The organism is Mesorhizobium sp. M1428 (genome assembly GCF_040317515.1).
Lineage (GTDB): Bacteria > Pseudomonadota > Alphaproteobacteria > Rhizobiales > Rhizobiaceae > Mesorhizobium.
Map to the genome: position 1 here is coordinate 1 of NZ_JAMYKT010000026.1, position 57,671 is coordinate 57,671.

At 59.1% G+C, this 57,671-nt stretch carries 45 protein-coding genes and 5 pseudogenes (1 of these 50 running past the window's edge); 15 read left to right on the top strand and 35 right to left on the bottom strand.

From position 1 onward, the window contains the following. Positions 1 to 282: 282 nt before the first annotated feature. From NKG60_RS26215 to NKG60_RS26250, 8 genes are all read right to left on the bottom strand, one after another. Entirely contained in the window at positions 283 to 582 is a 300-nt protein-coding gene (locus tag NKG60_RS26215) for a MurR/RpiR family transcriptional regulator (RefSeq protein WP_352975939.1), read from the bottom strand. A 299-nt stretch (positions 583 to 881) separates the two neighbouring features. Further along, the gene (gene iolG / locus NKG60_RS26220) at positions 882 to 1,883 is read right to left on the bottom strand and encodes an inositol 2-dehydrogenase (RefSeq protein WP_352975986.1); all 1,002 of its coding nucleotides are present in this window, start codon (positions 1,881 to 1,883) and stop codon (positions 882 to 884) included. Positions 1,884 to 1,920: 37 nt separating this feature from the next. Next, a complete protein-coding gene (locus NKG60_RS26225) occupies positions 1,921 to 2,694 on the bottom strand; it encodes a TIM barrel protein (RefSeq protein WP_352975940.1) in 774 nt (257 codons plus the stop codon). A 1-nt stretch (position 2,695) separates the two neighbouring features. Beyond that, positions 2,696 to 3,655 (bottom strand): sugar phosphate isomerase/epimerase family protein, encoded by a 960-nt coding sequence (locus NKG60_RS26230; RefSeq protein WP_352975941.1) that lies wholly within the window; start codon positions 3,653 to 3,655, stop codon positions 2,696 to 2,698. Further along, positions 3,652 to 4,653, bottom strand: coding sequence for a Gfo/Idh/MocA family oxidoreductase (locus NKG60_RS26235; protein ID WP_352975943.1), 1,002 nt, complete (start codon positions 4,651 to 4,653; stop codon positions 3,652 to 3,654). The genes NKG60_RS26230 and NKG60_RS26235 overlap by 4 nt, the downstream gene beginning before the upstream one ends. Positions 4,654 to 4,741: 88 nt before the next feature. Continuing rightward, positions 4,742 to 5,566 carry an ATP-binding cassette domain-containing protein gene (locus tag NKG60_RS26240; protein ID WP_352975945.1) on the bottom strand — a complete coding sequence of 275 codons (825 nt, stop codon included), beginning with the start codon at positions 5,564 to 5,566 and terminating at the stop codon, positions 4,742 to 4,744. Positions 5,567 to 5,577: 11 nt separating this feature from the next. Next, a complete protein-coding gene (locus NKG60_RS26245) occupies positions 5,578 to 6,633 on the bottom strand; it encodes an ABC transporter permease (RefSeq protein WP_352975947.1) in 1,056 nt (351 codons plus the stop codon). A 98-nt stretch (positions 6,634 to 6,731) separates the two neighbouring features. Continuing rightward, complete coding sequence (locus NKG60_RS26250; RefSeq protein WP_352975949.1) at positions 6,732 to 7,697, bottom strand: substrate-binding domain-containing protein; 966 nt, start codon at positions 7,695 to 7,697, stop codon at positions 6,732 to 6,734. A gap of 322 nt (positions 7,698 to 8,019) precedes the next feature. Between NKG60_RS26250 and NKG60_RS26255 the strand changes: the two genes are divergently transcribed. The 5 genes and pseudogenes from NKG60_RS26255 (at position 8,020) to NKG60_RS26275 (ending at position 15,431) form a co-directional block, all read left to right on the top strand. Continuing rightward, the gene (locus NKG60_RS26255; RefSeq protein WP_352975952.1) at positions 8,020 to 9,063 is read left to right on the top strand and encodes a LacI family DNA-binding transcriptional regulator; all 1,044 of its coding nucleotides are present in this window, start codon (positions 8,020 to 8,022) and stop codon (positions 9,061 to 9,063) included. Between the two features lie 226 nt (positions 9,064 to 9,289). Then, the gene (locus NKG60_RS26260; RefSeq protein WP_352975955.1) at positions 9,290 to 10,321 is read left to right on the top strand and encodes an IS110 family RNA-guided transposase; all 1,032 of its coding nucleotides are present in this window, start codon (positions 9,290 to 9,292) and stop codon (positions 10,319 to 10,321) included. Between the two features lie 422 nt (positions 10,322 to 10,743). After that, positions 10,744 to 11,629: pseudogene (locus tag NKG60_RS26265) on the top strand (site-specific integrase). A 3-nt stretch (positions 11,630 to 11,632) separates the two neighbouring features. Next, positions 11,633 to 12,011, top strand: a pseudogene (locus NKG60_RS26270) (IS91 family transposase); the annotation flags it as partial. Positions 12,012 to 12,020: 9 nt separating this feature from the next. Continuing rightward, on the top strand, positions 12,021 to 15,431 hold the full coding sequence (locus tag NKG60_RS26275) for an AAA family ATPase (protein ID WP_352975987.1): 3,411 nt from the start codon (positions 12,021 to 12,023) through the stop codon (positions 15,429 to 15,431). A gap of 1,235 nt (positions 15,432 to 16,666) precedes the next feature. Here the strand turns inward: NKG60_RS26275 and NKG60_RS26280 are convergent. Beyond that, positions 16,667 to 18,868, bottom strand: coding sequence for a xanthine dehydrogenase family protein molybdopterin-binding subunit (locus tag NKG60_RS26280; protein WP_352901999.1), 2,202 nt, complete (start codon positions 18,866 to 18,868; stop codon positions 16,667 to 16,669). A gap of 3 nt (positions 18,869 to 18,871) precedes the next feature. Then, positions 18,872 to 19,330: a (2Fe-2S)-binding protein gene (locus tag NKG60_RS26285; protein WP_352467057.1), complete on the bottom strand. Its 459-nt coding sequence runs from the start codon at positions 19,328 to 19,330 to the stop codon at positions 18,872 to 18,874. Positions 19,331 to 19,672: 342 nt separating this feature from the next. Here NKG60_RS26285 and NKG60_RS32320 point away from each other — a divergent pair, with 342 nt between their 5' ends. Then, complete coding sequence (locus tag NKG60_RS32320; RefSeq protein ID WP_502898322.1) at positions 19,673 to 19,936, top strand: hypothetical protein; 264 nt, start codon at positions 19,673 to 19,675, stop codon at positions 19,934 to 19,936. Positions 19,937 to 20,458: 522 nt separating this feature from the next. On the opposite strand, the gene NKG60_RS26295 is transcribed toward NKG60_RS32320, so the two are convergent. The 3 genes from NKG60_RS26295 to NKG60_RS26305 all read right to left on the bottom strand — a co-directional run bounded on the left by NKG60_RS26295 (position 20,459) and on the right by NKG60_RS26305 (position 23,658). Then, positions 20,459 to 21,874: a mannose-1-phosphate guanylyltransferase/mannose-6-phosphate isomerase gene (locus NKG60_RS26295; protein ID WP_352852326.1), complete on the bottom strand. Its 1,416-nt coding sequence runs from the start codon at positions 21,872 to 21,874 to the stop codon at positions 20,459 to 20,461. Between the two features lie 243 nt (positions 21,875 to 22,117). Next, complete coding sequence (locus NKG60_RS26300; RefSeq protein WP_352901996.1) at positions 22,118 to 23,107, bottom strand: nodulation protein NodZ; 990 nt, start codon at positions 23,105 to 23,107, stop codon at positions 22,118 to 22,120. Between the two features lie 395 nt (positions 23,108 to 23,502). Then, on the bottom strand, positions 23,503 to 23,658 hold the full coding sequence (locus NKG60_RS26305; RefSeq protein ID WP_352483792.1) for a hypothetical protein: 156 nt from the start codon (positions 23,656 to 23,658) through the stop codon (positions 23,503 to 23,505). A 247-nt stretch (positions 23,659 to 23,905) separates the two neighbouring features. Here NKG60_RS26305 and NKG60_RS26310 point away from each other — a divergent pair, with 247 nt between their 5' ends. The 3 genes and pseudogenes from NKG60_RS26310 (at position 23,906) to gmd (ending at position 26,268) form a co-directional block, all read left to right on the top strand. Next, positions 23,906 to 24,310: a hypothetical protein gene (locus NKG60_RS26310; protein WP_352479097.1), complete on the top strand. Its 405-nt coding sequence runs from the start codon at positions 23,906 to 23,908 to the stop codon at positions 24,308 to 24,310. Positions 24,311 to 24,749: 439 nt separating this feature from the next. Continuing rightward, a pseudogene (locus NKG60_RS26315) lies at positions 24,750 to 25,066 on the top strand (nodulation factor ABC transporter ATP-binding protein NodI); the annotation flags it as partial. Positions 25,067 to 25,197: 131 nt separating this feature from the next. Then, positions 25,198 to 26,268, top strand: coding sequence for a GDP-mannose 4,6-dehydratase (gene gmd, locus NKG60_RS26320; RefSeq protein WP_023718702.1), 1,071 nt, complete (start codon positions 25,198 to 25,200; stop codon positions 26,266 to 26,268). A 124-nt stretch (positions 26,269 to 26,392) separates the two neighbouring features. Here the strand turns inward: gmd and NKG60_RS32325 are convergent. Both NKG60_RS32325 and NKG60_RS26330 read right to left on the bottom strand, forming a co-directional pair. Further along, positions 26,393 to 26,669, bottom strand: a pseudogene (locus tag NKG60_RS32325) (integrase core domain-containing protein); the annotation flags it as partial. 633 nt (positions 26,670 to 27,302) lie between these two features. Next, positions 27,303 to 28,066 (bottom strand): IS5 family transposase gene (locus NKG60_RS26330; RefSeq protein ID WP_352975956.1). Its coding sequence is split into 2 segments (ribosomal slippage): positions 27,303 to 27,727 and positions 27,727 to 28,066, totalling 765 coding nucleotides; the frame shifts between segments, so codons are not numbered across the junction. Between the two features lie 161 nt (positions 28,067 to 28,227). Between NKG60_RS26330 and NKG60_RS26335 the strand changes: the two genes are divergently transcribed. From NKG60_RS26335 to NKG60_RS26350, 4 genes are all read left to right on the top strand, one after another. Then, a complete protein-coding gene (locus NKG60_RS26335; RefSeq protein WP_352682186.1) occupies positions 28,228 to 28,707 on the top strand; it encodes a hypothetical protein in 480 nt (159 codons plus the stop codon). A 123-nt stretch (positions 28,708 to 28,830) separates the two neighbouring features. Beyond that, positions 28,831 to 29,529, top strand: coding sequence for a thermonuclease family protein (locus NKG60_RS26340; RefSeq protein WP_352901990.1), 699 nt, complete (start codon positions 28,831 to 28,833; stop codon positions 29,527 to 29,529). A 252-nt stretch (positions 29,530 to 29,781) separates the two neighbouring features. After that, complete coding sequence (locus NKG60_RS26345; RefSeq protein WP_352975958.1) at positions 29,782 to 31,368, top strand: hypothetical protein; 1,587 nt, start codon at positions 29,782 to 29,784, stop codon at positions 31,366 to 31,368. Then, entirely contained in the window at positions 31,352 to 32,554 is a 1,203-nt protein-coding gene (locus NKG60_RS26350; protein ID WP_352975960.1) for a PAN domain-containing protein, read from the top strand. Before NKG60_RS26345 ends, NKG60_RS26350 begins: the two co-directional genes overlap by 17 nt. Positions 32,555 to 33,124: 570 nt before the next feature. Here NKG60_RS26350 and NKG60_RS26355 read toward each other — a convergent pair. From NKG60_RS26355 to NKG60_RS26375, 5 genes are all read right to left on the bottom strand, one after another. Further along, positions 33,125 to 33,631, bottom strand: a complete 507-nt coding sequence (locus NKG60_RS26355) for a hypothetical protein (RefSeq protein WP_352901982.1) — start codon at positions 33,629 to 33,631, stop codon at positions 33,125 to 33,127. A gap of 3 nt (positions 33,632 to 33,634) precedes the next feature. After that, a complete protein-coding gene (locus NKG60_RS26360) occupies positions 33,635 to 34,897 on the bottom strand; it encodes a DNA methyltransferase (RefSeq protein WP_352901979.1) in 1,263 nt (420 codons plus the stop codon). Beyond that, positions 34,894 to 36,072 carry an HD domain-containing protein gene (locus NKG60_RS26365; protein ID WP_352901976.1) on the bottom strand — a complete coding sequence of 393 codons (1,179 nt, stop codon included), beginning with the start codon at positions 36,070 to 36,072 and terminating at the stop codon, positions 34,894 to 34,896. Before NKG60_RS26365 ends, NKG60_RS26360 begins: the two co-directional genes overlap by 4 nt. Before the next feature lie 94 nt (positions 36,073 to 36,166). Further along, a complete protein-coding gene (locus tag NKG60_RS26370; protein WP_352975962.1) occupies positions 36,167 to 37,369 on the bottom strand; it encodes an FAD-binding protein in 1,203 nt (400 codons plus the stop codon). Further along, on the bottom strand, positions 37,370 to 39,181 hold the full coding sequence (locus NKG60_RS26375; RefSeq protein WP_352975964.1) for a 5'-methylthioadenosine/S-adenosylhomocysteine nucleosidase family protein: 1,812 nt from the start codon (positions 39,179 to 39,181) through the stop codon (positions 37,370 to 37,372). A 677-nt stretch (positions 39,182 to 39,858) separates the two neighbouring features. Between NKG60_RS26375 and NKG60_RS26380 the strand changes: the two are divergent. Further along, positions 39,859 to 40,461, top strand: a pseudogene (locus tag NKG60_RS26380) (alpha/beta hydrolase); the annotation flags it as partial. A gap of 369 nt (positions 40,462 to 40,830) precedes the next feature. Here NKG60_RS26380 and NKG60_RS26385 read toward each other — a convergent pair. The 15 genes from NKG60_RS26385 to NKG60_RS26455 all read right to left on the bottom strand — a co-directional run bounded on the left by NKG60_RS26385 (position 40,831) and on the right by NKG60_RS26455 (position 56,113). Next, positions 40,831 to 41,103 carry a DUF2274 domain-containing protein gene (locus NKG60_RS26385; RefSeq protein WP_023680069.1) on the bottom strand — a complete coding sequence of 91 codons (273 nt, stop codon included), beginning with the start codon at positions 41,101 to 41,103 and terminating at the stop codon, positions 40,831 to 40,833. A gap of 11 nt (positions 41,104 to 41,114) precedes the next feature. Further along, positions 41,115 to 42,332 (bottom strand): TraB/TrbI/VirB10 family type IV secretion system protein, encoded by a 1,218-nt coding sequence (locus NKG60_RS26390; RefSeq protein ID WP_352975966.1) that lies wholly within the window; start codon positions 42,330 to 42,332, stop codon positions 41,115 to 41,117. A gap of 10 nt (positions 42,333 to 42,342) precedes the next feature. After that, positions 42,343 to 43,371: a P-type conjugative transfer protein TrbG gene (trbG, locus tag NKG60_RS26395; protein WP_352901961.1), complete on the bottom strand. Its 1,029-nt coding sequence runs from the start codon at positions 43,369 to 43,371 to the stop codon at positions 42,343 to 42,345. Continuing rightward, a complete protein-coding gene (gene trbF / locus NKG60_RS26400; protein ID WP_352975968.1) occupies positions 43,361 to 44,092 on the bottom strand; it encodes a conjugal transfer protein TrbF in 732 nt (243 codons plus the stop codon). Before trbF ends, trbG begins: the two co-directional genes overlap by 11 nt. Continuing rightward, positions 44,093 to 45,415 carry a P-type conjugative transfer protein TrbL gene (trbL, locus tag NKG60_RS26405; protein WP_352901958.1) on the bottom strand — a complete coding sequence of 441 codons (1,323 nt, stop codon included), beginning with the start codon at positions 45,413 to 45,415 and terminating at the stop codon, positions 44,093 to 44,095. Positions 45,416 to 45,451: 36 nt separating this feature from the next. Then, complete coding sequence (gene trbJ, locus NKG60_RS26410) at positions 45,452 to 46,177, bottom strand: P-type conjugative transfer protein TrbJ (protein ID WP_352975969.1); 726 nt, start codon at positions 46,175 to 46,177, stop codon at positions 45,452 to 45,454. Next, positions 46,174 to 48,624, bottom strand: a complete 2,451-nt coding sequence (trbE, locus tag NKG60_RS26415; RefSeq protein ID WP_352975972.1) for a conjugal transfer protein TrbE — start codon at positions 48,622 to 48,624, stop codon at positions 46,174 to 46,176. Before trbE ends, trbJ begins: the two co-directional genes overlap by 4 nt. Next, the gene (locus tag NKG60_RS26420; RefSeq protein WP_023680309.1) at positions 48,618 to 48,890 is read right to left on the bottom strand and encodes a VirB3 family type IV secretion system protein; all 273 of its coding nucleotides are present in this window, start codon (positions 48,888 to 48,890) and stop codon (positions 48,618 to 48,620) included. The genes trbE and NKG60_RS26420 overlap by 7 nt, the downstream gene beginning before the upstream one ends. After that, the gene (locus NKG60_RS26425; protein WP_023680310.1) at positions 48,890 to 49,198 is read right to left on the bottom strand and encodes a TrbC/VirB2 family type IV secretion system protein; all 309 of its coding nucleotides are present in this window, start codon (positions 49,196 to 49,198) and stop codon (positions 48,890 to 48,892) included. Before NKG60_RS26425 ends, NKG60_RS26420 begins: the two co-directional genes overlap by 1 nt. Positions 49,199 to 49,209: 11 nt before the next feature. Beyond that, entirely contained in the window at positions 49,210 to 50,178 is a 969-nt protein-coding gene (trbB, locus tag NKG60_RS26430) for a P-type conjugative transfer ATPase TrbB (protein ID WP_352772400.1), read from the bottom strand. Beyond that, positions 50,175 to 50,588, bottom strand: coding sequence for a CopG family transcriptional regulator (locus tag NKG60_RS26435; protein WP_352458763.1), 414 nt, complete (start codon positions 50,586 to 50,588; stop codon positions 50,175 to 50,177). Before NKG60_RS26435 ends, trbB begins: the two co-directional genes overlap by 4 nt. A 120-nt stretch (positions 50,589 to 50,708) precedes the next feature. Next, complete coding sequence (locus tag NKG60_RS26440) at positions 50,709 to 52,736, bottom strand: conjugal transfer protein TraG (RefSeq protein ID WP_352901948.1); 2,028 nt, start codon at positions 52,734 to 52,736, stop codon at positions 50,709 to 50,711. A gap of 651 nt (positions 52,737 to 53,387) precedes the next feature. Further along, entirely contained in the window at positions 53,388 to 54,575 is a 1,188-nt protein-coding gene (locus NKG60_RS26445) for an IS3 family transposase (protein ID WP_352975974.1), read from the bottom strand. 928 nt (positions 54,576 to 55,503) lie between these two features. Beyond that, positions 55,504 to 55,818 carry a HigA family addiction module antitoxin gene (locus tag NKG60_RS26450; protein WP_352567235.1) on the bottom strand — a complete coding sequence of 105 codons (315 nt, stop codon included), beginning with the start codon at positions 55,816 to 55,818 and terminating at the stop codon, positions 55,504 to 55,506. Between the two features lie 10 nt (positions 55,819 to 55,828). Next, positions 55,829 to 56,113 carry a type II toxin-antitoxin system RelE/ParE family toxin gene (locus NKG60_RS26455; protein WP_352567233.1) on the bottom strand — a complete coding sequence of 95 codons (285 nt, stop codon included), beginning with the start codon at positions 56,111 to 56,113 and terminating at the stop codon, positions 55,829 to 55,831. Positions 56,114 to 56,497: 384 nt separating this feature from the next. Between NKG60_RS26455 and NKG60_RS26460 the strand changes: the two genes are divergently transcribed. Next, a protein-coding gene (locus tag NKG60_RS26460) for an adenylate/guanylate cyclase domain-containing protein (RefSeq protein ID WP_352975977.1) crosses the window boundary here: on the top strand, positions 56,498 to 57,671 show its 5' portion. It continues 755 nt past the right edge of the window; the window shows 1,174 of its 1,929 coding nt (coding positions 1-1,174); its start codon is at positions 56,498 to 56,500; its stop codon lies off the right edge, out of view.

Below are 57,671 nucleotides of genomic sequence, written 5' to 3' on the forward strand. Positions count from 1 at the left end.
GGCTCCTTTGCTCGGGTTGCCTGACAGCAAACCCACTGTGGCACTCAGATGCCGGGAGCGGGAGCCATCCACCTCATCTGCTTTCGGGCGGAGGCAAAGTTCGCCTCAACGGCCGACATGAGGCGCAAAGCCGACGTTCAGCGAGCTAATCTTCTATTTCCGATTGGGCACCACTGCGAAAGTGAGCGATGCCCGCCTTGAAAGGGGTCGAACCAAGGACCGATCATCGGTTAGGTTCACGTTGGATAACGGTGATTTATGGCGGTTATTGCGGCTTTCCTGTCAGCATAGGGTGTCCGCGGCTCGTATCGAAATCTCCCGGATGTGCTGACGGAAAACCTGTCGGAACTCCCTGAAGTTATCGAACCCGAGAGCAGTGGCCACTCTGACCACGGTTGAGGGCGACACTCCGCATCGGTCCGAAAGCGATTGCGCGGTGCCGAATGCTACAATTTCCGGATGGGCGAGAGCCGTGCGTGCGACGCGCTCCTGTTGCTCTGGGAGGCTAAGCCTGGTTGCTACAATCATATCCTTTAGCTCGGCGATGGTCGTCGGGTTTCGAATGGTTTTTTCCGTGCTCATGATCGTGCTTCCGGTGCATGTTCGGCTATGACTTATTGGGAAGGGCCGTCGGAGGTTGACATCTAACCCCTGAACTTTGCCTGGATGGAACCACAGGCCTGCGCCATGTACTCTCTCGGAGGCGTCCGCACCATCGTTGAAGCTGATATCCTGCGGCCGGTACCTGTAGTTGCAGCAGCTCGTTGATCAAGTCCTTCGCGTGCACCATCCTCCGGTAAATCAGTAGTATGCGGCGGCTCGATCCGAAGCTCGGGGGGCCGCTAGATCGGACAGGAGGAGGATTTTGCTTCTCCGAACGGTCAGCCAAGAACCTCTGCCAATTTCACGGGGAATCCGTTCTTTGCAGACTGGGTTGCAGCTTCCGCCATGGCGAGTGCTGCTACACCATCATCAAGGTTGACCGGCAGAGCCGAGCCTGTCTTCACAGCGTTGACAAATGCTGCCCATTCCGCCGCATAGGCGGGCATGTAGCGTTCGAGGAAGAAATAGGTGGGCTTTGCGCCGGTGACACCGGAAGTCGTGGACTTGACCAAGGTGTTTTCCAACATGTTCTGCGCCTGTAGCAGCCCTTCGGAGCCGAGAAGCTCCAGCCGCTGGTCATAACCATAGACGGCTCGGCGGCTGTTCTTGATCACGGCGATCCGGCCATCCGCATAGGCAAGGGTCACGACGGCGGTATCGACGTCGCCTGCCGCGCCAATTTCCGAATCGACAATCGATGTACCCACCGCCGAGACGGAGACCGGCGCTGTCCCCATAATGAAATTAGCCATGTCGAAATCATGAATCATCATGTCGCGGAAAAGACCACCCGAAACCTTGATATAGGCGATCGGCGGCGGCGCGGGGTCGAAAGAGGTGATCGAGAGCAGTTCCGTCTTGCCGATTTCACCACGGTCGGCTGCTGCCTTGAGAGCCGCAAAGTTGGGATCGAAACGGCGGTTGAAGCCGATCATCACCGGCTTGCCGGTAGCGGCGGCCACCTTCTGACAAGCCTGTGCCCTTGCAAGGCTGAGGTCGACAGGCTTTTCACAAAGCACGGCCTTGCCCGCTGCCGTCGCCCGCTCGATCAAGTCGGAATGGGTATCAGTGGAGGTGGCAATCAGCACGGCATTGATGGCGGGATCATTGAGGATCGCATCGGTCGAGCGGGCTTCGGCGCCATACTGGGCGGCGATCTTCTCAGCGGCGGCCTGTTTGATGTCGGAGACAGCCACAAGGCGGCTGCCGGGATTGGTGGAAATGGCGGTGGCATGGACGCCAGCAATACGGCCTGCGCCCAAAAGGCCGACGTTCAGGATGGTGGATGACACGGATGATCCTCTCAGGAAAACAACCTCAGATAGTGAAAGCGGTGCGGAAGGCTTCGAGTGCAGCTTCCGGATCACCGGAGGCAAAGGCTTCCATACCGACCGGCCCCGCGTAGTCCATGGATTTCAGGGCTTTTGCGACGCCATGCCAGTTCACTTCGCCCGTGCCCGGCTCGCAACGGCCGGGATTATCAGCCACCTGAACTTCCCCGATCCAGGGCAGGCAGGCCTCACACCAGCGGATAAGATCACCTTCACCGATCTGGGTATGGTAGAGATCGAGGTTAATTCGCAGTTGCGGGCGGTTGACGGCTGCAACGAGCGCAAGCACGTCTGCCGTCGAGCCGAAGGGGCAGCCGGGATGATCGATTGGGTTGAGGTTTTCTAACGTGAAGACCTGACCCTCGGCTTCTGCCAGATCGCAGATGCGGTTGAGTGTATCGCGAGCCCGCTGTTCCTTGCCCGGCGCGAAGGCACCGATCTTCGGAATCGGAATGCCCATGTCGCCAAGCCCTGTGCCATGCAGATTGAGGCGGTGGACACCGAGTCGCTTGCCGACCTTCGCCGTTTCCGTGGCAGACGCCAGAAGCATCTCACAACCTTCTGCATCGGTGAGCCGACCTTCGAGATAGCCATTCATGATAGTGAAGGTGGCACCGGTTTTTTCAAGCGCATCAAGATTCCAGGCGGGCCAGTTCCAAAGGCCGACGCCGAAGCCCATTTCTTTCAGGCGGCTTGCCCGCCATTCGATTGGTTTTTCGCGCCAGAGCATTTCGGCGCAAGCGGCAAGTTGGAAGCTCATCTTAGATTTCCTGAAGTTTGAAATCGGCCGGTGCAACCGGCATGACACCCTTGAGAAGGGCCACGGATTTTTCGAGGCCCTCAAGTGAGTTGAGAAGCACGTCCTCATGCTCGATTGAAAGCCAGCCGTCGTAGCCAGCCATCTTCAAGCGATAGCAAAACTGTCGCCACCACTCCTCACTGTGGCCGAAGCCGAGTGTGATGTATGACCAGGAGCGGGCTGGAATGTCTGTCAGGTTGCCGTTTTCGAGGAGGCTGGTCACTGCCTGTTTGGGCGCGTTCAGGAATGTGTCCTTGGCATGGACGTGATAGACGGCCTCCCCCAATGCCTCGGCTGCTATCAGCGGATCGGCTCCCATCCAGAAGAGGTGCGAGGGATCCAGGTTCGCGCCAACGACAGGGCCGACTTCTTGACGGAGTTTCAGGAGCGACGGCACGTTAAAGACGCACTGGTTGCCATGCAGTTCGAGCGCAATCTTTTCCACACCGCATTCATTTGCCAGCGCCACGATCTCGGTCCAGAACGGGAAGAGTTTTTCTTCCCACTGGTATTTGAGGATCGCCTGCGTTTCCGGCGGCCAGGAAGAGACGACCCAGTTTGGCATGGTATCGGACGGATTGCCCGCAGGCAGGCCAGACATGGTGCAGACCGTCTTGATGCCCATCTCGCCTGCGACCCGGATGGTGTTCTTCAGACCTTCGCCCTGAGCCGGATCGGTCGGGTGAAGCGGATTGCCATTGGCATTGAGGCTGATCACATCAAGCCCACGATCTGAAAAGCCCTTGAGGAAGTCCTTCTGCGCGACCGTGTTACCCAGCATGGATTTGATATCGAAATGCGGTGCGGTCGACCAGCCGCAGGTGTTGACCTCAATACCGGAGACGCCCATGCGTGCAGCGTTGTCGAGAAGGTCGTCGAGCGGCATGCCGCCGAGGCTGTCAGATACAAAACCCAGTTTCATGCGTAGAACTCCGGCTTGGAAATCATGGTGACGAGCTGCTTCTGCCCGGAAGCGAGTGCCGTTACGCCTGCCTCGGCGGCAACTGCTGCGGCATAGCCATCCCAGCAGCTTGATGCGATCTCGGGAAACACGTCTGTGTCGACGAAGCGTAGGAAGGCGCGGTTCTGGCGGCGATAGGCATCGAAATAGCGGGTCCGCCAATCGGCATCGTAGCCGGTGTGGACGCCAAGCGAGCGTTCGAGATGGGTATAAGCGACATGGCTCATGGAAATGCTCGCCTGCTCGCCCACGAGTTCGGCACGAACGTCGTAGCCGTACGCAGCGTTGTTGTTGATCTCGATGTTGACGAGCTGGCCATCGACGGTTTCGAGGACCATGAACACGGGCGCGACGCGTCGATCAGAGCGCTTCGGCTGGAAGGCAGAGATCCAGGCATATTCGGTGCCAAGTACATGGCGCACGACGTCGAACTCATGCGGGGCGGAATTGGTGATTGCCATGGCACCGGTGAAGTCGGAGGCTGGCGTTTCCACATTGCGGTGGAAGTTGTGCATCATCAGGGCTCGGCCAAGCGTGCCATTTTCAATTGCCTCTTTCATCTCGACATAGGACTGGTCGTAGCGCCGCATGAAGCCGAGCTGGACGAACTTTTGACCAACTTCCTGTTCGGCCTGCATGATCGAGAGGCATTCGGCCGAGGACTGCGATAGGGGCTTTTCGCAGAGCACCTTCTTGCCCGCGTTGATGCAGGCGAGTGACAGCGGCGCATGAGTGAAGTCCGGGCTCGCGACGATCACCGCATCCACGTCGGCACGGGCAATCACGGCTTCCGGATTACTTGCAACGTCTGCCGCACCATGGGCATCGGCCACCTTGCGAGCGCGGACTTTATCCATGTCGCAGACCACCTGAAGGGTCGCGCCCGGCATTTCCTCCACGACGATCCTGGCGTGGTCAGCGCCCATCAGCCCTGCACCAATGACTGCTACACGCACCATTGGACAAACTCCTTGCGTTCGGTTGGCCAAAGCCCAACCGCTTTCCATTCAACAAATTCCGCTACCTGGCGGCTATGCCCATATTCACTCAGTGAGCGGGGGGTGGCGGAAGACCGTCATGGGTCTCCATATAGCCTTCAATAGAGGCTTCGAGACTCGCCATGGATTCACCACCGGCCATCAGATCAGCGATCTGCTCGCGTGTCTTTTCCCCCTTGCGGAAGTCAGCTGCAATTGCACCACGAATGAGCACTGCGAAGTGATCGCCCACTGCCATGGCATGCATCACCTGATGGGTGATGAAAATGACCGCCAGGCCACGACGCTTAGCTTCATTGACGATACGCAGTACGTGAGCAGCCTGCTTGACGCCGAGGGCTGCCGTCGGCTCGTCAAGAATGAGAACACGAGCTCCGAAATAGACAGCACGGGCAATCGCGAGCGACTGGCGTTCCCCTCCGGAAAGGCCACCGACCAAACGATTACCGTCGGTGATGCGTGTGATCCCCATTTTCTGAATCTCTGCAACTGCCACTCGGGCGGCGGTTTTGCGGTCGAAATATTTGAACGGTCCCCAACCCTTTGTCGGCTCCGAACCCATGAAAAAGTTACGTCCTATGGACATCAATGGATATGTCCCACCGAATTGGTGAACCGTAGCTATCCCGCGTTCCTGAGCCTCACGGGGACTGGAGAACAGTGCGGGCTGACCATCCATCAGAATTTCGCCACGCGTCGGCTGATAGACACCAGACAGCGTTTTGATGAGCGTCGACTTACCCGCGCCGTTGTCGCCAAGCAGGCAGAGCACTTCACCTTCACCGACCTTGAGGTTGATATCGTTCAGAACATCAATATGGCCGAACGATTTGTCGACGTTTCGAAACTCGAGAACGGGTTTCTTATCGGACATTGCCGCTCTCCCTATTTCTTCTTGAACGTCGACCAGCTGGTGGCCAAATGACGAAACGTGTCATTGAGCAGGACAGCGATCAAAAGCATGACACCGATAATTAGGAAAGACAGGTTTCTGTCGATCTCTGTGAAACCAATAGCTTGGGTAACAATGGAAAGGGTGAGCACCCCGAAGACAATGCCCATTACAGTACCAAAACCACCCGTGAGGAGAACGCCACCTACGACCACGGCGATAATGGTGTTGAAGATTAGGCCAAAATTGGCCTGAGACGTTGCGGAGCTGAATGTCATCACCTGAAGGACGCCAGCAAAGGTCGCCGACATGGAACACAGCATGAAGAGTGCAATCTTCATCCTGGTTACAGGAATACCTGCGTTTCTCGCGCTTTCTTGGTCTCCACCAAGAGCAAAGACCCAGCTTCCCTTGGGAGAGTAATGCAGAAAGAAGACGAATGCTGCGACAAGCCCACCCCACCAGAAGACGGAAGAATTGAAGCCATACACCTTCCCGCCGAAGAGCGATTTAGCCCAATCTGGCGCATGATAGAAGGAATTGGTGTTGTTGATGAAGAAGATCGACAGGTAGAGCGTGAGGCCTGCCACTGCAAAGAGCGTCGCCAACGTCACGATGAACGACGGCACGCGCGTGTGGGTTACGATGTATCCATTGATGAAGCCGATCAGTGCACCGATGGCAAGCGCTGCAGCTACACCGACAAGCACAGGCATCTGATAGTGCTCGCAGACAATAGCAACTGTCATCGTGGAGGCGGGAAGTACCGCACCGGTTGAAATATCGAGTTCACCGGCAATCATCAGGAACCCGACCGGAATTGCAATCATTCCTATGAGTGACGCGAAGTTCACCCACGTAGTTACACCAGCCACGGACAAAAAGTTGCGGCTATATCCGAACATCGCAAAAAGGATGAATACAGCCACGAAACCCATGAAAGCACCAGCGGCAGGGGTGCGAAAAAAGGCCTTGATGGATGAAACGGCCGATTCACTCTCGATGGCGGGTGTTTCAACGGTGTTGGTGCTTAGGTTTGTGGCGGTCATGGAAGCAAAATCCTCAGTTGCCGCAGACGAAGTTGCATAGAGGGAGCATGGATGAGACCCGGCCAGGTTAGCGGCCAGGTCTCAGCCTCGGGCCAGCCTCAACGTGCGCCGAGTTTGACGCCTTCGATTGCCGAAGCAACATTGGTTTTGTCGACAATCGCGGGACCAGTCAGAACCGGCTTCGTCGCAATCGCAGTGCCGAACTTCAGGTTTGCAAACAGCATGGAGGTTGCGAGGAACCCCTGCAGATAAGGCTGCTGGTCGATTGCGAAGGTCTGGGTGCCCTTTGAAATGCGATCCAGAACCGAGGCCGACATATCAAAGGTGCCAAGCTCAATCTTGCCGGTCTTGCTCTGCTGATCGATGGAGCTAGCGGCAGCATCTGCAGCCCATGCAGCGAGCGTGATGACGGCGTCAATGGACGGATCCGCGATCAGCTCGGATTTGATTGCTTCAGAGGTACCATTCATGTCCTGGTCAAGGTTAGCAGGAACACGGAGGATGAAGGTGTCTGCGCCAGCCTTCTTCGCACCGTCTTGAACGCCCTTGCAGCGGGTCTCGAGATTTACGGCACCTGGGTTCTGGATGTGGCAGAGGATTTTCTTTGCACCATGAGAAGCGAGATACTTGCCACCCTCAACACCTGCCAGATATTCGTCCGACCCGAAATAGTTTAGCGAGCCGTAATTATCCATCTCACTGTGGCCAGCGTTGAAGGAGATGATCACCACGCCCTTGTCCCGCGCAGCCTTAAGGGCAGGGGTTTCGGATTCTGGCAGCCAGTTTGGGATAGCAATACCTTTAGCGCCCTGGGCTACAGCCTGTTCGATTAGCGAAGCGAGGTCCGGGCCGAAGTTGTCATAGTTTTGGGTCTGCATGAAATTGACGGTGCCGCCATTAGCCTTGACCATCAGCGAAGCATCATCGACGCCCTTCTTGACCATGTTCCAGAAGCCATCTTGGGCCGAACCCACGATGACGGCGATATCCGTGTCACCCGCATGAGCGCTGGATGCCAGCATGAATGCCATGGCTGCGGTAGCGATTTTCTTGGTGAACGACATGTCGAATTCCTCCTCAGGTTAAAGCCGCATGGCTGCGGCTCGACATACTTTTTTGCCTTTTTTGGCCGTGTGGCCGATCCCGGTAGGCACGCGCAGGTCCGCGATCTCAACACAACGACGTTGAGCCTCCTCGTCCAAATTGTGCGCTGGGCCTCCCCCAAGGCGCTGACGGCTCCTAGATCGCTGAGCACTGTCAACGCGTAATGAATGCTACGTTGACATCGTTCAGGTCAATCTGGATTACTATCGCTTCAGAACTTCGTCTCAAATCATTTCGAAAATTTGTATGGATGATATTTTTTGAGATGCCGAAGCCAGAGTAATGGAATTTTTTAACATGAAGAGACCAACCATTCCAGACTTGGCAAAAGCTGCAGGTGTATCCGTGTCAACGGTCAATCGAGTACTGTCCGAGCCCGAATCGGTCCGGAGCAATACGCGCACACGCGTTTTGGCAGCCGCTGAGGAAATCGGCTTCTACGGACTTGGCACCATCAAGCAGGCGGCGAAGGCACAAGAGGTGATCCACCGTGTCGGGGTTTTGCTGCAGCGACGGGAGAGACGCTTCTATCGCCTACTCGGCGATTCAATTGCGCAAGCTGCGGAAGCTTATCCTGCCTGCAATATCGATCTAACGGTCGAGTATATGGAAGACCTCACGCCGGAGAAAGTCGCGGCACATATTCAGTCGCTCGGCGGGCGGTGCGAAGCACTTGCGATTGTAGCGCCGCAGCATTCTGCCGTTGCTGACGCGATTGACGCAGTTCTTGAAAGCGGCGTGCCGGTCGTTTCACTTATCGGCCCCCTCACGGCCAAGGGAGGCATCAGCTTTGTGGGGCTCGATAATTGGAAAGTAGGACGCACCGCTGCCTGGGCGTTTGACCGCATGGTGAGACAGCCGGGGAAAATAGGCATTCTTGTGGGCAGCCACCGATTGCGAAACCAGGAAATGAACGAAAGCGGGTTTCGTTCTTACTTCCGTGAACATAATTCGGGATTCACGCTGCTCGAACCGTTGCCAACTTACGAGTCAGCCGTGGTTGCCCGTGAACATGTCGAAAAGCTGCTGACAGACCATCCGGATATGTGCGGACTATTCATCTCAGGGGGTGGTGTTACAGGTGCGATAGCCGCACTCAGGGCTACTCCAAAACGGGAAGACTTCGTTACCGTCGGCTATGAACTCTTTGAAGATACGCGGGCTGCTTTGATAGACGGTACGATTTCGCTGATCCTGTCACACCCCATAGAGCGTTTTGCATCAGAGACTATTGCAACTCTGGTGAAAGCGAAGAACGCAGGTCCTGATAACGGGGTATTTAGGATCACGTTTCCATTCGATATGTACAGCCCGGAGAGTGTTTGATGACGACTTGGCTCTTAAGCTGGCCATCCAAATGGCAGGCTGGGGTGCGCCTACCTCTTCACGTCCGCTTTGGGGCCGAGGAACGAACATGACGTAATCGCGGGAGCGGTGGCCACCAAAGCTGTGGCGGCGATGTTCGGAGCTCTAGCCGGCTGGCTGTCCCCCGATAGGATGAAGAACGGGCTCACGATGGACACCGGGCCCAGGCATCGAACGGAGGACAGCCATGGAGCAGTATATCGGTCTCGACGTATCCATGAAAGAGACGGCAATTTCGATCCGGCAGGACGGCAAAAGGATGTGGCGGGGCAAGTGCGCGTCCGACCCTCAACTACTCGCGGCGCTGATCCGCAAGCGCGCACCCGATGTGCGGCGGGTCGTATTCGAGACGGGACCGCTGTCGGTGTGGTTCTACCATGCGCTGACGGCAGAGGGGCTGCCGGTGATCTGCATCGACGCGCGGCATGCCAAGGCAGCGCTCGACATGGCCGCGAACAAGACCGATGCGAACGATGCCGATGGCCTGGCACATCTGGCCGAGGTCGGCTTCTACCGAGAGGTTCGGGTCAAAGGTTTCGACAGCATGCTGATCCGCACGCTGATCACCGCGCGGCGCCAGCTTCTCAAGATGCGTTTGCAGATATCCAACCAAATCCGCGGATTGATGAAGACGTTCGGCCTTGTCGTGCCCAAGGGCGCCGGCAGCGTGTTCGAGCGCAACGTTCACGATCTTCTGCAGGGCGAAGCAAAGCTGGCGCGCATCGTCGTGCCAATGCTTAGGGCATGGAGTGATATTCGATACCAGATAGCAGAGCTGAGCAAGCAACTGGCCGCGATGGCTCGTGAAGACCAGCACTGCCGTCTGCTCATGTCGGTGCCCGGTGTCGGCACCGTCACAGCCACCGCCTTTGCCGCGGCCGTGGAGGATCCGGCGAACTTCAGGAACTCGCGCGCCGTGGGCGCATGGGTAGGCCTGACCCCGAGACGCTACCAGTCCGGCGAGGTGGATAATGACGGACATATCTCGCGCCGTGGCGACAATCAGTTGCGCGGACTGCTATACGAGGCGGCCGCGGTCATCCTGAACCGGTCGACGGATACCAGCACCCTGCGAACCTGGGCGTTGGAGCTCAAAGAACGGCTCGGCTTCAAGCGAGCGGCCGTGGCCCTGGCGCGCAAGCTGGCAGTGATCATGCATACGATGCTCCGGACGGGCGAGCTGTTCGATCCGCGCGGAGGAACGCCCGCCGCCGCCTGATCCTGCAGACGCTCGACTACGACGATTTCTTCAGGCCATTCAACCAATAGCGTTCTTACAGGACGCACCGAGCCGTCCCTGCCGGGACGTGGCTGAGATCATTCCGCGAAGCGGGAAGCAACTGCTTCGTTAAGCAGATTGCGCAACGAACATAGGAAGATCTCACCTGCGAAACTCATCCTGCGGCGATCTTTGCATCGACCGCGTAGACGACCCTGTACCCGGCATACGAACGAACGAGCATGGACAGAAAGGACGACTGCCTTGCACTCACCCCCTTGACGGCCGAGCGATTAGACGACCCGCTGCGCGGGAGGGCGCCCGCGGTTGAGGTAGAGATCAAGAACCGGTCGTTGCGCCTGCGTTGAGCGGGGTTCGGCAGCGGCAGAGCATCACAGGCTTCTTCAACAAGGAGCCTGACCATGCCTCATCCAGTTCTCGAAGCTTCGATCAGCCCGTTGCGCCAGCGGCTGATCGACGACATGAACATGCGGCGTTTCTCCCGGGAGACGCAACGCAACTATCTTCGCGACATCGGACGCCTGGCGACATTCCTTGGGCGATCACCAGACACAGCAACCACCGACGACTTGCGCCGGTTCCAGATCAGGCAACAGGACGACGGCGTTCCCGTGCCGACCATGAACAGCATCGTGTCGGCGCTGCGCTTCTTCTTCACGCATACGGTTGATCGTCCCGATCTGGCGCGCAAGCTCGTTCGTCTGGCGCATCCGCGCAAGCTGCCCATGGTCCTGAGCCGCGACGAGGTTGCCCGGCTGCTCAACGCCACCACCTGCCTCAAGCAGCAGGCCGCGCTCTCGGGCGCCTATGGCGCGGGCCTGCGCGTCGCCGAGGTCTCGATGCTGAAGGTTGCCGACGTCGACAGCGAGCGCATGCTGCTGCGCGTCGAGCGCGGCAAAGGCGGGCGAGGACCTGCTCGCGCTGCTGCGCCAGTGGTGGAAGGTCGGGCGGCAGCAGGGCGTGATGCACCGCGATGGCTGGCTGTTTCCGGGGCAGCATCCGATGAAGCCGATCAGCACGCGGCAGCTCTATCGCGTGGTCGTCGAGGCGGCCCAGGCCGCCGACATCGCCAAGCCGGTCGGGCCACACACGCTGCGCCATAGCTTCGCCACCCACCTGCTGGAAGACGGCACCGACATCCGGATCATCCAGGTCCTGCTCGGGCACGCCAAGCTGAACAACACCGCCTTCTATACCAAGGTCGCGACCCGCACGGTGCGAACGGTGACGAGCCCGCTCGACAAGCTCGGCCTGTTCAAGCCGGGAGAGATCTCGCCCGACGGCTGAGCCGTGCGCACCTCTGTCGAGGTCGCCGACATCTTCCGTGCCGCCGGGCCCGCCTATCGGGCCGTCTATGCGGGTCATCTGAGCCTGCAGCAACTCAAGGTCAATGTCGGCGATCGAGCAATGTCGCACCGCGGCCCTCGGCGGGCATGTCGAAGCCTGCGAGGACCGCGGCGAGTGGCGCATCGCCTACAATTCCTGCCGCAACCGGCATTGTCCCAAGTGCCAGGGCGCGGCCGCGCGGACATGGCTCGCCAAGCGAGAGGCCGACCTGCTGCCGGTCGGATACTTCCACGTCGTATTCACGCTCCCCGCCGAGGTCGCCGACATCGCCTTCCAGAACAAGGCGGCGGTCTACGACCTGCTGTTCAAGGCGGGCGCCAATCGCGTGCAGATGGATTGGTTCAACGAGTTGCAGCGCCGGACGCTCTCGCCCGAAAATGCGTTGCGGTTGAGCTTTGCCTTTGCCGACGTTGACATATCGCGATCGCTTGAACGGCTGCATGTGCCAGCGCTCGTCCTGCATGCCAACGGCGACCGGGTCGCGCCTTTCTCGGAAGGTTTGGAGCTCGCCAGATCGATAACCGGTGCCCGCTTCGTCGAACTGGAAAGCGCCAATCACATCCTGCTTGCCGAGGAACCCGCGTTCCGCAACTTCATTATCGAGGCGTCGGCATTTGCCAACGAGGCGCTTCAGGCGCAAACGGTCGTTGCGGTCGACCCGAGGACCCGGCGACAGGCAACGATCCTGTGCGCCGATTTCCAATACGCCGAACCGGTGATGGAGAGCCTGCCTGCCGACGTCGCGCTGGAGCGGGTCGATCCTTTCCTCACGCAGGCCACCGCACTCGTGGGCGACAACGGAGGAACGGTTCTGGCGATTTCTGAGAACGAGCTGGTCGCGTCGTTCGGCGCGCCCGAGCCGCTCGAAGGACATGCAGCGCTTGCCTGCCGGACCGCACTCGCGTTGCGCGAGCTCGCGCTGCGCCACGGCGATTGGATGACCGGAGTTCGTGCTGCCCTGGACACAGGCATCGTCATCGTCGGCCCGGCACGTGACCGGGCTTTGGAGGTGCGCGGCGGGCCGGTGTCCGTGGCCCATACGCTGTGCCAGGCGTTGGGGCGCGATCTCGTGGTGGCAACCGCCAGGACCCGGGCATCGGCTGGCGGCTTCGTCAGCATGGAAGCGCTGGCAGCGCCACTTCTGTCGGAATACCCGAAGAACCAGCGGCTCTTTGAAGTGAGCGAGATCAGGCGGGGCCGCTCGCGCTGGCAGTTGCGCGCCGAAACGCAGCTGTCGCCTTTCGTCGGCCGCGAGATGCAGCTGCAGATTCTGAACAAGGCCTGGCATGACGTATTCGACGGCGAAGGTCAGACGGTTTTCGTGGTCGGCGATCCCGGTCACGGCAAGTCGCGTGTCACGCATGAATTCGTTGGCGCCATCCCTCACGATGACGCTGAGAATCTGGAGGTCGGCGCGCTCGAAACGGACCTGCGCAGCGGCTTCGTAGTTATTCGGAAATTGCCGCAGGCTCTGTTCGGCGTGGGCGACACCGAAGCCCCGGCAATCGCTATCGACAAGGTGCTGGCCGCGCAAAGCGCGCAGGGCTTCGATGAGCGGCTCCTCGATCCGATCATGGCAGTCATGGAGCTGCCCGTTCAGGATCCGAACTGGGCTATCATTTCTGGCCAGGAGCGATCCCGGCGCATGCAGGAAGCAGCGGTTGGGCTTCTGCTCTTCCTTGGCCGCAGGAAGCCCGTCGTTCTCCTGGTCGAGGACCTTCATTGGATAGACGCCGAGAGTGAGGGGGTCCTGGTGCGGCTGGCGCAGGCACTGCCCACTGTCCGCTGCCTGCTTATCCTGACCTGTCGGCCCGAATACGATCGCGGTGCCTTCGCCGCTGCAGGACCTTCCGAAATCCGCCTGCCGGCCTTCAATGCGGCCGAAGCAGCAGCATTTCTTGACTACCTGGTTGGCAGGGACCCTGAGCTCGAGCGGCTCCGCGGCGCGGTCTCGGATGCGTGCAAGGGCAATGCATTGTTCCTGGAAGAGACCGTCCACGCCCTCGCCGAGACCGGCAAGCTGGAAGGGGAGCCGGGCCGCTACCGGCCTTCTGGCGAGGTCGACGAGATCGTCGTTTCGGCGAGTATCCAGACGATCGTCGACGCTCGCTTCGAACGTCTCGACAAGGACGCGAAGCGGGTGGCCGAGGTCGCCTCGATCTTCGGCGGAGAGATTCCGGTGCCCTTGCTACGAACGATGGCGGCGCTGTCGAGCCTGCGCTTCGATGCCGCCCTCCAGAATTTGAAGAAGGCCGATCTCCTGGTGGAGCTTCAGGTTTTTCCCGAGGCTTTCGTCCGCTTCAAGCACGTCCTCATCCGAACTGCTGTGTCAGGACGTATCGTATCGTCGGCGCTCATCGAGCTCCACAGGACTGCGCTTGCCGAACTGAAGGCCCATTACGCGGACCGGCTTGAGGAGCACAGCGAACGCCTGGCCAGACACGCGCAACAGGCTCACCTTTGGGACGAAGCCGTCGGCTATCTTCTGATCTCGGCTCGCAAGGCGATCAGGCGGTCGGCGCACGTCAGTGCACTTGAGCAGCTGGACCTTGGGCTCAGGCTGCTGAGGAGCAACGATGTCGCCGACGCCGATGAGCAAGAGATCGAGTTCCAGCTCGCGAGGGGCGTGGCCCTCATGGCGGCTCGTGGTTGGGGTGCGACCGAAGTGCTCGCCGCATTCGAGCGTGCCGAGGAACTTTGCGGCAAGATCGGCGACCAGGCGCGTCTGTTCACGGCGCTGCGCGGGAGAGCCCAATACTACATGCTTAGCGGTAAGCCGGCAGCCGCGCAGGAACTGGCCTGCCGATGGGCTGGCATGGTTAAGGACGACAGCGACCCCGGTCTCGCGATCGAAACCGAGCACATGTTCTGGACCAACAATTTCTTCCTTGGGGAGACGGCGGCGGCCCATGGCCATGCGGAACGCGCCATCGGCCTCTACGACCCCGACCGCGATCACTATCTGACGTACAAATACTCCGGTCATGACCCGGGCGTCTGCTGCCGCTGCTTCGCGGGATTGTCAGCCTGGCTGGCCGGCGAGCCGGATAAGGCAAGGCTACGGTGCGAAGACGCAATCGGACTCGCCGGACGTTTCGAGCATCCGCTGAGCATGGCACTTGCGTATTGGGGGACCAGCTACCTCCATATGTTCGCGGGTGAGCCTGCGGCCGCGCTTCGGGCGGCGGAAAGCGAGCTGCAGATAGCAGAGAAGTCCCAGTTGCCGCTCCTTATCGGCCAAGCCGCGTTCCAGGTTGGATGGGGGCAATTCCGGCTTGGGGAACAGGAGGCTGGCCTGCGCGGCATGGAGGAAGCTATATCTGCCATTCGCCGGACCGGCGCTGAAATGGGGCTGCCCTATCTGATAGGCCTTTACGCCGAAGCGCTTGGCGACAGCGGCAGGCTGGACAGCGCTCGCAAGTCGGTTGAAGCTGCCCTCGAGCTCGGCCGCTACAACGGAACCTATTTCCAGCTCGCCGAAGTACTTAGGATCGAAGCCTGTATCCGCGAAAGGAGCGGTGGCGGACCTGACGAGATCGAGAAGATGCTCCACGAGGCTGCGAACGTCGCTACCTTGCAGCGTTCCGCGATTGGCCAACTGCGTATCGCTGTGGAACTCGCTCGCTGTCTTCGAAGCCGTGGAGATGTCGAGAAAGCGCGTGAACTTATCGCGCCTCACGGCAAGCTGGTCGGCAAGCTCCACGATAGCCCGGATGCGCACGCGGCGCGTGAGTTGTTCTAGCGTGGCTACGTGACGCGTGCCCAGCAACCATGCCGCCCGCCACTGCGGCTGAATAAGCGTTCTCTAGCCCGAACTCTCCAAGGCCGTGAACCCTGCACGTTTGGTGCACAGGTTTTGAGGCTGACTATTTCGATAGGTTAGCGGCCACGGAATCTTGCGAACTTGAGCGGATCGTTCGCTTGGCGAACGCACCTGATTTCCAACTTGTATGTCCGTAATTGGCGCAACCACGATTGTTGGTGTCGGCTAACGGGAAGCGGCAGGGCCGATCTTAACGTCCGACATGCAGCGCAAAGCGGTCATCACGCGGCGGCCGACCCAGGCCGGCTTCGAGCCATAGTTCCGGCTCGGCAGAAGTCACAGCGCATTCTCCCGAGGTCGCGGCGACCATCCCATTCGTACGCCGTTACCGCCTTTTGCCGCACACACCGCCAACGGCCTTTCCAGCTTGAAACGCCTGGACTATATGTGGCTGCAAGAACCTGACTGACGAACACGAGGACAACGGAGCATAAGGGCAGGCATAATCTCCCCTCCCCTCTTATGGATCAAGTATCGTAAACTGAGCGCGGGAACATAGCGTATCTGAATTGGCCCACTTCAAAGCGAAGATGGCCATAACTAATTGATATTGAACAGTTTTGGTGGGCCCGGAGGGTGTTCAGAAAGCGATAAAAATCAATTTCTTAGAGATCAGTGGGACTTCAGAGTATTCAAATCTTTTCCAATGTTTTTCGATGTTGTTGTCCCACTCAGAAGTGCCTCAGTCCACCAAGCCGACGCACTGAACGCCTCACTCGGAAGGGAGGTTTGCGCAAGGCGAAAGGAAGATCGCGTCGGTGTGCAGCCTTCCTGAGAAAGGTCGCGGTAGCGCCAACTGCTGACGCTCAGCGCGAAGACATCAATGTTCTGTTATGGGGCCGTCAGAGGACCGGCCGCTTCTCGCGCCAAGAAAGCGATAGCAGACATGCAACTAGGTGGTACAAAGTCTCTAGCGTGACCCTTTCGAGACATTTGCGTGCGGCATTTGCGTCTCGAAAGCGGTTCTTTAGTGCTACCAGCACCAACGACCGTCTGCGGTCGTTCAGAACACGGGTTACCGTCTCTAAACCGGATATTGGACCGGGCAGCCGCCGGAAACTGATCGAATGGAGGTGATCGCCTGTCAGGAGGCGTTCAAAAACGACCTACGACCGCGATCTTCATCGCGGCCGTTTTCATGGTGTCATTCCCGGCTATGCTGACAAGTTCTTTATGATCGGCAGCTTGCGGATCGTCTTGCCCGTCGCCGCCCGTAGCGCGTTGGCGACGGCCGGGCCGATCGGCGGCACACCCGGCTCGCCAACGCCCGTGGGCGGCTCGTCGGACGGCACAATGTGCACCTCGACGCGCGGCATCTGCTCGATCCTGAGCGGCATATAGGTGTCGTAGTTCTCTTGGTCTACGACACCGCCCGTCAGGGTCAGCTCCTCCTGGAGGATCGCGCCTAGCCCGAAGCCGATACCGCCCTCCATCTGAGCGCGGATCTGGTCAGGATTTATCGCGGTGCCGCAATCTACCGCGCAGACGACGCGGTCGACTTTGAAATCATTTCCATCGTTGAAGGTGATCTCCACCACCTCGGCGACATAGGTCGAGAGGCTTTCATGCAGGGCCACGCCGCGGAAACGGCCTTCCGGCAGAGGCTTGTCCCAGCCTGCCTTCTCAGCAGCCAATTTCAGCACGCCGGCATGCCGTGGATGGTGACCGAGCATCGACAAGCGGAAGTCGACCGGATCACGGTTCGCAGCGGCGGCGAGCTCATCGATCAGGGTTTCCATTGCGTAAGCGGTGTGGGTGGAGCCTACCGAACGCCACCACAGCACTGGGATGTTCACGTCCGTGGTGGTCAGCTCGACCTTCAGGTTCGGGATCGCATAGGGCAGGTTGGTGGCGCCCTCCACGGAGGTCGGATCGATGCCGTTCTCGATCATCGCCGCAAAGGGCGAACCGCCCGCGATCGATTGGCCCACGATGTGGTCGTGGAGAGCGACGACATTGCCTTCCTTGTCGAGCCCCGCCTCGACTGCGTGCACATAGGTCGGCCGGTACCGCCCACCCCGCATGTCGTTCTCGCGGGTCCACTGCACCTTCACTGGCTTGCCGGGTCCCAGCGCACGCGCTGTGGAAACAGCTTCGATAATGAGATCTGCGTCCGAGACCGCTCGGCGGCCGAAGCTGCCGCCGGTCTTCATCACGTGCAGCCTCACCTTGTCCGGCGTGGTGCCGCCTACTTGAGCGGCAGCCGCCTGATAAAGGTCGGGCATCTGGTGTCCGCCCCAGACGTCGATGGTGCCGTCTTCGTTGATTCGGGCGGCCGCGTTGAGTGGCTCGATCGAAGCATGGACAAGATAGGGGAATTCGTAGTGCCCTTGGATGACTTTCTCAGCACTGGCCAACGCTGCGGGAGTGTTACCGTCGTCGCGCGCGGTGGCCGCGCCCGGATCGTCTGCTGCCTTAGTGTATTCGGCCATGATCTCGGCCGTGCCGCGCCTTTCGGCCTTCTCTTCGTTCCAGGTCACCTCCACGAGATCGCGGCCCTTGAGCGCCGTCCACATGTCCCTGCCGACCACGGCAATGCCGCGCGGCGTCTGGACGACATCGACAATGCCGTCGAGTGCCTTGGCCTTGGAGGCGTCGAAGCTCTCGATCTCAGCGCCGAACTTCGGCGGATGGATCATAACGGCCGTATTGAGTCCATCCATCTTGAGGTCGATCGTGTAGGTCTGCGCGCCATTGGTCTTGCCGGCGGAATCGTAGCGCTTGAGGCTGTCCGATCCGATCTGGGCCCAGTTGTCGCGGGGCTTTAGCGGCACGTCGTCGGGAACCGGCATTCCCGCTGCGGCTTCAGCCAGGTCACCGAAGCGCGCCTGCATCCCTGAGGCGTGCGACACGACCCCGGAAGCGACTGTGATCTCGCCGGCTGGCACGTCCCACCGCTGCGCCGCGGCCGCCACCAGCATGGCCCGTGCGGCAGCACCCGCCTTGCGGTAGCGCTCCCACGACGAGCTCATCGAGGTGGAGCCACCGGTTCCCTGCGCGGCCCCGCCCCAGGCGAGATTGCCGTAGAGCGCGGTATTGCCATATCCGCCGACCACGTGGACCTGCGCCCAGGCGCCGTCGAGCTCTTCCATAACCAGGGTGGCGATGCCGAAATAGGAGCCTTGTCCCATCTCGAACTGCGACGAGTGGATGACGATTCGGTTCTCCGGTGTGATCTCGACATAAGTCTGGAAGGGGTTCGCCTGGACCGCTGCAGGCGTCGTTTGTGCGTTGGCGGGCGCGGCCATCATTAGCCGGTAGCCCACGGCGAAGCCCGCGGTGGTGACGGCCGTGCCGAGGAGGAACTGGCGCCGCGTGGGCCCCACGGCATTATGCTTCGGGAGAAACTGCAACATGCCTCAAGTCTCCAGCCGGTTGGCGGTCTCGTGGATGGCCGCGCGGATGCGATGATAGGTGGCGCAGCGGCAGAGATTGCCGCTCATCGCCGAATCAATATCATCGTCCGTCGGCTTCGGCGTCTCTGTCAGGAGGGCCACGGCCGACATGATCTGGCCAGACTGGCAATAGCCGCATTGAGGTACGTCGAACTCGGCCCACACGGCCTGGACCGTTTCGCCGATCTTGCCCGACACGCCCTCAATGGTGGTGATCGAGGCTCCTTCGATGTCGCCGACTGCGGTCTGGCACGAGCGCGTCGGCATGCCGTTAACGTGAACCGTGCAAGCGCCGCACTGGGCAAGGCCGCAACCGAATTTCGTTCCTGTGAGTCCGATGCCGTCACGGATCGCCCAGAGCAGCGGCATCTCTGGATCGACGTCGAGTGTTCGCGCCTCGCCATTGAGGGTAAAAGCGACCATGGCTTGCTCTCCTTGTCCTGAGCTGGCTATCTCGTTGCGCCTCCGCCCGGCTAGGAACCGGAGTCTTCTTGCTGAGGCGTAGCGACCACAGACTAGGATCGCGCAGCTCGAGCAACAAGCCGCTAGCTGGCAATCGCGAGATCGTGAAGTGGCTCGTGTCGAAAGGCTGGCGGCAACTGAATGTCATTTTTGGGCCCACCGGCCGGTCAGTTTCCGGCTCGATGACCTGGTTGGCAGTCATTCCGCTTCTAAGCCTAAACCCCAGACATGAACTGTAGCAGCATCATAAAAGACGACATCAAGCGGCGATTTTTCGTTGCGCTGCACCGCTAGCTCGTTCGCGTGGTTCATGATCCGCTGGTTATCCGCGGATGCTGGTTCACTCTAGATGCCAACACAGAGCTTGCGAAACTTGCCACGCGCTATGCGGTTAAGGATGTGGTCGTCGTTCGTAGCGAGCGAATGGCCGAAAATGAAGAAGCAATGGCTGGCGGTCTTCACATTCGCGGTGAACTGCTTGAAGCCTTGGTACAGGTAGGCATTGTGACGGATCTTCGCTTTCTTCTGGGCGCTGGTGGGCTGATGAAGGGCGGCTTAGGGTCATGATTTCCGGTTCATTGCGCTGCAATGACCGATGAGTCACAGACGCTGCATTTCGCGCTAGACCGCAGCTGCGGTATTCTCGATCATACGCTCAGCCATCCTATTCGCACCTCGTTGCCGCCGTTCGCCGCACCTATCGATCGGAGGCCTTCCAGCCTCGCGATAGCCGCGCTATGGGCTGCACACAACCTGACGACGAACAGGAGCAAGATTGGACATAGAAGCCCAGCACAAGATCGCCCTCCCCCTGTCCTTGCTCGTTTTCATGCGAAAACAATTGGGCCCTGAGGGTGCTTGGAAAGTCAGAAATATCAAAGGCTATTCGACAGTGGGACTGTGTTGCGTTACTATGCTCTCCGGTCTTTTCCGGTTGATTTGTCCCACCCTGATGCCGATTGCGGTCATTCGCCGCTGCCTTGGTCAATTCCCGATTCCACAAGCATCCTGTCCTGAGTGGGCAGACGGCCTTCCTGGTGGTAATTAGTCAGCGACACGTTGACCGTTCTCGTCATGCGCGGGTGAAATCTACGTTCGACCATATACGTCGTCGAAGCGAACGATATCATCCTCGCCGAGATAATCGCCGCTCTGCACTTCAATGATCACCAGGTCAATTCTGCCTGGGTTCTCCAGCCGATGCTTATGGCCGCAGGGGATGTAGGCTGATTCGTTTGTCGCCAGGAACAACTCCTGCTCGCCATTGACGATTTTCGCGGAGCCGCTGACCACGACCCAGTGCTCCGAACGATGATAGTGCATCTGCAGGCTCAGCCGCCGACCGGGTTTCACCTCGATGCGTTTGATCTTGAAGCGCTCGCCTTCCTCAAGAACCGTGTACCTACCCCACGGCCGGTGTACCGTGCTATGGACCAGGTGAGCTTCATTTCCGGAAGCCTTGAGGCCCTCGAACAGCTTCTTGACGTCCTGAACGCGGTCGCGGGATGCGACGAGCAAAGCATCCGGGGAATCCACGATCACCAGATCGCTGACGCCGACCGTTCCGATGACGCGCTTGTCGGAGCTCACGTAGCTGCCGGTCGTGTCGACCATGTGAACATCGCCGCGGATCCTGTTCCCGCTTTCGTCGGGGGCGATCAAATCGGCCATTGCGTTCCAGGATCCAATGTCGTTCCAACCCATGTCGCAGGGAACCACGGCAAGTTTATTCGTCTTCTCCATGACAGCGTGGTCAAGCGAGATTCGCGGCGCGGAGCCGAAATGCTCAGGCGCGAGTTCGATTTTGGCAAAGCCTTCGCCTTGACTGAACCGGCCGTTCTCGTAGCTGTCGGAGACGGCCTGGATCACCGCGGGGCAATGCGATGCCATCTCGTCGAGCATGGTTTGTGCGCTAAAGCAGAAAATGCCGGCATTCCAGAAGAAGCGCTTGGACGCGACATAGGCTTTGGCTGTGTCTAGATCCGGTTTTTCAACGAAACGGACGACTTTCTCACCATCCGCTTCGATATAGCCGAATGCCGTGTCCGGTCTGGTTGGGGTGATGCCCAATGTGGCGATCCGCCCGAGCTTCGCATGTTCGATTGCCCGGCCCATGACGTCTAAAAATACAGGCAGGTTTCCAACCATGTGATCGGCCGGGAAGACGCATAGAATTGCGTCAGCGCCTTGCGTTGCCCGGGCATGGATCGCGGCTGCCGCCACGGCGGCGGCCGTATCCCGGCCTTCAGGCTCGAGCAGAAACGTGCGTGGCAGAACCACGGACTCTAGTTCGTCGAAGTCGTCCTTGGTAAGGAAGAGGTGTTCCCCAGATGTCACGGCGACGAGTTCCACTACGCCCTTTATCGAACCGGCGCGCAACACAGTGTGCTGCATCAGTGAATGCCCGTCTGCCACTTTGAGGAAAGGTTTAGGGTGCGATTGCCTTGAGGCGGGCCATAGCCGCGATCCGGCTCCGCCGCTGATGATGACGGGAACCACTTTCATATAACAACCTCGATTTCGTCTCTGGAGTGATTGCCCGCGCCCTTTCGAGCGTTAGCGTCACGATCGCCGTCGCTCTGGCTTGGTCTGCGGCCTCCGAGTAACAGCGAAGTTCTGGCGCGTTGCCGAACGGCCTCAGATGACGACGCTATCGGTATCGTACGACGCTTCCATGGCCTCGATGAGAAATGATGACATTCAACTAGCCTGTTGGTTGCATCCGCCGAATTGTGCAGGTGGCGGGTCTTAACTGAGACCAGAGATTCTTTGGCTGTCTTCTATCAAAATCAAACGACTTGGCTCCTTCAGATCGAACTCAATTACGCGTGGTACGAAAAGGCGTGCATATCGTGTAAAGGCGCTCGTCGGAGGAAACCGAATTACAGTATCGCAGCGCCCGAGAAGATACATCTCAACGAGGGCGGAAATTCCGCCGTCAATCCCAAGTGCTGCAGTGTGTAAGGGGCCATCTTGATCGGATCGGAAATGCTTGGGTACGGTGAGAAGATCGGGAAACTTGGCCGACAGATGATCCAGGATTTGCGCGCTGTCCGTGCACAAGAACAGCCGCACAGGCTTGGGGTGCGGTAACGCTTTAGCCTTATCAACCGCAGTGCACACTTGTCGAACGGCGAACTCCGGATCGGCCCAGTAGGGCGCATGGTCCATGATGTCTTCACCGTTACCATGTCGAACATGAACCCCGATGATGCTGTGCCCCTCAAAACATTCTTGGTAAATGGCATCTATGCGTGTTTGAATTTCAGACCGAGGCTTGACACTCTGGAAGACCTGCCGCTCGGCATCCTCATCGCAGCGCCACATCAAGCAAGCGTCACACACTACTGTGTTCGCTTCGACATCGTGTTCGGCCTGAAAGAGCTCGCCCAACTCGTCGCGCTCTTGGAAAATCTGCTCATCTGGGCGGTAAAGGCAGTCGATCGCTGGCCTATTCCACCACTCCGGGAAGAATGGACCCGGGAAGGAAAAGTCGTTGATCCGGTCGTCGCAAATAGCCGGTACGCCAGCGATGTCATTGATCGGTTGGAAGAACACCGGAAAGGCATTTGTGAAGGGTTGGTCGAGATAGCAGGACCCGCGCCAGTCGACGGCTAGCGTTCGTCCCGACCGCTGAGCGTAGCGCCAAGCGGCCGCCAGCGACCACAGACAATCACCGAACCCCGTACGCCTCTGAGAGACGACGAACCTGCGCTTTACCAATCCACTGACCTGCATTTTCGGAAATCTCGTTTCAGAGACGAGGTTGCATCTGGCTTGGGATCTCTTAATCGATACTAGTCGACCGTTACGCCGGGCGATTTGGTAGAGGCTGCGCGTGGGGCAGAAGAGCTCCCTCAGCACTGCCTATCCTTATCTCTGTGACGCTCGCAAATCTTGACGCCGGGTACACTCGCTTCCGGTTTAAATTCAGCGTTCTCTAATGCGCCCGGCGACATGTGTAAAATTGATTGCGTGAATGTGGCCCATCCATGTGATGGATACTAAGGCGTTCCTTGACCAATGAGCCTCTGCTGACGTGGGGCCGCGCTTTGCTAAGCGAAACAGCCGGTCGAGGCAGTCCACAAAGTCCCTTTTTCAAGTCCAATTCTTAACTGCCTCAAAGTAACATGTCATTTGCGGGCGTTTCCTGAAGGACGGATGTGCAGGACCCGCCAGCCGTCGAATGTCAGGCGCAGGCCATCCACGTCATTTATGGCCATCATGGCGTCCGGTCCCATCGAGAGATGCGACACGGCGCCCTCTGACGCTTTCAAGTGCGCCAACATGGCGCAACTCCTGCCGGATAGCTTTCGAGCCGCCTGGACTGAGCGACTGGCACGCGATGCTGTGCGACGATGGCCGGGAGAGGAATTTTGGCGTCTGCAGCCATGTGGAGGATCGTTCCGACGGTTCTGCGGGTTCTCGGTGTCAGAGCCGACACCTGTGCGAACCCGCTCTCGTCCGTTTTCGACAGGCCCTTGAGGTTCATGACCCTGTTGTTTGCCGAGATCACCCGCCAGTTCAGCGATCCAGGTGAAGATCGGCACGCCTGTCGATGCGGCGATCATCGCCTCGGCCAGCGAAGATGATGAAGAGGGCCATTGGGTCAAGTACAAGCGCCGACCAGCGTTTCATTGCTTCAAAGCCCATTTCGGTGCCTACGCCGATACGGCCCTTGTCGAGGAGATCGCCGTCACGGCGCCCACACCGAGGACGGCAACGCCGTTCCTGATGCTCTGCCCGACAATCCCGGCGAAGTGTTTGCCGACAGCGCCTACCGAGGCAATCATCTCGGCGACGCGGTGCGCGCCAAGGGTGGAAGGCCGCGCATCGTCGCAACCGCTATGTGGGGGCGCGACGAGGCCGAAAGCTCGACGCCTGGAACCAACCGATCCACAGAATTTGTACTCGGATCGAGAAGATCTTCGGCACCTGTAGCCGGATGCGATGGCGAGGGCTGGCAAAGGCGGCCGTTCAAATTCGCCGCACTGCCATCGCCTACAGTATGAAACACAGTTTGATGGTCGCCTCGTCCCGCCCATCGTTGAAGCCAGCCACCGTTTTCGGGGCTAGCGCGCCCGAAATTCCTTGGAGGTCAATACGTAATGCCCTACCCGGCTGTTCGCCGCCGTCTCAGATGTGCGGTTCGCCCGAAGCCCCCGACTGCCACGAACTTTGTCTTCGCGCGGAGCGAAACCTCGCGCCCACGACTTTGTGCCGCCGATGGTGCCGCGCTGCCCTGTCAAACAATCCATTTTATGGATGCACCTCATCCAAACAATCGATTTCACTGATCAAAACAATTTCCATTAGAAGACGCTGAAGCAGGCAAAGATTACTTGGTCAGCGCAAAAGAGGGATGGTGGAGTTCTAGTGTGGGTTGGACCCACATGCTCGCCATTTTATCTGGGAACTGCTACGTGCCCTGTTGGCGCAGGGCAATACGATTCTACTGGCCACCCACTTCGTGGAAGAAGCGGAGCGGCTATGCAACCGACTGTGCGTGCTTGAGAACGGATGTAGAATCCCAGAAGGGCGTCCTAACTCGCTGATTGATGAGCAAATCGGGTGCGACGTGATTCAAATCTATGTCGCTCACCCCGTGAGCTGAGTTCGGCACTCAGGCCGCATGTGCGACTTAGGCAGGTTAGCGGCGAGACTCTGTTTTGCTATGCCTCGAAGCAGGAGCAGGTGTGCTCGCTGGCTGACACTGTCAATGACGAGTTCCGCGCCGCATCTGTCGAAATCCTACCATAGGGTATGAGGCGGGCCGCCGGTGTGGCGAGCCAGATTCGAAACTTCAACTACCATAGAGCAGGAAGAAAATGGGCGAGAACAGGAAAGTTGCTCTGGTTACGGGCATAACGGGACAGGATGGTGCCTATCTCACGCGTCTTCTGCTGGAAAAAGGCTACGTCGTTCATGGAATTAAGCGACGTTCCTCTTCCTTCAACACGGGTCGCATCGAAGACATCTACCAAGACCCGCACGATCCCGATCCGCGCCTAATTTTGCATTACGGTGACCTCACTGATGCGACTAATCTCATCCGAGTAGTTCAGGAATCCCAGCCAGACGAGATTTACAACTTGGCCGCTCAGAGCCATGTCCAGGTGTCGTTCGAAACGCCGGAATACACAGCAAACGCCGACGGTATCGGAACATTGCGACTTCTTGAGGCGATCCGCCTCCTCGGTCTGAAGGACAAGACCCGCTTCTATCAGGCCTCGACTTCAGAGCTCTACGGCCTCGTGCAATCCGTACCGCAGAACGAAACAACGCCCTTTTATCCGCGCAGCCCTTACGCCGCCGCCAAGCTCTACGCCTACTGGATCGTGGTCAACTATCGCGAGGCCTATGGTATCCATGCTTCCAACGGCATTCTCTTCAATCATGAAAGCCCACTGCGCGGCGAAACTTTTGTGACGCGCAAGATCACCCGCGCCGCCGCTGCTATCTACCTCGGCAAGCAGGACAAGCTTTATCTCGGCAATCTCGATGCTCAACGCGATTGGGGCCATGCGCGTGAGTACGTGCGTGGTATGTGGATGATGATGCAGCAGGATCAACCGGATGATTACGTGCTGGCGACGGGCAAGACGACCCCTGTCCGTCAATTCGTCGAATGGGTTTTCGAAGATGTCGGCGTCGAGCTCGAATGGCGTGGTGAGGGAGTCGACGAAAAGGGCTATGATGTCGAGACCGGCAGATGCCTAGTCCAGGTAGACCCACGCTACTTCCGCCCCACGGAAGTCGATCTTCTCCTGGGCGATGCCACCAAGGCGAAGGAGAAGCTCGGCTGGGTGCATGAGACATCCGTGCGCGAGCTCGCCGCGGAAATGGTGCGGGAAGACCTCAAGGTCATGCAGACATCGGTAATCATGAAGGAAGCATAATGTACGATCTGAAGGGAAAAGCCGTGTGGGTCGCGGGCCACAAGCATGGTGGGCAGCGCTGTTGTAGGCCGCCTCGCGTCTGAAGACTGCAAAGTTATGGCCGCCCTGACGTTTCCCCCAAATCTTATCCAGTCGTGAGTTCGTTTCCGGGGGGATTTGCCCTGATGGCCGGTGGACGCGACGGGTGCTGGCGCGGAGCGTTTCACGTTGCGCAGCGCGAGCGACCGTCGCGGGTTGAAGGTCGATGCACATTCGTTGGGTGTCTGCCATCCGATGTGCGAGTGCGGACGCGCGCCGTTGTAATCGGCGCGCCATACATTGAGCCTCGCGCGGGCCTGGGCCAGGGACGTGAACCGCGTCTCGTTGAGGAGTTCATCGCGAAGGGGGCCGTTGAAGCTCTCGCGTTAGGGTCCTAGCCAACCTCCGACTGTGAACTCGCGGAAGCGATTTACAGCAAGCGCACACAGCAGCTCGTCCACGGCGTTCGTACATGAAGTTTGGAAACTTATAATACTGGTACACACCTCCATGGGGGAACATTATCTCCAATATCTCAGCGATTACCGGATAGCTATCTGCCTTCACCTACCTCGGCCTAGTGCAGAATCTTGGCCGAATGAACTCGGCGCTCTTGCTGCACACCAATGGTCCGTCCCGCGCGAAGTGCGATCATACCGCCGCAGCTTACCTTCAAATCCGGCACTGGCGAGGATCTAGATCCAAGCCGACGGCGCCGAGGCATCAAATAAAAAGCCGCCGACCGAAGCCAGCGGGCTTGATTGGGATGGCCCGCGCGGAGGGTCAAGGCTGCGCCGGCCGACCATGGCGGAGGGACCACCTTGGTCAACGGCACGGCCCGATGACGGCGTGCCGATGTACCACAACATGCGGCGAGATAGAGCCTTCCGGCGTCGCGGAAAAAAAGCCCGCCGGTTTTGAGCCAGCGGGCAAGTTCTGGAGTGGCTGAGATCAACCCAGCATCAGTCAACGACCGGCGGAAGGGTTGGTTGCAGTGGATGCCAGCTAGGCTAGGGCTAAGACTCATTGATCCAGAAGATGAAGGCTGCAGCGAAGGCGATCGCGGACAGGAAGGTGTGAGCACATCTGTCGTATCTGGTGTGGATGCGTCGCCAGTCTTTGAGGCGTGCGAACATGTTCTCGATCCTGTGGCGTTGTCGGTATAGGACAGGATCGTAGCTGTGCTGAACACGATGCTTGGCATGGGGCGGGATGCATGGCGTGATACCGCGCTCGACGAGCGCCTGGCGGAAGGCCGCTGAACTGTAGGCCCGATCGGCCAGCAGGGCGTTGGCGGCGGGCAAATCCTCGATCACTGCCGCAGCAGTCTTGTGATCATTGGCCTGCCCTTCGCTCAGATGCAGCAGCCGCGGGCGTCCCTTGCCGTCACAGACCACCTGCAGCTTGGTGGTCAGTCCGCCGCGGCTGCGTCCGATACATCGGGATAGAGCCCCTTTTTGAGCAGGCTCGCCGCCGTGCGATGCGCTTTGAGATGGGTGGCATCAATCATCAGATTGTCCGTTTGACCGCCCTGCGCGGCCAGTTCCGCCAGAATGCGGTTGAACACACCCAGCCGACTCCAGCGGATGAAGCGGTTATAGATGGTCTTGTGCGGACCGTAGTCGGATGGGACATCTCGCCAGCGAAGACCATTGCGGATCACGAACAGGATGCCGCTCAGCACCCGGCGGTCATCTACACGCGGCACACCATGCGACAAAGGAAAATAGGGCTCGATCCGGCGCATCTGCTCCGGGGTCAACATCAGCAAATCACTCAAGGCGGCACCTCCTGCCACCTTGAATCACTCAACAGATATCAATTCAACAAATTAATAGGTCCTGACCCTAGCCGCAGCATGCTGTGAATCGTAGCAAAGTGAAAAACAAAACTCTGGACTTTTAGGTCGAACTCGCCCCAATATTTGTTTGGGGGATTCACATGAAAATTGGAGCACTCATCGCAAGTGCAGCCCTGTGCGTCAGCGGCTGCTCTACGAGCGCTGTCGTGTCGGACAGCGATCTCACGGCAATGAATACCGTTGCGCTATGTCACGTTCTCGCCAGCAGCACGGACGAACAGTATCGTAGCAGGGTAGCGGCCCTTCTAGTGCGCAGGGGCGCAACAGCAGAGAAGTGCACCAGGCTTGTGCAAACCGACAATGCTGTCGCGACAGGCATAGCGATCGCGGCTGTCGGCGGCGCAGCTGTGGGTGTCGCTGCCAACAACGGCTATGGAGGCGGAACATATTACCGGCCACCGCCACCACAAACCTATGGCGTCGCGTGGGACCAATTCTATGGCCAGAACTACAGCGTTATCTGGCGCTGCCGCGACCGGTCCACCGGGCGGTTCCTTGACGATTACTATTGCGCCGGCCTGCCCATGGTCGACAGCGCATGGCCGGGCTGGTCGGCGTAGCGGATGAGCAGGCCATACCGCAAATATCGATCCAATCGGTGGCAGAGACCCACCGGTGCCAAGCTGTGGCGGCGCCAACTTGCGAGCGTGCCGGCAATGCTCGGTCTTACGGCAGCGGCGGCGGTGGCCGCCTTCCTGGCGCCGTCGGGCGCGCAACTTAGCGACGATGCATCAAAGGCCAGCCCACGAAGGGCGGCGCCCGCCTCGCTTACCGGTGTCGCTTCCGTCATTGACGGCGATACGATCGAAATCCACGGCCAGCGCGTCCGCTTCAACGGCATCGACGCGCCAGAGAGCCGGCAGCTGTGCCTCGATGCGAATGGCGCCGAGTATCCTTGCGGCCGGCGATCGGCCGAAGCGCTGGACACTTTCCTGGCCGCGTCGAGGCCGCTCGAATGCACATTCGTGACGTGGGACCGCTACCACCGCTTTGTCGGCGATTGTCGGCGCGCCGACGGCGCGGGCGTGGCCGCCTGGATGGTCAAGCACGGCCAGGCGCTGGATTGGCCTCACTACAGCCAGGGCGCCTATGCGGGGCAGCAGGCGCAAGCCCAAGCCTCAAAGATCGGCCTGTGGGCCGGGACGTTTCAGGCACCCTGGGAATGGCGCGCTGCGCACGCCGACGGCGCGGCGCCGTCGAGTCGCCCGCTGGGCACCATCAGCCGTAAGCTGGTCGCGCAGAGCGGCTATTCTTGCGAGCCGCGGAGAACGTGCAAGCAGATCGGTTCCTGCGACGAAGCCAACTGGTACCTGCAAAACTGCTCATGGGGCGGAAAACTCGATCGCGACAAGGATGGGATCCCATGCGAAACACTCTGCTAGCTGAAATGTAACGGATTAAGCGCGCTACGGCCTGTTCGGCTTTCCGCTTACACCGATCCAACGAAGACCATGCATGGGCGACGCGGTCTGCTAACCCCATTTTTTGACGAGGTATTCTATATCTGAAGGGCAGAAAAAAAGTTATTGCGACAATAGAGAGAAGAGACGCCTTAACTAAGACTTTCAAAACCGTTAAGTGTATGCTGGCAGGCGATCAAGGCGTGATGTTGCCCTGTCGGGGGGGCGAGTAAAATGCAGACTGTGATGAGTCAAAAGCTGGCAAGCTATGGCCAGTGGACCTACCGTGGTGCCTGGGCCCTAGAGATTGCGGCCGCAGCGATTGGTCTTACGACAGGTGTAGCATTAGGCGTACAAGCGTTTTCTGCAAGCGAGTCTGTCACTGCAATGGATTTGACGCTCGCCAGTGCACCCTTTCTCATGGTGGCAATCGCGGAGCTCACCAAGATACCGATAGCTACACTGCTTTTCAGCGCGTCTTGGCTCTGGAAGCCAATAATCTTGGTCTTCCTCCTGGTTCTTGCAGGCATCACTTTCGAAACTGTCTTTATGGGGATGGAGAGGGCAGGCGCATTGCGTCAGCTGCGTTATGAGGAGCTCGTAAACAAGATTGATGCCCTTGAGCAGGAAGCGACAAAGCTCGCCTCTGCTGACGAACTTGGTCGAAGAGCCGATCAGGTCGATCAAGCCCGTTCCGAAATTGAGCAGCTGACCTCTCTTGCAGAAAAATCGCGTGCGACCTCTCAGTCGCAAATTGCCGAGGCCAATGCGGAATTGGAGGGAACGACAGCCCTTACTCCAGAGGCCTCGCGTGTTCGCGATCAAGTGGATGAGAAAAATGCTGTTCGATCGGCGCTGATTCAACAGCGTGATCGCGAAGTTAAAGACGCTGTCGATCAGTTTGAGCGCCAACGCGACAGCTTTGTTGAACGTATCAAGATGGCGCGCGATTCAGGCGACAGCGACTCGGCACGCAGGCTAGAATGGGAAGTGGCTAAACTTGCCAACCCCCGCACGAAAATTATCACCAAGTTCGACACTCGGATTGAGCCGCTCGATCAAGAGATTGCTGCGCTGCGTGAAAATTTCGATCGTTTGCGGGCAAATAGCCCTCCTATGACTACTGACCAGAGGCAGAAGCTTGTCGATAGGCGTTTGTCTCTGGAGCAAACGCGCGATAGTGATGCCGCGGCTTGGCAGCGTCGATTGGATGAAGCGGGCAAACGGCTCGCAGATGCCCAGGCGGCAGAAGCCAACAAGGCAAACACCTCAGCGCAAAACCAGGTCAGACAGGACCAGATTGCCAAAGCCCTCAGCGCGTTTGCCAAGGAGCGGATCCCAATGGCGCGGACAGATCAGGTCCGCCGTATTGCCTCACGGTGGTACGGCAGCAAACCTGAACTGGTGACTGAGGCACAGGCCGGAATAATCTCTGTGATTTGGTTCGGCTCGCTCGCGCTCATCGCCGCGCTCGCGGGACCAATTACGGCAATGGTCGCTCTAGCGCTCCAGCGCATTGCCGCCCGAGAAGAGGACAATTCAGAGAGCAAGACTTCCAGGCTGCTCCGCAGAATGCTTCTGAGTTGGCGTTGGCGCCGAATTCGAACGATTAAGGTACCAGTCGAAGTTGTGGTCGAAAAAGAGGTTGAGAAGCGGGTTGAGGTGCCTGTGGAAAAGGTGGTCAAAGAGATCCTCTATGTTCCGCTCTTCACCGATGATCCCGAAGTCCTTCGCAAGGCCCTCGACCAGGATTTGCCGCCTGAGGTCTCAGACCTCGTGACGGTATCAATGAAGGATCGCAAAAGTGCTCGTCCGGCATAACACCACCCTGCTTGAGCAAGCCGTCGATCTCGCCGTCAAAAGGTCAGCGATTCCAACCTTGCAGGCTCAAGCCGCGGCCCAAGAGAAGACAGCCCGAGCGACCGCCTTTCGCCGAATGGCGACTGGCGGAGCCATTGCAGTGGCGGCGGTCGGGATTGGGCTAGGCATCAATCTTGGTCTATGGGACAAAACCTTGCCAGAGCCGGCGGCTTTGCCGACCATAGAGCAGCCAAGCGATCTCACCTCCCCAAAAGACGAGCCGCCTATTCCTGTTCCAACTCCAAAGCCAGCTCAGGAGCAGGCGCCCCAGGCTGACGTCCCTACCAGGCCTGACGTGGTGACCGTCGACTTCAACAAGTTCGCCACCAAGAACGTCAAGTTCCAAGGCACCACTTGGGAGTTAATCACAGGTCACCACTTCAAGGATGAGAACGACGAGACCTGGGACCGAGCGTGGTGTTACTCTCGGCGAAGTGTGAACGGCGTAGACGTAAATGTATCATTGGCAGCTCGTTCTGCCCCAACCGCACCACCAGCCGGGCCTGGCGCTGCTACTCAGACGCTTCAGTTGGTCGGCCTTAATGATTCATCCGCCGTCGATCTTGCAACAAGATGCGCGTGGCTGGATGGTCGCACATTTGCGTCTTCAGAGATCATTCCTGACCCGTCACGAGAGCAGGCCGCAACGGTTCCCGCAGAAACTCCTGCGGCAGAGGTCGATCCAGATAGTGGATTTGTTGTCGTGTCAGGGTGGGACGCGATCGGAAACGACCTGCCGGATATGCCAACTCGGAACGTGAGTTCTGAGCAGTGTCAAACCGCCTGCAATACCGACTTCAGGTGTCTAGCGGTTACTTATAACACAAAATTTCGAGCTTGTTTCATGAAAGGGGACGCATCGCTACTGGTCAAAAGCGAAGAGTCGATCATGGCCGCAAAAAAAGTGGTCGAGAGCAATTTGCGCTACTCGAATTTGGTGTTCGCCACAAAAACGGAAATTTCTGGCAATGCTTATTGGACCTCTTCGCTCCGATATCCCGACTGCATACTGCAATGTGCAAACGACAAATCCTGCTTAGGGTTCAATTTCCGCAAAAAAGAAAGTGCGTGTGTCCTTTTCAACAGCATAACCCAATCCGCTGATAACGCAGCGGTCGCATCTGGCATCAAGAGCGTCGCCAACTAAAGTTGAAGCAAAGCACCTATCCTCAAGGAGCGATTGAAGCCAAGCTGCGCCAAAGAAAGTGGCTAGCAAAATTCCACGACAACCTTTGGGTTAGCGGCAGGAATGTTCTTCGACGAAGCTCTAGCAGAATGCAAAGTGGAGCCAACTGAGGTATCTCAGAGAAAGAATTGTCGTCGGCGCATTGCGGGACCGTCTGACTGAATGTCAAAAATTGGGCCGACAGCGGACTGGCAGCTTGCAGTCTCGGATCTTCAACTTCGGACCTTCGACGAGCGAAAGCAGCGCTAAGACGCGCGCCCCGGGAACAGCGTCTCAAGAAAGGAACGCTGGCTCAGTGCGGCGGCGGGAGAAAGTGCGATCGTGCGATCGCATATGGCAGGCAATTGAGGATATGCGGATATGGTCCTCTGGTGTAAGTCCTTCGGCGCTAGCCGTACATAGGCGAGCAAGCGTTGAGCGCACCGCCTCAATGTGGCTTCTGACTTGCGCGACGGATGCCACAGGTTATCGGGTCACATCTTTAAAATGAACCGCGGACAGATCTGCGAACGATCTGGAGATAGCCGGACGCTACCGATCGGTCAGGATTGTCATGATTGCTTCCATGACCGCCTGCCGATCACCATCAATTACGATATCTGCTGCTCGGACCCTCGTAACTGCCGTGGAAAACTGCTCAGGCGTCATCATACGAGATGCGTCCGCACTGACCCTTGAATGCTGCTCCGCAAGATCGGATATCGTATCCAAGCCAATCGTGCGCGCGCTGATACCAGAGCGTTCCCGGAAATCATAGAAGGTCTGGATGGCGATCGGCTCGAAGACGGTGAATGCGGGCGCCGTTTCTGATCTATCGATCTCGCTGAGCCGCATACCGTAGTCGTGCTCACCAACCGTTATTGACCAAGCGTAGCGCTCCAGAGACCAGGACGTGACGAACTCATACTCCGCTTCTCCCACGAAGCGCGGTGGTCGAGTTGTTGAAGGCTGCAGGACCAGACCCCGGTCGCTCTTCCGGATTGCATCTATCAGCGTCGTTTTCCCGGCTCCGCGGACTCCGGTGACCACGTAGAGCATAATTCACTTCCCTTGTCTGAAGACCAAGATCGTCTCCTTCTTTATCGAGGTCCAAGATTGTCGCGTTCGAGACTGGCGCACTGATCGATCAGCAGAGAAGCACAGCTCCCACCCGTGTTCGCCAAGTGCCTTCTTTAGCATCAGCTCACCCACATCCCGGCCGTGGTCTTTGTGCGGCAAGACGTATGCTGTGTAGCTGGCAGGTGCCATGGACTCAAGCTGTAGTCCCGCTACCTCTACAAGCTGCTCCGCCCAAAGGTTGATATGGCCCGGCCGAAATCTCTTTCTTCGCGCGCCTATCTCGGCACTGACCATCGCGGCGAGTTCATCATCTGACATTCCCATAAAATACATCGTAAGGCGTTGCGCTAAGCCATAGTCAATCGCCCCTCCATAGGGTGGAGAAGTCAACAGGAGCGCAGCTTCATGTAAATGCGGTTCCAGCTTTCGTTGCGCAGTCCAGTCAATAACTGAAAACTCGAATCGCTGACTTTGTGGGCTTCCGGGAATCGACCCGCGAACGGCAGATAGTTGTCGTCTGGTCCGCTGCAGCCACGCAGTAGCCGCACGTACTACGTCCTTATACACAAACTCGCGCGGCCGAACGTTGTCTGCGACGTGGCCCCAGCTGCGCGTCTCTGAAGACGTGCTTCGAGCTATGGCCGACAACATTGTGAACCCCACGACCTTTCCGAACCGCGGAATTTTTGAACTCTCAAGAAGATCAATGAGCCTCTGCAACTCCAACAATGTCTTTGGATGGTACCAGCTACGAAGGTTCTCAGTCGCTGCCTGCCGAAACAGGAACGGCAGCACGTTATTTACCGATTCCCCGCCAAGATGGTCGACATGTTCGTCCACCAATGATCCTCGCCCAGCTGGATTTCTGATAAACGCATTTTTGCTCTGAACTTCACCCACAACCTCGCGTAGGCTATCGAACACATCTTCAAACAGGTACCGGTTGTGCAACAGTAGCGCTAGCAGCCCGACTGTGGCCAACCCCGACATCACACCTACGGGGCTGATATCACAGGAAACGGAATTGCGGCCGCGAAGCATGGCAGCCACTGCAGTCGACCCAATACCGCAAAACGGATCAAATACCGTATCGTTAGGTATAGATAGAAGGTCGACCAATACACCGGGAAGTCCAGGCGCGAAGCTACCCGGATACCAATGGATCGCTGAGATGTCTAACGGACCGCGTTCGATAAAGTCCCAGTCTACCAACGACAGCTGTCTGTGAACGTCGGCTTCCATCATATCAACTTTAGCTGATCAGAGACCGCCTGAAATGGGTCTTCTAATGGATCAGACAATAATTGGACATCTTTCAGATATTCCGGCAGTACGAGACGCAACTCCACCAGTGCACGCGCTGCTATTCGATCGGAAGGTGCCCGCGACGAGAATAGACCCATCAGAATTTCGCTTGAATCCTCCCCTATTGCGACATCTTCCGCAAGGTCGCGAACGTATAACTCAACCCTTCTGTCAGTCTTTGATCGATCTAGTATGACGTGGAATATACAGGGAGATCCCAAGACCTTCGACATCCTGGCCTCAAGAGACCGCTTAACAATCGGCTTTGAAAGTTCTGCGTATCCCTCAATATTGCGACTTTTTAGTAAAGAAATTGGATGGTACAGATCAGCCAGCATTATCCTCTTGATTATTGCGCCAATGTCTTGGTTTGCGCCGACAGACATTGAGATTAAGCGATTAATTAGACCATCATCGGTAAGTATCCAGCTGTCAGTGCCAACTATTTGCGCTGCGGTCGCTAGCTCTATGGCTTTCGTTAGCATCCCTTTTGCCGAGAATTCAGCCCAATCGTGCAAAAGATATCGATACAGTTGATGACGCAGAAATTGCCATCGCTCAACGAGGGGAATGGTATTACTGGATATAGACAGTTTGCCCGCCTTCACACGAACATCTCTTGCAAGTGCGAGTGCCACATTAGCATCGTCATGACCGGCCAACCCAACGTGATACGCCAGCCTCACAACGTTATCGATGTTGTCGAGATCCATCGTCCCACTTATCAGTGGTCCTAGCCGTCCGCCTCCTGCAATTGTCTGCGTGACCTGAGGCCAATGCTCACCCATTATCGAGGGGGCAGCGAACTGAGCGCCCATGTAAGAGACGTTAGCCCGGGTCCTCTGGAAGAAAGCCTCCTCTAGGCCTTGGTTCATACGCTGGTGATCTAAATCCGCTAGCTCGGGCGTATCGTTTAGTATGTATTCAAGTGAGTGCCCGAACGGCCCTGTCTTTACATCATGAAGTATCGCTGCGGCCGAGATAACAGTAGAGGCCTCCTCATCGGCATTGCTGTACAGCGACCATTCTCTGGCGAGTCGCATAACACCAAGACTGTGCTCGAAGCGGGAGATTTCTGAAGCTCCAGACATAAGAAGGGAGTTGATGTTGCACATCCTTATGCTCCGAAGCCTCTGCACTTCTGGAGCGCGCATGAGCTCAGCCTCACGCGACGTGAGGACCATGCGTCCATATAGCGGATCGAAACACCTAAACGCTTGCATCTGCTAGAGCCTCACGCGCTGCAAGCCACCCTGAAACGCCTGCCTGCAGAAGACCGCGTGCATGTCCCGCCGCGTCACCCGCAACGAAGAGGTTTGGCTGGCTGGTCCGATGGGAATGCCCGACTGCGAAAGTGTCCCAGTGCCAGTCCAGGAGCGGGAAGTGAACTCGATGCTCCGAAGTCCAATCAACAAGACCCAGCTCCCCCAGTGTTTCAGCAAATTTGTTAAGATGGCCAACGACCTCATGACCGTATGCTGATTCTAGAATAGCCATTTTTTCTTGGAAGGGAGCCCCTGTTAGAAGGTGCGCTGTTTCGTAATCCGTAGGCGGCATTGAACGAAGGCATTGTAGGACGCGATCCAGTCGCTCATCCTTCCCTTGAACCCTTGTGAGGACGCCGAAATTGGCATTGCGCTCTGACGGATCCGCCACGATCCCGCCAGGTATGGTGATATCGCGAAAGGCATATCTGAAGATCGTCCCTGGATAGTTGAGACAGAACGTTCTGGTTGGCCCAATGAGGATCTTCGCGTCTGGGCCCCGATCCCGCAGTGGGCGTACACTTTCTCGTTCTACGAACTCTAAGCGAACGCCTAAATCAATTCCTTTTCCTTCCTGCGGTGTCGCACCCGCACGCCTCAACAACGTCCCGCCCATCCTGCCGCCGCAAAAGACAGCGACCCTACCCTTCACAATTTCCTCGCCACCCACGAAGGCCACCCAATGCGACGAGCCCCGCCGTAAATCATCTATCTCAGCATCAATTACGCGAACCAAATCGCCAACTTTGATCGAAATGCGTTCCACCAGGCGTTCGACTTGCTGCGGTGTCAGGACAATGGACTGGTAGGCCCGAATGTTCGCCTCTGTACCGATCGGCTGATCGTCTAGGAGATCCCGCGAACCAACAGCTGGGTGATCACCCAGCTCACAGAAATCTAAGACCTCATGAATTGCATCATGTAGCTTTTCCACACCGCCTGCGACCGGCGCGAGCCCTTGTCCCGCAGGGAGAAGCGAGAACTTTGCACCAGAAAACCGGGTAAATCCGCCTAGCGACCTGTTTGCCTCGGGCAGACTGCGGTCAATCAGCACTACGGTATGCCCTGCGGTAGCGAGGACATAGGCGGCGGTTAGGCCCCCAAGACCTCCGCCGATAACCAGGAAATCGCAATGCACCGTGGACACTCATTTCCCCTCATGGTCCGGGACGATCTGCAGCGCCCGAAAGACGAGGGAGACCGCATTCTTAGCAGCGAAAGACTGACGCTCCTTTTTTTGCTCGGATTTCTTACCATCCGCCCAATCACAGATCGCCTTCACAATCACCCAATGTGTGGGCTTTTCAGCTGTAGCCACCACAAGTCCTACTCCTTCCATCTCACCGCCAATAGCTTCTCCATCCGCAATCGATTTCAGATCTTCTCGGAAATCGACATTGTCGACGAGCTTCTCACCACTCAACATCAGACCGATTTCAACGGGCGCCTCGTTCCATACGCCCGTTGCCGCTTCAAGAAGACTGACGAGTTCGGGACTTGCGTCAGTTATCGAGCCTCTTTGAACGTTGAGTCTCGTAACGCCATCTTCGGCCGTACCAACGCGCTGCTGTTCATACCCAAGCACTTTTCGGCTGATCAGAACTGTTCCTATAGATTGTTTGGCTTCATCAACGCCAAAAGCGATTCCGACCATGATCACGAAACGCGGATTGAGATGCGGTAGGATGCGCATTGTAGTAGAAATGGAGCCGCCAACTGTAGCCGCACCCATTGCTACTTTAACGAGAGCCACCCTGCACCCATGTATAAACCCAAGGTCAAAATATGCGCGGCCGCCGCCGGTATGAGGAGTGATGACGTTGCCCATCTCTTGCGTCTTTTCAAATACGCTTATTCTCTCAATTTCGGTCGCAACAACGATTAGATAGTCGTATTTCAAAGCCCGCTCCAAACTTGATTTAACAACTTCCTTAGCGCGTAAAAAATCACCATTGTTTGATAGATTTCCTATTATATTATCTATTCGTGAAGCCGCGATCGAAAATTGGTCTACTCTTATACTAATTTCTCTATAGGAGAATTGGGAACCTACTCTGCGCAAGGCCTGGATCACCCACAAACGAAACGAGGACCGGCTGATGGACTCGCCTCCTTGGAACATGTTACTCAAAGTCGAGCCTAGCAACTCAATCTTGGATTGAAAATGGATGATTCCTTCATGAGGCTTAGTTGAGTTCAAGTACTCTTCCCAGAAGTCGCGAAGACTACCCCAATCCGCACTGATAATTTGACTAAGTCCGATTGCCTTAGCGATTTCGATAAGTATAGGAATATCGAAAGCAGGATACCGCGATGAACATATATCAAAGAACCCGATCTCTGGTATACCTGTGCAAATATCGGAGTTCAAAGAACTCATAAAATGCCGAGTGTATTCGACGGATATTTGTCTACGGATCAAGCCAATTGCAGTTTCTGGATGACTTGACGTACTAGCTGCAGCTGAGAACAAGGCGGCGGTAACCGCGCGATCTTCACGCTGTTGCAAGCTTGCAAGCACCACCCTCTTGGCGTCACGTTCTCGATCTTCCCCCGATCCTTGGTCTGCTCCCCAAGCACCAAGCTGCCGAGCCAACGTGAGTGTTGCGCTTGTGGACTTGGGAATAATGGAGACAGAATCTGGAATCAAAATCTGCCTTCCAAAATACATAGGATATCGAGCGCGGTCATGTGAGTATAGGGTTGACCTAGATTCGAAGAATTCAGCCATCGTCGGATGGCTACTCAAAACTGAAATATGGCTCGTACTTACAAGGAGCTGAGTAAAGCGCTTCAGGGAGTCCGATTTATTGACAGCGGGACTTTCAAACATAATTGATGCGCTGCAGTTAAGAGCGGAACCCGTGAACAAGGTCAGCAGCTTAAGCGCGACCTGCGCATTTGTTTCCGACACCTCATTTCGGACAGACTCTGCCAATTCCCGGTCAAAGAGGTGCAAGTATATCGATTTTCCATGTATAGGCATGAGCTAATCGCTCTGTTTCCCGAATCGCAATAGGATACCAATAGCGCATTCGTTAGATGCAAGACATCGGTGTGCCGCTCCATACTAGGCGGCTTGCGACGCACGGCGAACCATACCGGCGCCTGGCGCCTTGTTATCCACCCAAGATGCCGATCGGTTGCGGTCCTTCACAATGCGGCATGGACGAGAAGCGGCCTCCGCCGGGTGCGGCAAACACCTGACGAAGGCCTGACCCAACCACCTTTGGAGAGGCAATCGGGCGTTGAGTATTGATTGATGAAATGGTCGCCCTCATATTCGGGGGGATGCCACCTAACTTCCTTCCGCAGCGCCGCCTCAGCTTTATCAATCTACAGGGCCGGTTTCGCGGCCTCACGTCGATAATTCGTTTATCCGCTACGACGCGAAATTTGCGGTTCGACCAAGGGGCGAATGGCCGCTTTTGCGATTCGGCGAGGTCCGCTCAACGGCCGGATCGCGGCGCAAAGCGGAATGGCGCTTATACAGCCGTGTTTCGGCCTTTTGAGCCGAGTTCCCGTGCTAGCTCAACGAATGCTCTGTGCGCCGCGGATGGATTGCGTCGTCCCGGGTAATAGATGCAGAGTTCGTCGGAAGGCGGCGCGCGGCGTCTATGAAGAACAGACCGCCCGCGTGTGTCCATCGTCCAGAACCCGCTTACCTCGCTTGCCGACGACGTTGCCGCAACCAAACGCATTCTTGACCGTCAGGATGGACCTGCGGTCCTTGTGGGACATTCCTGGGGCGGCACCGTGATAACGGAAGCAGGTACCCATTCAAACGTGAAAGGCCTGGTCTACGCATCGGCGTTGTCGCCAGATGCCGGAGAGACGACTGCGAAGCAGTACGAGGGTTACCAGACCCCGCCTGAATTTGTCATCGAAACTAACGCGGACGGCTTCGGCTTCGTTTCTCCCGACAGGTGCAAGATTGGCTTCGCCAGCGACACGACGGACGCGGATGCCGCTTTCATGCGGGGCTCTCAGGTGCCGATAAACATGTCCGCCTTCGCGACCAATTTCGAGCATGCCGCCTGGCGGAGCAAGCCGAGCTGGGCAGTGATTGCAACCGACGACAAGGCCTTCGATCAGCGTATGTTGCAACCGATGGCGAAGCGCATCGGGGCGACTATCACGGAGGTCGCGGCAAGCCATGCGGTCTTTATGACTCAGCCAAAGGTCGTCGCTGACGTTGTCGACGAAGCTGCCCGCAAGGGATCCGTCGAAAAGCGATAGTTCGGCCACGCGCCGTGTGCGGACATTTCGAGTTTAAAGGTGAAAAACGAAAATACGGCCGCCGGATGGATCGTCCGGCGGTTTTGTTCGAGAGTGTTTCTCTCCAACGTCCGCAGACCGCCTTGAGGGGGCACCGGCAGAAGACTGCGCCGGCACTTCTTCGCTACGACCAAGGCGGTCGAGGAATGTACGGTTTCAGGCTAATTCGGATATCGCCGAAACGACCGACTTCGGGCGCAGAGCCGGCATTGGTTCGGGGCAGATCAGCTCGTCTATTGTGCCCTATTTTTCGGCTTGCCGCCGGCAAGTTGCTTCAATGCATTCGCCCGCCTAGAAAGGTGCCCCCTCGGACTCACTGGTCGCTGTCACTTATTCGGACCCTGAAATTGCCTGCCGCCGCGATTTCTCTGACTTGTCGACGACAGGGAGCCCTTCCTTTCTGGCCTTGGCAAACGCTCGATCGCTCTCCAGGAACTCCGCCAGCATGAACGGGATCAGTTCCGCTACCGATTCGGACTCGCCATAGGTCTGACGATAAAGGGCCGCATAGTCCTTCAGTGCTTGGTTCAGGTCTGCACTTACGCTTATGGTGATCTTCGAAGGTGTCCGATCCGGAAGTTTGCCGAGTTTCAGATTGGTCATGATGACTCCAGTCAATTCGGGTACGGCCGTAGCACAAGATCCTTGTGCACGATGACGCGCAGTGGCCAACCAGGACGGACGGTGATCGTGGGCTGAATATTGAGGTTCTTCTCGGTGATGCGCTGGCCAGCTTGACTAACGTTCTGCTGAGCGGATTCGCGGATTGCTTTGACCAGGTCGCTTTCGTCTTGCCCGAGGCTCAGCTCCGTGCCGACCCCCAGCAACGTGGCCAGCGCAACGCCTTTCATCAGCTGCCAGGTGTGGAAATCCACCTTGTCCTCAAGCCCGGCATAGCCGGCGGTGTCCGTCGCCGGCAGATTGTCGATTTCGATCGAAGAGCCGTCGGTCAGCAGTATCCGTTGCCAGACCAGCAGCGCGCGCCTTTGTCCAAAGGCAACAACGCTGTCATAGGTGCCAATCAGGCGAGAGCCTTGCGGAATGAGCAAGGTGCTGCCGGTGACTGTGTCGTGCACATTCTCGGTGACCTGTGCGACGACGAGGCCGGGCAAGTCGGAATTGATGCCAGTGATTAGGCTCGCTGCGATGACGCTGCCGGCCATCAGCTGATACGGCGAAGCCGGCGTCTGCAGTGCATGCAGATTGTAGATCCCACTTGTGTTCCGCTGGCTGACAAAATCGAGCTTGCGCTGTTGATTGTTTGGGTCGCCCTCGGCCGGTGCTACCGAAGCTGAATCGCGTGCGGCATCGGATTGTGGAGCCGTTGCCTCAAAGGGTGGACGCCCGCCCTGTCCGTTGCCGGCGGCATCCGCTTGCCGGGGTCGATTTTCGATCCGGAAGAAGACTTGCGATTCGCGCGCCTCGACCGCCTGCTGTGCAAGGCGCTGCTCCTCCGCCGAAACCTCCTGGCTCGGCGCGATGCCCAGCTGGCGTTGGTGCTCAAGGATGGGGCGGCCGAGGTCGCCGGGCAGCGGTGGTCCAAGCACCGGAGGCTTGGGCTTGATCCCGGAATAGTCCTTAGGCAGCCTTTCAATTGCCTCCGCGGTTGGCTTCCGCTCAGTGTTGTAAAGCTCGTCAGCCTGCTCTTTGATGCGCAGCGCCGGTCCCTGCAGCGCCATCATGGCGACGCCTAGAACGGTGCCGGAACCAACAGCTGCAATGGCGACAATAATGCCGCGCTTGAAGCGCACAGCGCGGCGAGGCGAGGCCCGCAGCTGCAGCTGTTCTGGATCGAGTTTCGGTGGAGCATCGGAGCGGGAAGTATCCGTCATGGGCCGTCCCTCACCTGCTGGGACGCGAAAAGAGCAATATCCGCCTCGGCGCTTGCCTGCCGTCGGTCCTCGTGATGCGCACCACCTGCTGCTGCTTGGCGCCGAGGCGCAGTTCGGCCGCGGCGAAGAGGCGATCGACGATGTAATAGTTGCCCCGTATGCGGTAGTTGACGAGCTGGTTGTCCCCGTCAGCTCCGACGATGAAGAGCGGCGGGGCCTCGCCCTGATCGATGCGGCGCGGGAACTCGATGTAGACCTTGCTGCCATCATCGAACGCGCGCGTCGGCCTCCAGGGCGGCATGTCGCCGGTAATCGAATAGCGGAAACGAATATTTTCGAGAGCCACATTCGACGCCACTGGCATAGCGGCGTCGGCCTGCGCATTGCGCCGGCGTAGCGCGATGATCTGGTCCTCGCTGTAAGTCCAGGAGATGGCCGCCATGGCGGTCTTATCCGTGCTTTGAAGCTGCAGGTGATAGCTTCGCCGGTCCGTGGTGATCACCAGATTGGTGGCAAGTCCTGGCGCGAAGGGCTTCACCAGCACATGGGTGCGCTGGTCATCGCCGGAGCCACTGACGGTGTCGCCAATTACCCAGCGCACTGTATCGCCGGCCGACACGGATTGGAGTTTCTCGCCTGACTGCAGAGCGATATCGCTGACGCGCTCCGGTGCGGCATAGAGCTGGTAGAGCGCGCCTTCGGCAAAAGGGTAAACCTGCACCGCATTCACATAGCCATATTTGGTGGGTTGCTGCGTCGCCGCCTTGTTGGCATCGGCGACACGTTCTTCAGGCGAGCGCTTGTCTTCAGCAGCCTTGCCCGGCTCGGGCTGCAACTGGCCGGGCAGCGGCAGCGGTTTCGGCACTTCCACGACCTTGACGGGCTTCTCCGGCGCCTTCTCAATCGCGGCCGGCTTGAAGTCAGCATGGTCATAGGAAATCTGCGGTGGCGGCACCGGCTTCGAGGCACAGGCCGAAAGTACCGCGGTCGACGCCGACAGGATCAGGACGGTGCGGAGCGATGGGGCTCTATTTGTCATTGGCGGGCTCCTTCGGGGAAACGGTTGTCGGCGCGGCGCTGTCCAGCTCGCGCGACCAGTCGATGGCATTGATGAAGACGCCGAGCGGGTTTTTGCGCAGCTGATCGGTATTGTTCGGCGGCCGGATCACAATGGTGAGGATCCCGGTCCAACGCGTTGTGCTGGCGAGGCTGCCGCGCTCAAAGACCTGCTCGGTCCATTTGACTTGAAAGGAGTTGTCGGACGCTCGTACCACGCTCGTCACCTGCACCGAGACGCTGCGCGTGCCGATCTTGCCGAACGGGTCATTGGCCTTAGCGTACTCATTGAGAAAGAGGGCTGCACGGTCGGTGGCGAAGTCGTAGGCCGAGAGCCAATTCTGCCGCACCAGCACCGCATCGGTGGAGACGGAGCGGACATTCTGGATGAAATGGCCGAGATGCCAGGCAATCTGGCCATCGTCGGGCTCGTAGGTTTGGATTGCCGGCGCGACAGCCCGTGTTTCACCGAAGCGGTCGACCTCGACAACATAAGGCACGACGCGGCCCTGCATCGACTGCCACAAGAGTCCACCAGAGAGCCCGATGGCCAGAGCGAGGCAGCCAAAGGCCATCAGGCGCCAGTTCCTTGCCTGCACGCGCGCAGTGCCGATGCGCTCGTCCCAAAGTTGGGCGGCCTTCTGGTATGGTGTGACGGGGTGGGGCGTCTTCCCGTAACGCTGAACAGGTCGCTTGAAGAGCATCTAGTCTTCCTTGTCGTTGAGAGAGGGGTTGGCCCCGCTTCCACCCCGATCGCCATCGCGGACGGCCTGCGTGGCGGCGTGGCGATGGGCGCGCGCGGTCTGTTGGGAACGCAAGCGCCTCGCCCACGCCGGCGCGGCATTGGCACCTGACGCGGCAGGGTTTCCGGTCATTGATGCGGTCGGCGTGCCGCCCGTCGCGGTCCAGGCGGCATCGCGGCCGGCATCGGCGCTGCGCCGGAATGGTTCTGTAGCAGATCGCATTCCCCGCATCGCGGCGCCGCCAGCTGCGCCGGCAACGCCCTGCAGTCCAGCAGCTACGCCGGAGAGGCCGGACTCGTGCGATGTTGCACGCCTCATCTGCCAAGCTGTGGAAGCAGCCGATCCCATGGCCGTGCCGGCTCGAACGGCGGCGAGACCGCCGCCGGTTGCCATGCGCGCGCCGGCAAGCGCCGCACCTCCGGCAACGAGCGTTGATCCGGCGGCCGCCGCGGTGGTTCCGAGTGCAGCTCCCGCGCCAAGCTGCGGCGCGCCGGAAACAAGACCCGAGGCAATTCCCGGTCCGAAAATGCCGAGCCCAAGCAGCGCCAACGCGCCTAGTACCTGTGACATGGCCGCGGCCAAGTCCGGCTCCTTGCCTTGCAGGGCGGAAGCGAACTCGCCGAAGAGCGTGGAGCCGATGCCGACGATGACGGCAAGCACCATCACCTTAATGCCCGACGAGATCACATTGCCGAGCACGCGCTCGGCCAGAAACGCCGAGCGGTTCCAGAGCGCGAAGGGCACCAGAACAAAGCCGGCCAATGTGGTGAGTTTGAACTCCAGGATGGTGATGAAAAGCTGGATGGAAAGGATGAAGAAGGCGATGAGAACCAGGAACCAGGCGAGAAGCAGCACGAAGATGGTCAGGGCGTTGCCAAAGATCTCGGGGAAGCCGACTAGCTGGCTCGCTTGATTGAGCAGCGGCCAGGCGCCCTCGAAGCCGGCCGCGGCAATGCGGCCTGGCCGCAGGAGACTGTCGGCGGACAAATTGCCGGACGAAGCGTTGATGCCGAGCCCGGCAAAGGAGCGGTAGATAATGTCGGCAAGGCTTCGGAAATTGTTCAGGATGAACGCGAAGGCGCCGACATAGAGCACCTTTCGAACGAGCCGACCGAGAATATTGGGTTCGCCGCCGAACGCCCAGACCAGGCCCGCCAGCGTGATATCGATGCCGATCAGGATGGTGGTGAGAAAGGCGACGTCGCCCGAAAGCAGACCGAACCCGCTGTCGATATAGCGGATGAAGGTCTGCATAAAGCGATCGATGACGCCGAGGTCATTCATGTCGCCGTCTTCCTCGTTGTCTTGAAGAACTGCTGATCAGTTGCCGGGATAGGCCGTACCGGTGCCCAGGAAACGCTTCGTCGTCTCGCGGGCGGCTTCCTCGGACTGCGCCTTGCGGGCAGCATCTTCGGCTTCAGCACGGAACTGGGTCGCGAGCAGCGTCTGGATCTGCATCTGCTGCTTGGTCGAAAGCGCGATCAGCTGATTGGTGGCCTGGCTTGCCTCAAGGGCACCTGCCGCGCCCTGACTGCGGTTGACGAGATCGGTGAGCAGGTCGCCGTCGGCCCGCACGTTCTCCACGATCTGCGACTGCGCGCTCATGGTTTGGCGGAACGCCTGCATGGCGTTTTGCCAGCGCTCGCGCGCGGCGCTCGCCACATCGCTGACCTCGATTGTGGCGTCGTAGCTTTCCGGATATTGCACACGCCACTGGTTCTGAAGCTTGTCGAGATCGAAGCTCAGGCCGCTGGCCTGGGTCATCAGGCCGTCGATCCGTTGGAGCGAACCTGTGAGCTGGCCCACGGAAGAAAAATCCAGGCGCTGAAGGTGCCGCGCCATGTTCTGCAGCATCGTCGCCTGGTTCTGAAGCGACTGGATCTGGTTGTTTATCTGCTCCAGGGAACGTGCCGCTGTCAGCACGTTCTGCGCATAATTCGACGGATCGAACACGATCAGGGAGTGGGCCGGCTGGACGTAGTCGGCCATTGGTTTTGCGATCAGGGAAACGGTGATCAGGCTGGTGAGAAGGCGGCGCCGCATCATGACGATTGCTCCTTGTCTGGTTGAGGGAATTGCTGGAGAAGCTCGGCAGCCCAATCGAGGCCGCGCGCAATCAGAAACCGGGCGGCAAAGCCCTCCTGTCCGTGCTCTGACAGCACCTTGTCGATCAGGGTCTGCGTGGCCGGATCAGAGGCGCCGCAGAGCGCAAGAGCGATCGGGCCGAGCCCGAGCTCGAAGAGGCGGTTGCCGCGGCGCGACTGCAGATAATACTGGCGCTTCGGTGTGGCACGGGCGACCAATTCGATTTGCCGCTCGTTCAGGCCGAAGCACTCATAGGCTGCCCGCACCTGCGGTTCCACGGCACGGTCATTGGGAAGAAAAATGCGCTGTGGGCAGCTCTCGATGATTGCCGGCGCGATCGACGAGGCAGCGATGTCTGCAAGTGACTGCGTGGCGAAAATGACGGAGACGTTCTTCTTTCGCAGCACCTTCAGCCATTCGCGGATGCGGGCGGCAAAGAGAGGGTTGTCGAGATAGACCCACGCCTCGTCGAGCATCAGCAGCGTCGGCCGTCCGTCGAACCGCTCCTCGAGACGATGGAACAGATAGGTGAGCACCGGGAGCACAGCGCCTTGGCTGTGCATCAGCTCTTCGGTCTCGAAACACTGCACATCCGACAAAGCCAGCCGATCTTCATCGGCATCGAGCAGCCGGCCGAAGGGACCGTCGAGCGTGTAGGGCATCAACGCGGCCTTGAGCCCATTGGACTGAAGCAGAACCGACAGGCCCGTCAGCGTGCGTTCCTGCACCGGCGCAGTCGCAAGGCTGATGAGTGCCGACCAGATCGCCTCCTTTACCTCCGGCGTAACGCTGACATTCTCATGGGCAACGAGGCCGGCGATCCATTCCGCCGCCCAGCTGCGAGTAGTCTGGTCGCCGATATTGCTCAGTGGCTGGAAGGCAAGCGCACCATCCGCGCCCAGCGCGTGGTGTTCTCCGCCCATGGCCAGTGTTGCCGCACGAGCCGAATTGCCCTTGTCGAAGACATAGACCTGCGCCCCGGCATAGCGTCGAAACTGCAGAGCGACTAGCGCGAGCAGAACCGACTTGCCGGCACCGGTCGGCCCAACGACCAGCATGTGGCCGACATCGCCGACGTGGGTGGAAAGCCGAAACGGTGTCGACCCGTTGGTCTCTGCGAAGAGAAGCGGCGGGGATTCGGTCCCAGTCACGTTGGCGAGATGCTCGTTGTCCACCGGACCGGCCCACGCCGACGACAGCGGCATGACATGGGCAAGATTCAGCGTGTGAACGAGCGGCTGGCGAACGTTAGCGTAGACATGACCGGGCAACGAGCCGAGCCACGCCTCGACCGCGTTGATGCTTTCACGGATCGTGGTGAAGCCGAGCCCATTGACTATGCGCTCAACCGCTCGGAGCTTTTCCGCGGCGGCCTGCCGGTCCTGGTCCCATACCGTCACCGTTGTGGTGAGATAGCCGAAGCCGACGTGATCGCCGCCCAATGCCTGAAGGGCGGCATCCGCATCGAGCGCCTTGTTGTCGGCGTCACTATCGACGAGAGGGACGGGTTCGTTGGTCACGACCTCGCGCAGGATAGCTGCGACCGATTTGCGCTTGGCAAACCACTGACGGCGCAACCGGGTCAGTGTCTTTGTGGCTTCCGGCTTGTCGAGCGGGATGAAGCGCGTCATCCAGCGGTAGGCGAAATCCTGATGGTTGAGCGCGTCGAGGATCCCTGGCCGGGTGACGTTCGGGAAACCAAGAACGGTGAGGGTGCACAGATGCTGCTCACCCAGCATCGGCTCCAGGCCGCCGGTAAGCGGCGCGTCAACCAGAACACCGTCGAGATACATTGGCGTTTCCGGCATGGCGACCGGATGGCGGTAGGTCGAGATTGTGCCGTGCAGATAGGTTAGCGTCTCGGCATCATCGAGGGCGCGCACTTCCGGCATGAAGCCGGACAGCAAATCCAGGACGCGGTCGGTCTCGTCGCGAAACCACGCCAGCTCCTGGCGCCAGTCTCTAGCCCCTCCCGAGTGATGCGAGTCGACCAGTGCGCTTTCCGCCCGCGCCTGGCCATCTGGCGCCGGCATGAAGACCAAGGTCAGATGATAGCGACTCTCGAAGTGCGCGACCTTGCCCTCGAAGGCCGCGCGCCGTTCCTCATCGACCAGCCATGAGGCAGCATCGGGAAAAGCCGAGCTCGGATAGCCCAGCGCTTCAACGCGCTCGGCCTCGAAAAACAACCCCCATCCGGAGCCCAACCTTCGTAGCGCATTGTTAGCTCGTGCGCAGATGCCGACCAACTCGGCTTCGGTCGCGCTTTCAAGGTCGGGGCCACGGAACCGGAAGGTTCGCTGGAAGCTACTGTCTTTATTGAGCACGATGCCGGGCGCGACCAAAGCGGCCCAGGGCAGATGATCGGCAAGCCGATCGGCTTTGCCGCGATACTCCGAAAGGTTCAGCATGCAAGCCACCCCTTCAGGCGAAGATGACGGACAAGCACGCTGGCGAAGTCCGGATCGCGGCGAGCGGCAAAGACCGCGAGGGTGTGGCCGGCGATCCAGAGCGCCAGTCCGGCGATCCACTGCTGCAGGCCAAGGCCTATTGCCGCGGCCACCGTGCCGTTGAGGATCGCCACCGCTCGCGGCGCGCCGCCCAGCAGGATCGGCTCAGTCAATGCCCTGTGAACGGGGACTTCGAAACCCTCGATATGCTGCTCTCCGGTGGCCATCAGACGAGTGCCCCGCCGCCGAAGGAGAAGAAGGAGAGAAAGAAGCTCGATGCCGCGAAGGCGATCGACAGGCCGAAGACAATCTGGATCAGCCGGCGAAAACCGCCTGCCGTGTCGCCGAAAGCAAGGGTCAGGCCGGTGGTGATGATGATGATCACCGCGACGATCTTGGCGACCGGTCCCTGGACCGACTCAAGGATCTGCTGCAGCGGCTGTTCCCAAGGCATGCCGGAGCCCGCTGCGTGGGCCGGGACGGTGAGAAGAAACGCGAGCGCGGTGGACGAAAGGAAGCGAAGCTTCTTGAGCATGAGGTGACCTTTCAAAACTGCTGGAGTTGCGGAAGCGTGAGCGGGGTAACGGCGTAATCACCGCTGCTGTCGAGACCGGTGACCTCAGCGATCGCGTCAATGCGGCGCGAGGATCCGCGCCCAGCGATGAAGACGATCAGATCTACCGCATCAGCGATGAGGCGGCGGGGAACGGTGACGACGGCTTCCTGGGCGAGCTGCTCGATACGGTAGAGAGCGGAGCGCGCCGAATTGGCGTGAACCGTTGCGATGCCGCCGGGATGCCCGGTGTTCCATGCCTTCAGCATGTCCAGGGCTTCCGCGCCCCTGACTTCGCCCACGATGATGCGGTCGGGTCTGAGCCGCAGGGTCGAGCGCACGAGATCGGCGAGCGTGACCGACCCCCGCCTCGTCCTCAAGGCAACGCAATCCTTCGCCGCGCATTGCAGTTCGCGCGTGTCCTCGATCAGGATCACCCGCTCGTCGCAATCGGCGGCTTGTGCCAGCAGCGCATTGGCAAGTGTTGTCTTGCCCGACGACGTGCCGCCGGCGACCAGGATGTTGCGCCGCTCGCGGACCGCCTTCTTCAGCGCATCGGCCTGCAGCGGCAGCATGACCCGGTCGGCGACATAGTCGGCCAACGTGTAGAGTTTCGCCGCAGGCTTTCGGATGGCGAAGCATGGCCCCAGCACGACAGGCGGCAGCAGACCCTCGAAGCGCTCGCCCGATGGCAATTCGGCGCTGACAATCGGATTGTCCGCATGCGCCTCGGCGCGCACGTGGGAGGCGACCAGGCGGATGATGCGTTCGGCCTCAGAAGGATGCATGTGCACGCCGATGTCGACCCGGCCTTCACCCAACCGGTCGAGCCGCAGCGCACCGTCGGGATTGACCATCACCTCGATGACGGTCGGATCGGCAAGGGCTTCGGTGATCGCCGGACCCATGGCGGTGCGCAGCATGGCGCGGCGGCGATGGTCGGCTTCCGGATGAGAACTCATCCTTCCCCTCCCCTGCGATCGTCGGTGCCAAGTGACCGTTTCCCGGAAGCGATTTGGCGGCCGACTTGTTCGACGAACTTCTCGAAGCGCTCCTGGGCAATCGCTTGCGTCGCCTTGTCCGGCACCGGCGTGTGAGCATGAAGCGTGATCGAAAAGCGGATGAAGAGCGCCAGGCTCTCCAGGATCATCTCGACATCGCGCCTGACATGTCCGAGGTCACGGGAAAGACGGTCGAGCCTCTTGCCGTAGCGGTGGTCGAGTTCATTCTCCCCACGCCGCTCGATAAAGGCCTCGACCGCGTGCGCCACAATGGCCGATTTGGTGGTCGATGGATTGCGGCTGAGGTTCTCCAGCTTCTCGCTCAACTCGGGTCCAAGCAAAAACTGGTGACGAATGCGGTGGGGCTTCATGCTGCTTGTTCCCTCTGACCGGCGCTGATGCACCGGCGACGGGAACGAGCATCGTCGAGATCCTCGAAATCGCTTACGGCCGTTATCTACGCTGAGATGCGCCCGCGTATGGCGCGCCGTTCAGAAGCCGGGCACGATGTCCTTGTCGTCGCCCATTCCCTCATTGAGGCCGTACGCACGTGCTGCGGTGGAAATCCGATCCATGACGCGCTTGTCGGCGAGCGTCTCGCAGTCATCGTCTGCGGGCGTGAACAGATCGCCATGATCAGGCTCCTGGGCGACGAGGGTCCGTTCTTCGGGCAGGCCCGGATGGCGCTGCTGCTGGACACCTCCGTCTTCGATTGCCGCGCCGGCACTGTCGTCGTCGCCAGCAAGACTCCGATCCACGCCGCGCACCTGTCCGCTCCAATCGTCCGGGCGCGACGTGGGCCGATCCGCGTAGGCACCGTCGCGCAGCACCGGCGAAGGCAGCACTCGCTCCGTGAAATTCGGATCCTGGTAATAACGCAACTTCTTGGCGCGAATCGGCGGCAATCCCGAAACCAGGATTAGTTCGTCAGCCTGCGGCAACTGCATCACCTCACCCGGCGTCAGCAGGGGGCGAGCGGTCTCTTGGCGGCTTACCATGACGTGGGACAACCAGGGCGCCAACCGATGGCCGGCATAGTTACGCATCGATCTGAGTTCCGTCGCGGTACCGAGCGCGTCCGAGATGCGTTTGGCCGTGCGCTCGTCATTTGAGGAAAAGGCAATCCGCACATGGCAATTGTCGAGAATGGCGTTGTTCTCGCCATAGGCCTTGGAGATTTGGTTCAACGATTGCGCTATCAGATAAGCGCGGATGCCGTAGCCTGCCATGAAGGCGAGCGCAGTCTCGAAGAAGTCGAGCCGACCGAGCGCCGGAAATTCATCCAGCATCATCAGGAGCTGATGCTTGCGGCTCTTCTTTGGATCGCCCTCCAGGCGCTCGGTCAGCCGCCGGCCGATTTGATTGAGCACCAATCGCACCAGGGGCTTAGTGCGCGAGATATCCGACGGCGGCACGACCAGATACAGCGACATCGGTCGCTCGGCATCCACAAGGTCGGCAATGCGCCAGTCGCAGGCCGATGTTGCCGCGGCCACCGTTGGATCACGATAGAGCCCGAGAAACGACATGGCGGTCGAGAGAACGCCTGAGCGCTCGTTCTCTGACTTGTTCAGCACCTCACGAGCCGCCGAGGCTACGACCGGATGGACCTGGGGCTTGTCCACCGTGCCGAGGTGGTTGGTGGTCATCATCCGCTGCAGTGTCGCAGCGAATGAGCGTTGCGGGTCCGACAGGAAGGTGGCGACACGGGCGAGTGTCTTTTCCTCTTCGGCGTAGAGCACGTGCAAGATGGCGCCAACTAGAAGTGAATGACTGGTCTTCTCCCAATGGTTCCGCCGTTCCAGCGCGCCTTCCGGATCGACGAGAATGTCGGCGATGTTCTGAACGTCGCGGACCTCATCTGGACCTTTGCGCACTTCCAGCAGCGGGTTGTACCGCGCCGATCTCGGATCGGTCGGATTGAACAAGAGACAGTGCGAGAACTTCGACCTCCAGCCAGAGGTCAGCTGCCAGTTCTCGCCTTTGATGTCGTGAATGACGGCCGAGCCGGTCCAGGAAAGAAGGGTTGGAACAACGAGTCCGACGCCCTTGCCCGAACGTGTCGGCGCAAAGGCCATGACGTGTTCCGGTCCGTCATGGCGCAGATAGCGATAATTCAGTCCGCCAAGGAAAACGCCGGCCGGCTGAAACAGCCCCGCCTTCTCGATTTCCAGCTTCATGGCCCATCGTGAGGACCCATAGGTGGTGACCAACCCCCGCTGCCGTGCGCGCCAGAGGGACCCAGCTATCGCGGCGGCACAGCCCAGGAACCCACTGGCTCCGGCAAGTATGCCAGCCTTGTCAAAGACCTCAGGCGCATAGGCGTCAAATTGGAACCACCATTCGAACAGCTTCCACGGCTGGTAGATCGGCCAGCCGACTGTCACAAACCATGGTGGGCCGAGTGACGGCTGATAGGAGAGCATGTGGGCGCACCATTGGGTTGCAGTCCACACGCCAAGAATGACAATTGCGAATACGACAGCGATCTGCCCAATCAGCAACTTCGTGGGTGTCAATGGCTTGCTCCGCTCTTCTGGCCAGACGGACCAAACATCGCGCCGAGCGATGAGAATTCAAACGGCCGCTACATGCGACTAGGTGCGATGACAAGGTTGATAGGCATTGTTCAGCTGCGAACAGCGAAAATCCGCCGCAGCAACCGATCGGCGGTGCCAGGTACGCGGTTTGGTCGCAGAAGATGTTGGGGCTTCAGGCGCGGGCACATTGAAGATGTGCTGACAGACAAACCTTTGGAGCCGACGCGTTTGTGCGAGTAGCGAGCTGAAGGGCTCGGCGAGAAGTCGTCGTTCTCAATCGGGCGACGGGGGATACATCGGCGAAGACGGCATAAGGGAGGATGGGCCAGACCGAGCCGACGGAAAGGTCGTAGCCAAGGCGGCCTTGGAGCGCATAGCGCCTGGCCGGGAGGCCGCCGCCAGCCAGGCTTACGCGGCGCGTCGTTGAGCGAGGTGAAGACCCCCCGAACGGGCTCGACGAGGGTCCACGGCGGTCACAATGTGGTGGTGGTGATCGCAGTAGACGCGATCCGGCGAAGTTGGCCCAGCACAAAAACGATAACCGCCGGGTACAGAAGCGTCTTCGCTCACCGGGAAGCGGCACTGATAGAGGCCTAGCTGAATGAGGGGGACTGACGTTGCCCCCAGTTTCTATCCAGTTTTGAGTTCGTTTCCGGCGTGGGTTGTGCCCTGCTGGGCGGGTGAAGCGACGGGCGCTGGCGCGGAGCCTTTGGCATAGCGCAGCGCGAGCGACCGTCGCGGATTGAAGGTGGTGGCGAACTCGGCCGGTGTCTGCCAGGCGATTTGGGAGTGCGGCCGCGCGGTGTTGTAGTCGGCGCGCCACAGGGCGATGGCGACGCGTGCCTGAGCCAGCGAGGTAAACAGCGTCTCGTTGAGCAGTTCATCGCGCAGTCGGCCGTTGAAGCTCTCGATGAAGCCATTCTGCATCGGCTTGCCGGGCGCAATGTAATGCCATTCGACGCGGTTCTGATCCGCCCAGGCGAGGATGGCGTTCGAGGTGAACTCGCTGCCATTGTCGCTGACGATCATCCTCGGCCGGCCCCGCTCGGTGATGAGCCGGTCCAATTCGCGGGCAACCCGCATGCCCGAGAGAGACGTATCAACGATGAGTGCCAGGCACTCTCTCGTGCAGTCGTCGACGACGGCCAGGATGCGGAAGCGGCGCCCGTCGGTGAGCTGGTCCGATACGAAGTCGAGCGACCAGCGCTCGTCGGGCCTCAGCGGCACCAGCATCGGCGCCCTGGTCCCGATCGCCCGCTTGCGGCCGCCACGGCGGCGAACGGCGAGCTTCTCCTCCCGGTAGAGCCGGAACAGCTTCTTGTGGTTCACGACCAGGCCCTCCCGCCTCAGCATCACGAGAAGACGCCGGTAGCCGAACCGGCGACGCTCCTGCGCGATCGCCTTCATCCGCTCGCGAACCTCGCGGTCGTCCGGCCTGCTGGTCTCGTAGCGAACCGTCATGCGGCAACAGCCGATGGCTTTACACGCCCGCCGTTCGCTCATCCCGAAGCCTTCCTTCAGGCGAGCGACAGCTTTCCGCTTGGCCGCGGGCGTCACCATTTCTTTCCCACACTCCTTCAACGCGGCATTGTCGAGCATGGCGTCGGCCAGAAGCCGCTTCAGCCGCGTGTTCTCGTCCTCCAGCGCCTTCAGTCGCCGAGCCTCGGAGACATCCATCCCGCCGAAGCGGGCCTTCCAGTTGTCGATCGAGGCGTCGCTGACCCCGTGCTTGCGGCACAGATCGGCAACCGACACCCCGGCCTCATGTTCCTTCAAAATTCCGATGATCTGCTCTTCAGAGAAGCGGCTACGTTTCATGTCCTGGTCCTCTCGATGGGCCAGAACGAACTTCAAACCGGATTAGATCAGAGGGGCAAGGTCACACTCACCCCACGAGCGCGATATCATGGCCCCTATCCATGAGACTATTGAACTGTCGGGATTTGGCGTCCTCGCTGGAAGGCCGAAAGGGTTTGGTGACCGACTTGATCGCCTAACTGCGGAGCTGGTCATAGCGGTAGCGGACGAACATGGAAGTGAACCTGCTGTGCGCGGCCTCGCGGACACGCTCGTCAGTATTGCGCCTCTGGTCTGTACGATCCTGATAGTCGCCAGCGCGAAGCCATAAGCACGATAATCGAGGCCCTGGTCCCTCAGGTACTGCCTCCGCAACACATGCACATAGAAGCGCGGATGGCGGCCGAGGCGAGAAGAGAAGTATTGGAAAGCGGCAATTGGCTGACCGCTCCTCAAATCGCGACAATGGCAGGGTTCAGCACGGTCTCCTTTCAGATCGTGCGTTTCGACGACCTTTTTTATGGGGCCTTCGCGACTTGAGGAGTTGCCGGTTTATCGGCCAGTTTTGCCTGTTTCTCAAAAGGCTGGGGGGCGGAAAATATTGGCGTCACGATCCTTTCATCGCTGCGTTCAAACGCCGAATGGTCGGCCAACTGGTGAGCATGGGCCGACCCTGGACAACTCGATCCCGTAGGCACACATCAACGTGAGCACGCGTAGTGACGCTTCTCAAAACCGGACTTCCCGAATTTCATCCCCACGGCGGCCAGCTTGTAGGATGGGGACAAGAAAATTTCCGCTTCCGCACGCGGGCTCCAGGAAGCGGGAGTCGATGCGCTCGGTCTCGCCTTTGACGAGATCGACCATTTTTCGAGTGGCCACGGGGGCGTGAAAACCTCCCCGTGATCGGCAACACGTTTCTTGGATTTGATGAGAGTCACGGGCGGCCCTACACGTTCTGCGGCGTGCTAAGGCCGGCGGTTTCACGCCGCACCGGCAGCTTGGCGATTTCCCTGCCGGCCTTCTCTTCCGCGACGCGGATGTCATAGGCACTCTGGAGATTGAGCCAGAACTGGGCGCTGCTGCCAAACCAGTGACCAAGCCGAAGGGCGGTGTCGCCGGTGACGCGGCGCCGACCATGGATTATCTGCGTCACCCGATTGGGCGGGACGTTGATAAGGCGCGAAAGCTCGGTCGGCGAAACGCCAAGCTCCTGAAGCTCGTCGGCGAGAATTTCGCCGGGATGGATGGCAGATCGGGACATGAGTCATCTCCTAATGGTAATCGACTATTTCCACGTTTGACGGGCCGGTAGCGTCCTTGGGCCATTCGAAGCAAATCCGCCATTGCATGTTGATGCGGATGCTGAATTGGCCGCTCCGGTCGCCCCTCAGGGCCTCAAGACGATGGCTGGGCAAAGCCCGCAAGTCCCCGACGCCGGTCGCGGCGTCCAGAATTTCAAGGCGCGTCCAAGCCTGCCTGTCGAATCCCTGAAACTCCCGGACGAACGTGCCATTGCCAAAGCCTTCGGTCCGTTTGTCGCGGTAGCTTAGAATCATAGCGTCAGGAATACCTCGTTTTGACGATTTACGTGAAGAGTAAATTTCCTCGATCCCGTAGGTCAACATTATGAAATCAGGGCCGCATAGCCTGAACTGGAAGTTCTGACCGTTGCCGCCCTACTTCCGAGACACGGGATATCGGCTTCGCGCCGACGCTTCGGCTGTGGCGGTCAGCATTGCCACCGCCTGGAAGCTGACATAGCCGGCGACTCTGGAACTCGCGGTCGCGTTACATGAGCAGAAATTGAGAACATTTTCCCCAGTGGACATTCGGTTGATACGTTAGGCGCCGAAGTAAGGAGGCTCGTGCATTGGGGACGCGCCTCTCTTTAAAGCCGTCACCAGGCTTGCAATTCGGTGGCGCATTGCGACATTGGCTACATGAGCGCGTCCGCACAACCAGTGCGTCTGGCCCGCCCCGAAAAGAAGCGGCGGCGCATCCCCATTGCAGTCATCATGGCGTTGAGTTTCGGCAGTCTCGTATTCCTGTCGGTCGGCGGCGTGCTCGCATTGTCGGTCGGTGCCAATTTTCGCAACACGTTCGACTTGCTCGGCGCCCAGTCGACACTCCTCATCGACGCGATGGAGGACTCGCTGCGCGCAGAGATGGGAGACGCCGAGAACGCGGTGGACGGCATCGCGCAGTTGTATGCCCAGGGCGAGTTCCAGATCGACGACAAGGCGATGTCCGCAGCTGTTGCCGGTGCTCTGGCTGCCGCTTCAGGGATCGAGGCGACCCTAATCTGCACCCCCGATCTGGTCTGCCGCGGAGCCGCGCGCTCCGTTGAAAACAACGTTGCAACGGGCGCGATCGAGCATTTTCCGGCCGAGCCCGAGAAGTCGCCCCAAGTCCGCGCCGCCCTCGAGCAACGCCGACAGGTCGGCGGCCGGCAGTGGGGGGCGTTCGTGGCCAACGAGTTCGGCCTGTACGCACATGTCTCCGTGCCGCTGGTACGTGATGGCGTGACACAGGCCTGGGTTATCGCGGCGGTCGAATTGCAGAAACTGTCCGGTATCACGCGGAAATTGTCATCGCGATTTGGCACGCATGCCTTCATTCTTGATGGCGAAGATCGCGTGGTCGCCGACCAAAGGCTGGCCGATCCCGACGCTCTGAAGAATGGCGTCCTCCCGCTGACGCCGCTGGCCACGTATGGCGATCCGGTATTGGCCGCATATAGCGCGCGCAAGGTAGAGCGGGAGTTCGATACGCGACACGCCCGCGACATAGAAATCGCCGAGATCGACCCAAGCGTGGACAATGCGTCAGAGTGGAGCGGCGACACCACCTATATCGCCATCACCCGCAAGATCGCAGGCTATGGCGACGAGCCCTGGACGCTCGGCGCGTATTTCGAGACCAGCCAGATCAGCGACGAGATCGAGCGTGTCATAGGATCGGCTATGCTTGGACTTGTCGCGATGGCGGTGGCGGTCATCGTCGCGATTCTTCTCGGCAGGCGCCTGGCGCGCCCGATCCAGGCGATTGCCGGCCAGGCCACGCGCGTCGCCGATTTCGATCTCGACGGTGTCGCCCCCCTGCCGCGCAGCAGAG

Coding starts and splice junctions, on each gene's coding strand:
- NKG60_RS26425 (WP_023680310.1), bottom strand. CDS start 49,198: ATGCTCAAGAAGCTTCGCTTCCTTTCGTCCACCGCGCTCGCGTTTCTT.
- NKG60_RS26250 (WP_352975949.1), bottom strand. CDS start 7,697: ATGTCGTTCACCAAGAAAATCGCTACCGCAGCCATGGCATTCATGCTG.
- trbF (WP_352975968.1), bottom strand. CDS start 44,092: ATGCTCTTCAAGCGACCTGTTCAGCGTTACGGGAAGACGCCCCACCCC.
- NKG60_RS26345 (WP_352975958.1), top strand. CDS start 29,782: ATGCAGACTGTGATGAGTCAAAAGCTGGCAAGCTATGGCCAGTGGACC.
- NKG60_RS26385 (WP_023680069.1), bottom strand. CDS start 41,103: ATGACCAATCTGAAACTCGGCAAACTTCCGGATCGGACACCTTCGAAG.
- NKG60_RS26355 (WP_352901982.1), bottom strand. CDS start 33,631: ATGCTCTACGTGGTCACCGGAGTCCGCGGAGCCGGGAAAACGACGCTG.
- NKG60_RS26245 (WP_352975947.1), bottom strand. CDS start 6,633: ATGACCGCCACAAACCTAAGCACCAACACCGTTGAAACACCCGCCATC.
- NKG60_RS26300 (WP_352901996.1), bottom strand. CDS start 23,107: ATGCAGGTCAGTGGATTGGTAAAGCGCAGGTTCGTCGTCTCTCAGAGG.
- NKG60_RS26215 (WP_352975939.1), bottom strand. CDS start 582: ATGAGCACGGAAAAAACCATTCGAAACCCGACGACCATCGCCGAGCTA.
- trbL (WP_352901958.1), bottom strand. CDS start 45,415: ATGAATGACCTCGGCGTCATCGATCGCTTTATGCAGACCTTCATCCGC.
- NKG60_RS26420 (WP_023680309.1), bottom strand. CDS start 48,890: ATGGCCACCGGAGAGCAGCATATCGAGGGTTTCGAAGTCCCCGTTCAC.
- NKG60_RS26285 (WP_352467057.1), bottom strand. CDS start 19,330: ATGGTCGCTTTTACCCTCAATGGCGAGGCGCGAACACTCGACGTCGAT.
- NKG60_RS26225 (WP_352975940.1), bottom strand. CDS start 2,694: ATGAGCTTCCAACTTGCCGCTTGCGCCGAAATGCTCTGGCGCGAAAAA.
- NKG60_RS26335 (WP_352682186.1), top strand. CDS start 28,228: ATGAAAATTGGAGCACTCATCGCAAGTGCAGCCCTGTGCGTCAGCGGC.
- NKG60_RS26235 (WP_352975943.1), bottom strand. CDS start 4,653: ATGGTGCGTGTAGCAGTCATTGGTGCAGGGCTGATGGGCGCTGACCAC.
- NKG60_RS26280 (WP_352901999.1), bottom strand. CDS start 18,868: ATGTTGCAGTTTCTCCCGAAGCATAATGCCGTGGGGCCCACGCGGCGC.
- NKG60_RS26435 (WP_352458763.1), bottom strand. CDS start 50,588: ATGAAGCCCCACCGCATTCGTCACCAGTTTTTGCTTGGACCCGAGTTG.
- NKG60_RS26255 (WP_352975952.1), top strand. CDS start 8,020: ATGGAATTTTTTAACATGAAGAGACCAACCATTCCAGACTTGGCAAAA.
- NKG60_RS26275 (WP_352975987.1), top strand. CDS start 12,021: ATGGATTGGTTCAACGAGTTGCAGCGCCGGACGCTCTCGCCCGAAAAT.
- NKG60_RS26230 (WP_352975941.1), bottom strand. CDS start 3,655: ATGAAACTGGGTTTTGTATCTGACAGCCTCGGCGGCATGCCGCTCGAC.
- NKG60_RS26390 (WP_352975966.1), bottom strand. CDS start 42,332: ATGACGGATACTTCCCGCTCCGATGCTCCACCGAAACTCGATCCAGAA.
- trbE (WP_352975972.1), bottom strand. CDS start 48,624: ATGCTGAACCTTTCGGAGTATCGCGGCAAAGCCGATCGGCTTGCCGAT.
- trbB (WP_352772400.1), bottom strand. CDS start 50,178: ATGAGTTCTCATCCGGAAGCCGACCATCGCCGCCGCGCCATGCTGCGC.
- NKG60_RS26455 (WP_352567233.1), bottom strand. CDS start 56,113: ATGATTCTAAGCTACCGCGACAAACGGACCGAAGGCTTTGGCAATGGC.
- trbJ (WP_352975969.1), bottom strand. CDS start 46,177: ATGATGCGGCGCCGCCTTCTCACCAGCCTGATCACCGTTTCCCTGATC.
- NKG60_RS26295 (WP_352852326.1), bottom strand. CDS start 21,874: ATGAAAGTGGTTCCCGTCATCATCAGCGGCGGAGCCGGATCGCGGCTA.
- NKG60_RS26260 (WP_352975955.1), top strand. CDS start 9,290: ATGGAGCAGTATATCGGTCTCGACGTATCCATGAAAGAGACGGCAATT.
- gmd (WP_023718702.1), top strand. CDS start 25,198: ATGGGCGAGAACAGGAAAGTTGCTCTGGTTACGGGCATAACGGGACAG.
- trbG (WP_352901961.1), bottom strand. CDS start 43,371: ATGACAAATAGAGCCCCATCGCTCCGCACCGTCCTGATCCTGTCGGCG.
- NKG60_RS26365 (WP_352901976.1), bottom strand. CDS start 36,072: ATGTGCAACATCAACTCCCTTCTTATGTCTGGAGCTTCAGAAATCTCC.
- NKG60_RS26445 (WP_352975974.1), bottom strand. CDS start 54,575: ATGAAACGTAGCCGCTTCTCTGAAGAGCAGATCATCGGAATTTTGAAG.
- NKG60_RS26360 (WP_352901979.1), bottom strand. CDS start 34,897: ATGATGGAAGCCGACGTTCACAGACAGCTGTCGTTGGTAGACTGGGAC.
- NKG60_RS26240 (WP_352975945.1), bottom strand. CDS start 5,566: ATGTCCGATAAGAAACCCGTTCTCGAGTTTCGAAACGTCGACAAATCG.
- NKG60_RS26305 (WP_352483792.1), bottom strand. CDS start 23,658: ATGTTGGCGCACTTGAAAGCGTCAGAGGGCGCCGTGTCGCATCTCTCG.
- NKG60_RS26450 (WP_352567235.1), bottom strand. CDS start 55,818: ATGTCCCGATCTGCCATCCATCCCGGCGAAATTCTCGCCGACGAGCTT.